General features: G+C 67.9%; 51 protein-coding genes, 1 tRNA gene and 1 pseudogene (1 of these 53 running past the window's edge). 28 read left to right on the forward strand and 25 right to left on the reverse strand.

Annotated elements, in window-relative coordinates; genetic code table 11:
• Positions 1 to 332 precede the first annotated feature (332 nt).
• The 4 genes from speB (at position 333) to C5E06_RS06995 (ending at position 3289) form a co-directional block, all read left to right on the forward strand.
• A complete protein-coding gene (speB, locus tag C5E06_RS06980; RefSeq protein WP_104307229.1) occupies positions 333 to 1295 on the forward strand; it encodes an agmatinase in 963 nt (320 codons plus the stop codon).
• A gap of 303 nt (positions 1296 to 1598) precedes the next feature.
• On the forward strand, positions 1599 to 2621 hold the full coding sequence (locus tag C5E06_RS06985; protein ID WP_181062906.1) for an MBL fold metallo-hydrolase: 1023 nt from the start codon (positions 1599 to 1601) through the stop codon (positions 2619 to 2621).
• A gap of 142 nt (positions 2622 to 2763) precedes the next feature.
• The gene (locus C5E06_RS06990; RefSeq protein WP_104306418.1) at positions 2764 to 2985 is read left to right on the forward strand and encodes a hypothetical protein; all 222 of its coding nucleotides are present in this window, start codon (positions 2764 to 2766) and stop codon (positions 2983 to 2985) included.
• Positions 2986 to 3061: 76 nt separating this feature from the next.
• Entirely contained in the window at positions 3062 to 3289 is a 228-nt protein-coding gene (locus C5E06_RS06995; protein WP_104306419.1) for a hypothetical protein, read from the forward strand.
• A 26-nt stretch (positions 3290 to 3315) separates the two neighbouring features.
• On the opposite strand, the gene C5E06_RS07000 is transcribed toward C5E06_RS06995, so the two are convergent.
• Both C5E06_RS07000 and C5E06_RS07005 read right to left on the reverse strand, forming a co-directional pair.
• Positions 3316 to 3603 carry a hypothetical protein gene (locus C5E06_RS07000; protein ID WP_104306420.1) on the reverse strand — a complete coding sequence of 96 codons (288 nt, stop codon included), beginning with the start codon at positions 3601 to 3603 and terminating at the stop codon, positions 3316 to 3318.
• A gap of 36 nt (positions 3604 to 3639) precedes the next feature.
• On the reverse strand, positions 3640 to 3855 hold the full coding sequence (locus C5E06_RS07005) for a hypothetical protein (protein ID WP_104306421.1): 216 nt from the start codon (positions 3853 to 3855) through the stop codon (positions 3640 to 3642).
• A gap of 224 nt (positions 3856 to 4079) precedes the next feature.
• On the opposite strand from C5E06_RS07005, the gene C5E06_RS07010 reads away from it, so the two are divergent.
• Genes C5E06_RS07010 through C5E06_RS07020 form a run of 3 tightly spaced genes read left to right on the forward strand, consistent with a single transcriptional unit; the run spans position 4080 to position 8145 of the window.
• Positions 4080 to 5234 (forward strand): serine hydrolase, encoded by a 1155-nt coding sequence (locus tag C5E06_RS07010; RefSeq protein ID WP_219820189.1) that lies wholly within the window; start codon positions 4080 to 4082, stop codon positions 5232 to 5234.
• Entirely contained in the window at positions 5231 to 6874 is a 1644-nt protein-coding gene (gene dacB, locus C5E06_RS07015; protein WP_219820190.1) for a D-alanyl-D-alanine carboxypeptidase/D-alanyl-D-alanine-endopeptidase, read from the forward strand. The genes C5E06_RS07010 and dacB overlap by 4 nt, the downstream gene beginning before the upstream one ends.
• A gap of 44 nt (positions 6875 to 6918) precedes the next feature.
• Positions 6919 to 8145: a serine hydrolase gene (locus tag C5E06_RS07020; RefSeq protein WP_104306423.1), complete on the forward strand. Its 1227-nt coding sequence runs from the start codon at positions 6919 to 6921 to the stop codon at positions 8143 to 8145.
• Between the two features lie 115 nt (positions 8146 to 8260).
• Here C5E06_RS07020 and C5E06_RS07025 read toward each other — a convergent pair whose 3' ends face one another.
• Both C5E06_RS07025 and C5E06_RS07030 read right to left on the reverse strand, forming a co-directional pair.
• Positions 8261 to 8935 (reverse strand): response regulator transcription factor, encoded by a 675-nt coding sequence (locus tag C5E06_RS07025; RefSeq protein ID WP_104306424.1) that lies wholly within the window; start codon positions 8933 to 8935, stop codon positions 8261 to 8263.
• Positions 8923 to 10665 (reverse strand): histidine kinase, encoded by a 1743-nt coding sequence (locus C5E06_RS07030; RefSeq protein WP_146081324.1) that lies wholly within the window; start codon positions 10663 to 10665, stop codon positions 8923 to 8925. Before C5E06_RS07030 ends, C5E06_RS07025 begins: the two co-directional genes overlap by 13 nt.
• A gap of 239 nt (positions 10666 to 10904) precedes the next feature.
• On the opposite strand from C5E06_RS07030, the gene C5E06_RS07035 reads away from it, so the two are divergent.
• Complete coding sequence (locus C5E06_RS07035) at positions 10905 to 11489, forward strand: hypothetical protein (RefSeq protein WP_104306426.1); 585 nt, start codon at positions 10905 to 10907, stop codon at positions 11487 to 11489.
• Here the strand turns inward: C5E06_RS07035 and C5E06_RS07040 are convergent, their stop codons facing one another.
• Complete coding sequence (locus C5E06_RS07040; protein WP_104306427.1) at positions 11490 to 12998, reverse strand: PucR family transcriptional regulator; 1509 nt, start codon at positions 12996 to 12998, stop codon at positions 11490 to 11492.
• Positions 12999 to 13170: 172 nt separating this feature from the next.
• Between C5E06_RS07040 and C5E06_RS07045 the strand changes: the two genes are divergently transcribed.
• The 3 genes from C5E06_RS07045 (at position 13171) to C5E06_RS07055 (ending at position 17252) form a co-directional block, all read left to right on the forward strand.
• The gene (locus C5E06_RS07045; protein WP_104306428.1) at positions 13171 to 14679 is read left to right on the forward strand and encodes an amino acid permease; all 1509 of its coding nucleotides are present in this window, start codon (positions 13171 to 13173) and stop codon (positions 14677 to 14679) included.
• Positions 14676 to 16388 carry a flavin monoamine oxidase family protein gene (locus tag C5E06_RS07050; RefSeq protein ID WP_374953209.1) on the forward strand — a complete coding sequence of 571 codons (1713 nt, stop codon included), beginning with the start codon at positions 14676 to 14678 and terminating at the stop codon, positions 16386 to 16388. The genes C5E06_RS07045 and C5E06_RS07050 overlap by 4 nt, the downstream gene beginning before the upstream one ends.
• Before the next feature lie 291 nt (positions 16389 to 16679).
• Positions 16680 to 17252, forward strand: a complete 573-nt coding sequence (locus C5E06_RS07055) for a hypothetical protein (RefSeq protein WP_146080238.1) — start codon at positions 16680 to 16682, stop codon at positions 17250 to 17252.
• 57 nt (positions 17253 to 17309) lie between these two features.
• Here C5E06_RS07055 and C5E06_RS19580 read toward each other — a convergent pair whose 3' ends face one another.
• Both C5E06_RS19580 and C5E06_RS19585 read right to left on the reverse strand, forming a co-directional pair.
• Complete coding sequence (locus C5E06_RS19580; protein WP_258067551.1) at positions 17310 to 17600, reverse strand: transcriptional regulator; 291 nt, start codon at positions 17598 to 17600, stop codon at positions 17310 to 17312.
• Positions 17597 to 17998 carry a hypothetical protein gene (locus tag C5E06_RS19585; RefSeq protein ID WP_258067552.1) on the reverse strand — a complete coding sequence of 134 codons (402 nt, stop codon included), beginning with the start codon at positions 17996 to 17998 and terminating at the stop codon, positions 17597 to 17599. Before C5E06_RS19585 ends, C5E06_RS19580 begins: the two co-directional genes overlap by 4 nt.
• Before the next feature lie 169 nt (positions 17999 to 18167).
• On the opposite strand from C5E06_RS19585, the gene glsA (C5E06_RS07065) reads away from it, so the two are divergent.
• Entirely contained in the window at positions 18168 to 19205 is a 1038-nt protein-coding gene (gene glsA, locus C5E06_RS07065) for a glutaminase A (RefSeq protein WP_258064023.1), read from the forward strand.
• A gap of 10 nt (positions 19206 to 19215) precedes the next feature.
• Positions 19216 to 20262 (forward strand): glutaminase A, encoded by a 1047-nt coding sequence (glsA, locus tag C5E06_RS07070; RefSeq protein ID WP_308471384.1) that lies wholly within the window; start codon positions 19216 to 19218, stop codon positions 20260 to 20262.
• A 168-nt stretch (positions 20263 to 20430) separates the two neighbouring features.
• Here glsA (C5E06_RS07070) and C5E06_RS07075 read toward each other — a convergent pair whose 3' ends face one another.
• Positions 20431 to 21693 carry an MFS transporter gene (locus C5E06_RS07075; RefSeq protein WP_104242287.1) on the reverse strand — a complete coding sequence of 421 codons (1263 nt, stop codon included), beginning with the start codon at positions 21691 to 21693 and terminating at the stop codon, positions 20431 to 20433.
• A 402-nt stretch (positions 21694 to 22095) separates the two neighbouring features.
• Between C5E06_RS07075 and C5E06_RS07080 the strand changes: the two genes are divergently transcribed.
• Positions 22096 to 22169, forward strand: a tRNA-Pro gene (locus C5E06_RS07080).
• A 55-nt stretch (positions 22170 to 22224) separates the two neighbouring features.
• Here the strand turns inward: C5E06_RS07080 and C5E06_RS07085 are convergent.
• The 4 genes from C5E06_RS07085 to C5E06_RS07095 form a co-directional block, all read right to left on the reverse strand.
• Positions 22225 to 23436, reverse strand: a complete 1212-nt coding sequence (locus tag C5E06_RS07085; protein ID WP_104306430.1) for an integrase core domain-containing protein — start codon at positions 23434 to 23436, stop codon at positions 22225 to 22227.
• Positions 23437 to 24304: 868 nt separating this feature from the next.
• Positions 24305 to 26416 (reverse strand): family 16 glycosylhydrolase, encoded by a 2112-nt coding sequence (locus tag C5E06_RS07090; RefSeq protein WP_104306431.1) that lies wholly within the window; start codon positions 26414 to 26416, stop codon positions 24305 to 24307.
• Positions 26403 to 27140 (reverse strand): glycosyltransferase family 32 protein, encoded by a 738-nt coding sequence (locus tag C5E06_RS18935; protein ID WP_181062908.1) that lies wholly within the window; start codon positions 27138 to 27140, stop codon positions 26403 to 26405. Before C5E06_RS18935 ends, C5E06_RS07090 begins: the two co-directional genes overlap by 14 nt.
• Positions 27141 to 27522: 382 nt before the next feature.
• Positions 27523 to 28770: a helix-turn-helix domain-containing protein gene (locus C5E06_RS07095; RefSeq protein WP_104306432.1), complete on the reverse strand. Its 1248-nt coding sequence runs from the start codon at positions 28768 to 28770 to the stop codon at positions 27523 to 27525.
• An 892-nt stretch (positions 28771 to 29662) separates the two neighbouring features.
• On the opposite strand from C5E06_RS07095, the gene C5E06_RS07100 reads away from it, so the two are divergent.
• Entirely contained in the window at positions 29663 to 30631 is a 969-nt protein-coding gene (locus tag C5E06_RS07100) for an IS481 family transposase (protein ID WP_104306433.1), read from the forward strand.
• Here the strand turns inward: C5E06_RS07100 and C5E06_RS07105 are convergent.
• From C5E06_RS07105 to C5E06_RS07130, 6 genes and pseudogenes are all read right to left on the reverse strand, one after another.
• Positions 30628 to 31788: an SIR2 family protein gene (locus tag C5E06_RS07105; RefSeq protein ID WP_104306434.1), complete on the reverse strand. Its 1161-nt coding sequence runs from the start codon at positions 31786 to 31788 to the stop codon at positions 30628 to 30630. The two genes, C5E06_RS07100 and C5E06_RS07105, sit on opposite strands and share 4 nt — an antisense overlap.
• Positions 31789 to 32402: 614 nt before the next feature.
• A pseudogene (locus tag C5E06_RS07110) lies at positions 32403 to 33137 on the reverse strand (ATP-binding cassette domain-containing protein); the annotation flags it as partial.
• A 157-nt stretch (positions 33138 to 33294) separates the two neighbouring features.
• On the reverse strand, positions 33295 to 33846 hold the full coding sequence (locus C5E06_RS07115) for a HEAT repeat domain-containing protein (RefSeq protein WP_181062909.1): 552 nt from the start codon (positions 33844 to 33846) through the stop codon (positions 33295 to 33297).
• A 62-nt stretch (positions 33847 to 33908) separates the two neighbouring features.
• On the reverse strand, positions 33909 to 35804 hold the full coding sequence (locus tag C5E06_RS07120) for an ABC transporter ATP-binding protein (RefSeq protein ID WP_104306436.1): 1896 nt from the start codon (positions 35802 to 35804) through the stop codon (positions 33909 to 33911).
• A gap of 32 nt (positions 35805 to 35836) precedes the next feature.
• Positions 35837 to 36016, reverse strand: coding sequence for a hypothetical protein (locus tag C5E06_RS07125; protein WP_104306437.1), 180 nt, complete (start codon positions 36014 to 36016; stop codon positions 35837 to 35839).
• Positions 36017 to 36054: 38 nt separating this feature from the next.
• Positions 36055 to 36720, reverse strand: a complete 666-nt coding sequence (locus C5E06_RS07130) for a cyclase family protein (protein ID WP_104306438.1) — start codon at positions 36718 to 36720, stop codon at positions 36055 to 36057.
• 90 nt (positions 36721 to 36810) lie between these two features.
• Between C5E06_RS07130 and arfB the strand changes: the two genes are divergently transcribed.
• The 3 genes from arfB (at position 36811) to C5E06_RS07145 (ending at position 39273) form a co-directional block, all read left to right on the forward strand.
• A complete protein-coding gene (gene arfB / locus C5E06_RS07135) occupies positions 36811 to 37233 on the forward strand; it encodes an alternative ribosome rescue aminoacyl-tRNA hydrolase ArfB (RefSeq protein WP_104306439.1) in 423 nt (140 codons plus the stop codon).
• 202 nt (positions 37234 to 37435) lie between these two features.
• Positions 37436 to 37852, forward strand: a complete 417-nt coding sequence (locus C5E06_RS07140) for a nuclear transport factor 2 family protein (protein WP_308471417.1) — start codon at positions 37436 to 37438, stop codon at positions 37850 to 37852.
• Positions 37849 to 39273 carry a cytosine permease gene (locus tag C5E06_RS07145; protein WP_104306440.1) on the forward strand — a complete coding sequence of 475 codons (1425 nt, stop codon included), beginning with the start codon at positions 37849 to 37851 and terminating at the stop codon, positions 39271 to 39273. Before C5E06_RS07140 ends, C5E06_RS07145 begins: the two co-directional genes overlap by 4 nt.
• Before the next feature lie 2 nt (positions 39274 to 39275).
• Here the strand turns inward: C5E06_RS07145 and C5E06_RS07150 are convergent, their stop codons facing one another.
• The gene (locus C5E06_RS07150; RefSeq protein WP_104306441.1) at positions 39276 to 40007 is read right to left on the reverse strand and encodes a M15 family metallopeptidase; all 732 of its coding nucleotides are present in this window, start codon (positions 40005 to 40007) and stop codon (positions 39276 to 39278) included.
• An 86-nt stretch (positions 40008 to 40093) separates the two neighbouring features.
• On the opposite strand from C5E06_RS07150, the gene C5E06_RS07155 reads away from it, so the two are divergent.
• Together C5E06_RS07155 and C5E06_RS07160 are read left to right on the forward strand one after the other, a co-directional pair.
• Positions 40094 to 40789, forward strand: coding sequence for a response regulator transcription factor (locus C5E06_RS07155; RefSeq protein ID WP_104240938.1), 696 nt, complete (start codon positions 40094 to 40096; stop codon positions 40787 to 40789).
• The gene (locus C5E06_RS07160; protein WP_104306442.1) at positions 40786 to 41916 is read left to right on the forward strand and encodes a HAMP domain-containing sensor histidine kinase; all 1131 of its coding nucleotides are present in this window, start codon (positions 40786 to 40788) and stop codon (positions 41914 to 41916) included. Before C5E06_RS07155 ends, C5E06_RS07160 begins: the two co-directional genes overlap by 4 nt.
• Here the strand turns inward: C5E06_RS07160 and C5E06_RS07165 are convergent.
• The gene (locus C5E06_RS07165) at positions 41909 to 42412 is read right to left on the reverse strand and encodes a VanZ family protein (protein ID WP_181062910.1); all 504 of its coding nucleotides are present in this window, start codon (positions 42410 to 42412) and stop codon (positions 41909 to 41911) included. The two genes, C5E06_RS07160 and C5E06_RS07165, sit on opposite strands and share 8 nt — an antisense overlap.
• A 128-nt stretch (positions 42413 to 42540) precedes the next feature.
• Between C5E06_RS07165 and C5E06_RS07170 the strand changes: the two genes are divergently transcribed.
• A complete protein-coding gene (locus C5E06_RS07170; protein WP_258067553.1) occupies positions 42541 to 44010 on the forward strand; it encodes an amino acid permease in 1470 nt (489 codons plus the stop codon).
• Between the two features lie 127 nt (positions 44011 to 44137).
• On the opposite strand, the gene C5E06_RS07175 is transcribed toward C5E06_RS07170, so the two are convergent.
• The 3 genes from C5E06_RS07175 to C5E06_RS07185 all read right to left on the reverse strand — a co-directional run bounded on the left by C5E06_RS07175 (position 44138) and on the right by C5E06_RS07185 (position 46822).
• On the reverse strand, positions 44138 to 44821 hold the full coding sequence (locus C5E06_RS07175; protein WP_104306444.1) for a triacylglycerol lipase: 684 nt from the start codon (positions 44819 to 44821) through the stop codon (positions 44138 to 44140).
• A gap of 175 nt (positions 44822 to 44996) precedes the next feature.
• Entirely contained in the window at positions 44997 to 45623 is a 627-nt protein-coding gene (locus tag C5E06_RS07180; RefSeq protein WP_104306445.1) for a response regulator transcription factor, read from the reverse strand.
• Positions 45620 to 46822 carry a sensor histidine kinase gene (locus tag C5E06_RS07185; RefSeq protein ID WP_104306446.1) on the reverse strand — a complete coding sequence of 401 codons (1203 nt, stop codon included), beginning with the start codon at positions 46820 to 46822 and terminating at the stop codon, positions 45620 to 45622. The genes C5E06_RS07180 and C5E06_RS07185 overlap by 4 nt, the downstream gene beginning before the upstream one ends.
• 165 nt (positions 46823 to 46987) lie before the next feature.
• On the opposite strand from C5E06_RS07185, the gene C5E06_RS07190 reads away from it, so the two are divergent.
• The 6 genes from C5E06_RS07190 (at position 46988) to C5E06_RS07215 (ending at position 52912) form a co-directional block, all read left to right on the forward strand.
• Positions 46988 to 48055, forward strand: coding sequence for an ABC transporter permease (locus C5E06_RS07190; protein WP_104306447.1), 1068 nt, complete (start codon positions 46988 to 46990; stop codon positions 48053 to 48055).
• On the forward strand, positions 48052 to 48738 hold the full coding sequence (locus tag C5E06_RS07195; RefSeq protein WP_104240945.1) for an ABC transporter ATP-binding protein: 687 nt from the start codon (positions 48052 to 48054) through the stop codon (positions 48736 to 48738). The genes C5E06_RS07190 and C5E06_RS07195 overlap by 4 nt, the downstream gene beginning before the upstream one ends.
• A gap of 82 nt (positions 48739 to 48820) precedes the next feature.
• Positions 48821 to 50074 (forward strand): NAD(P)/FAD-dependent oxidoreductase, encoded by a 1254-nt coding sequence (locus C5E06_RS07200; RefSeq protein ID WP_104306448.1) that lies wholly within the window; start codon positions 48821 to 48823, stop codon positions 50072 to 50074.
• Entirely contained in the window at positions 50071 to 50523 is a 453-nt protein-coding gene (locus tag C5E06_RS07205) for a DUF2809 domain-containing protein (RefSeq protein WP_219820191.1), read from the forward strand. The genes C5E06_RS07200 and C5E06_RS07205 overlap by 4 nt, the downstream gene beginning before the upstream one ends.
• A 219-nt stretch (positions 50524 to 50742) precedes the next feature.
• On the forward strand, positions 50743 to 52428 hold the full coding sequence (locus C5E06_RS07210; protein WP_104306449.1) for an ABC-F family ATP-binding cassette domain-containing protein: 1686 nt from the start codon (positions 50743 to 50745) through the stop codon (positions 52426 to 52428).
• 76 nt (positions 52429 to 52504) lie between these two features.
• Positions 52505 to 52912, forward strand: a complete 408-nt coding sequence (locus C5E06_RS07215; protein WP_104240949.1) for a DUF5684 domain-containing protein — start codon at positions 52505 to 52507, stop codon at positions 52910 to 52912.
• Between the two features lie 115 nt (positions 52913 to 53027).
• Here C5E06_RS07215 and C5E06_RS07220 read toward each other — a convergent pair whose 3' ends face one another.
• A complete protein-coding gene (locus C5E06_RS07220) occupies positions 53028 to 53837 on the reverse strand; it encodes an alpha/beta fold hydrolase (protein WP_104306450.1) in 810 nt (269 codons plus the stop codon).
• Positions 53838 to 53971: 134 nt separating this feature from the next.
• Here C5E06_RS07220 and C5E06_RS07225 point away from each other — a divergent pair, with 134 nt between their 5' ends.
• On the forward strand, positions 53972 to 56122 hold the full coding sequence (locus tag C5E06_RS07225) for a cell wall-binding repeat-containing protein (RefSeq protein ID WP_104306451.1): 2151 nt from the start codon (positions 53972 to 53974) through the stop codon (positions 56120 to 56122).
• A gap of 40 nt (positions 56123 to 56162) precedes the next feature.
• Here C5E06_RS07225 and C5E06_RS07230 read toward each other — a convergent pair whose 3' ends face one another.
• Positions 56163 to 56396 carry the end of a response regulator gene (locus C5E06_RS07230; RefSeq protein ID WP_104306452.1) on the reverse strand. The gene runs 546 nt beyond the window's last position, so the window shows 234 of its 780 coding nt (coding positions 547-780); the start codon falls outside the window, past its right edge; its stop codon occupies positions 56163 to 56165.

Below are 56396 nucleotides of genomic sequence, written 5' to 3' on the forward strand. Positions count from 1 at the left end.
CCGTTCCCGCCAGGTCATCGCTGCCCGGCGAGTCGCCCCCTAGCGTCAGCGCCAGAGGGCGACTCGCCGGGCAGCGATCGCTCCGGTGTGGCGCGGCGAGGGTGAGGGAGAGGGGGCGACTGCGGCGGGGCGGCGAGGTAGCGTCGGCGGGGTAGCGAGGGTGGTCTGGTGGCGTGGCGTGGGGCATCCGGCGGGAGAACTGTGCGTGCGATTCGCACCGAAGCTTGAAGCACCTGGTGCAAAGTGTGCGCTTGGTCTGAGGTCTTTTTCGCTAGCTTCTGGGGAGAAGCACGCGGCAAGGAGGCCCCACAGTGAGCAACGATTTCTTCTGGATGAACCCCGCTCGGGTGACGCAGGACGGCAACGTCGGACCGACCGATTCGGCGCAGGTTCCTCGCTTCGCAGGGCCTGCGACCTTCGCGCTGTTGCCGAGGGTCGATGAGGTCGAGAAGCTCGACGTGGCGATCCTGGGGGTCCCGTTCGACAGCGGCGTCTCGTACCGCCCCGGTGCTCGCTTCGGTCCGGCGCACGTGCGCCAGTCGAGCCGCCTCCTGCGCCCCTACCACCCGACGCTCGACGTGTCGCCGTTCGCAGCGCAGCAGGTCGCCGACGCCGGCGACGTCGCCGTCAACCCGTTCGACATCGAGGAAGCGCTTGGGACGGTGGAACGGGCAGCGAAGGCCCTCAGCGACACGGGCGCGAAGATCGTCACGATCGGCGGCGACCACACGATCGCGCTGCCGCTCCTGCGTAACATGGCGCGCATGCACGGCCCCGTCGCGATGCTGCACTTCGACGCGCACCTCGACACGTGGGACACGTACTTCGGTGCGGCGTACACACACGGCACCCCGTTCCGCCGGGCCTTCGAGGAGGGGCTCCTCGACACGGACGCGCTCAGCCACGTCGGCACGCGCGGCCCGCTGTACGGCAAGCAGGACCTCGAGGACGACGAGCGCTTCGGGTTCGGCATCGTCAGCTCGGCCGACATCTACCGGCGCGGAGCGGATGCGGTCGTGCAGCAGCTTCGGCAGCGCATCGGGGATCGCCCGCTGTACATCTCCATCGACATCGATGTGCTCGACCCCGCACACGCGCCCGGCACCGGGACGCCGGAGGCTGGCGGTATGACGAGTCGCGAGCTGCTCGAGATCCTGCGTGGTCTCGCGGACCTCAACGTCGTCGGCGCCGACGTCGTCGAGGTGTCGCCGGCCTACGACCACGCCGAGCTCACGGGCGTCGCCGCGGCGCACGTCGTCTACGAGCTCGTCTCGATGTTCGCGGTGCGCCGCTAGCTGGACTGCGTCCGCGGCCGCTGGTTCGCTCTCGCCGGACGCTGACCAACTTCAGTGCAGAATCGCGCTTCCTCGCTGTTCCAAGGGCGGTTTGGGCCGTTCTGGCACTGAAGTTGGTCACGATGGTCGACGGCCTGGAGCTTCGGGCGGCGCCCGCACACGCGCCCCGTCCCCGTCGCCGTCGGAGTCAGGGCCGCTGTCGGTGTCGGAGTTGCTGCCAGTGCCGGCGCGCGCGTCGGCGTCCTAGGCTTCTGGCATGGGATGCACTTGGCTCGGAGCTCTGCCAGAACAGGTGACCGCGGCATGAGCGGCTCGAGCGTCGCGGCGAGCAGCGCCGCGCAGGAGGCGGCCTGGCACGACGGGGCCGTTGCGCCCCTCGAGGCGGTCCGAGACGGTATCTGGACGGTGGGCAGCCCGATGCCCGCGGGGCCGACGCCAGGCGGCCGCATCCCGTGCACGCTCGCGTCGGTGATCGCCGACGAGGCGGGTGGCGTGCACATCATCGACCCCGGCTCAGGCGCCGAAGCGAACCTCGCCGTGCTCACCGACGCCATCACGGTGACCGGCCACCGGCTCGACCAGGTGCGGTCGATCGTCGTGACGCACCTGCATCACGATCACCTCGGTCTGGCGGAGCGGTTCCGGGATGCGACGGGTGCGCCGATCGTGCTGCACCGCGCCGAGCAGGCGGCGCTCGATGCGCTGGCTGCGGACGTGCCGAGCGTCGAGGTCGAGACGGCCAGGCTCGTCGACTGGGGTGTGCCGGTCGATCGCCGCCGGGAGATCCTTCGGCTCGTCGGGCGGTCGGCGACGCCGGTCTCGCTGCGCGCCGACGTGCTTGTCGATGACGCGCAGCTGCTCGACGTGCCCGGCAGGCGGCTGCGTGCCGTCCACACCCCGGGCCACACACCCGGGCACCTGTCGATCGTCGACGAGGAGACCCGGCTGGTGTTCACCGGCGACCACGTCTCGCCCGTGCTGCACCCGGGGCTCGGCCTCGGCGGCGACGATGGCAACAACCCGGTGCTCCAGTACCAGCGCTCGCTTCGGCGCATCGTCGAGCTCGGCGTCGACGAGGCCGTGCCGGGGCACGGCTACCGGTTCGTGGGGCTTGCCGAACGCTGCGGTGAGCATGCGCGCCACCACCAGCGCCGCACCGATGAGGTCGCCGGCGCCCTCGAAGCATCGCCCGACGCCTCGATCTTCGAGATCGCCTCTCGCCTCACGTGGTCAGCCGGCTGGGCGAGTCTCGAGGGCTTCACGCTGCGTTCGGCGCTCCAGCAGACGGCGATGCACGTCGAGGCCGTGCGGACCGAGACGGCCTGAGTGCGGCCAGACCTGGGCCTGCCCAGGTGCGACGGCGCCAACGGCGCCAACTCGGAGCTATGCCTGGTTGACTGCTGCCAACGTGATTCCTGGGGGAGCGCGACCGGAGCGCGAGCCACGACATCGAACACCGGAGGCCAACATGGAAGACGCCACCACTCGCCGCTGGATCCTCGCGGGGCTCGTGCTGCTGTCGGTGCTTGTCGTCGGCGCGTCCTTCCAGACGGGGGATGTGCTTCTGCGCATCCTGCTCATCCTGCCGACCGCGCTCCTGTGGGTCGTCTACCGTGAGGCTGAGCGACGCCGACGAGACGCGAAAATCTCGGCAGTCGAGGGCGAAAGCCAGGGCGCCGGCCGCCGCTGACCGGCGCACGCAGCACCGGAAGCGCTTCGGCGCAACCCCTGCGGCTGGTGGATGTTCGTCGCGTAGCGTCCGGTCCATGACCTATGAGCCAACAGGTGAAAACACGTCCGACGAGGGCCAGAGCGCCGCGGAGGCGGCCGAGGCCGCCGAGCGGGATGCGCTGCGAAGCGTCCGCGCTGTGGGCGAGGACCGCGGCGACCCGGACGCAGCTCGACACGAGAGCGCGCCCACCCCGCCGAGTGAGGTCGACCCCGAAGCTGGCACGGATGCCGAGGGCTTCCCGGTCGAGAACCCGTCCGGCTGACTTGGGACAGTAAGACGGGTCTCTCCTCAGCTTCGAGTGGGCGCCGTCTCGCCCTGGGGAGTTCCCCAGGCGTCATTCCAATAGCGCGCATCGGTGCTGCCCGTTCGAACGATCTCGTCGTGCTCGACGGGCGCTGACCAGAGCTGCAGCAAGTACGAGTCGACCACTTCGTCTTCGAATTCGCCGTCATGGCCCGCGTCGCGTCCTCGGGCAGTCACGCGGAGCCTGTATGTGCCACCGGGCAGATCGAACGCACCTGCGTCCATGCCGGTGAAGCCGCTCCACCACACTTCTCGGTCGTCGGTGAGCGTCACGGAGACTTCGACGCAGTCTTCGCCGGGGGCGTCGAGCTACGGGCGCGCCTCGAGCAGCTCGATCTTCACCGCGGACCCTCCCGCGCGACGTGCGAGGCAGACGAACAGCATGCCGGGCAGTGCGGCCCCAACCCAACCGTTCTGCTGCCCGGCGAAGTGGGGCGCGAGGTCGCCGTCGTAATCGAACGCCTCCCACGTCAGGTAGAAGAGTCCGTAGTCGGTCATGACGACCTGGTCGAGGAGCACTGTCATACGGGCATCCTGCCAGCACGCGCGCGACGCGTGCGGCACACCAGCTCAACAGGGACCTAGGTCCATTGTCGCGCGTGCCCGCGTCGGCGAGTGTGATTCCTGAGATGTGATCTTCCCGACGTCTCTCAGGGAACCTCGACGAATGAGGAATCATGCGCAGCCCCCAAGCCCCCTCCAGAGCATCCCAAGCATCAAGAGCACCCCGATCTGCTCGTCTTCTCGGCATGGCGGCGATGGCCGCTGCCATCGGCCTGTTGGCGAGCGGATGCACGTCTGCCGGCGGTGACGGCGCGGGGAGCGCGACTGACCCGACGGCTCCCGAGGTCACGCGCCCCGCCGCGCCGGACGGCGAACTGCCCGCGGAACTCCAGGACGGTTTGCAGGCTGCCCTCGACGCGGTGATGGCCGAGCTCGAGGTGCCAGGTGCGGCCGCCGGGGTCTGGATTCCGGGCCAGGGCTCGTGGACGACGGCCACGGGACTCGCGAACGTCGAGGACAGCACGCCCGTCACGACGGACATGTCGTGGCCGATCCGCAGCATCACGAAGTCGTACACGGTCACGCTCATCCTGCAGCTCGCCGACGAGGGCAAGCTGAGCCTCGACGACACCATCGATCAGTACGTCGAGGGCATCACGAACGGCGACAGGATCACGCTGCTGCAGCTCGCGAACATGTCGAGCGGGAACGCCGACTACGTCACGGAGGCCTTCCAGGATGAGTTCCTCTCCGACCCGACGAAGATCTACACCCTGGAGGAGCTGAACGCCCCCGTCGTCGATCAGCCGGCGCGGTTCGAGCCCGGCGCCGAGTACCTGTACACGAACGCCAACACGAACCTGCTCGGCGCGGTCGTCGAGAAGGTCACGGGCGAGCCGTACGCGGATGCGCTCGACGCGCGCATCCTCACCCCGCTCGGGCAGACGGGCACGACGTACCTGACCGACGTCGACGACTGGGCGCAACCGCATCCCACGGGCTACGTCATCGACGACGGCACCCCCGTCGCGCAGAGCGAGAACCCGTCGATCCTCGGCGCCGCCGGCTCGCTCTTCTCCACGCTCGAGGATGGACGTGCCTGGGCGGAGACGCTCGGTTCCGGCTCACTGTTGAAGCCGGAGACGCAGGAGCTGCGCCAGGTGGGCCATGAGATTCCGAAGCCGCCCTACGACCTGTATGCGGTGGGGATGGGGGAGACGAACGGGTGGCTCGGCCACAACGGCGAGGGGCTCGGCTTCACGGCCGCCACCTTCCACGACCCGGCGACGGGCGCGAGCATCGTCGTCTACATGAACGAGTCGGACAGCCCTGCCGGGCATCCGGCTGATATCGCCTTCCGCGCCCTCGCTGAGGTCCTCGCGAACGGAGCGGGCGCGTGATCGCCGACGGTGTTGCCGGGCGAGCACACGGAGCAGGGTTCGGCCGCGGCGCCCGCGTCCTGACGGCGGGGGCCGTCGCGATGCTGCTGCTCACGGGGTGCGTCGCGGCCGACGCGAACGATGCGGATGTTCCGGTGTGGGACGGGACAACGCTCGTGTCCGTCCCTGGGCTTCCGGATGCGGCACTCGAGGTCATGAATCAGCCGCAGTTCGCGAGCGGCCGCTGGTCGATCGCGGTCGAGGATCTGGACACGGGTGAGGTGCTCGTCGACTTGGACGGCGAGAAGCTCGCCGAGCCGGGCTCCTTCGTGAAGACGTACAGCGCTGGCGCCGCGTGGGTGAAGTGGGGTCCTGACCACACGGTTGTGACGCCGGTGAAGCAGTCGGGCGAGGTCACGGCGGGCACGCTCGACGGTGATCTCGTGCTGGTCGGGCAGGGCGACTTGACGATGGGCGGACGCACCAAGGACGACGGCAGCGTCAGCTTCGCGAACCTCGACCACAACGACGCGAACCCCCTGCCGGGGGCGACGCTGACGCCCGAGGATCCCCTGACGGGCCTCGACGAGCTGGCCGCGCAGGTGAAGGCGTCCGGGATCACGACGGTGAGCGGCGACGTGATCATCGACGACCGCCTGTTCCAGGGCTCGCTCGCCGAGCAGCCGATCACCCCCATCGTCATCAACCAGAACCTCCTCGACGTGCTCGTCACGCCGGGGGAGGCGGGTGCCCCCGCGACCGCGGCGCTCACACCCGCCGTCGGAAAGTGGGCGCTCGACCTCCAGGTGGAGACGGTGCCAGCTGGTGAGGAGTACAAGCTCTCCGCGCCGAAGCTCTCGGCGAGCGATCCGAACACGGTCGTCGTGACCGGCACGATCGCCGCGGATGCCGACCCCGTGCTGCGGGTGTTCGAGTTCGACGACCCGTCGACCTTCGCCCGCACGGCCTTCATCGAGGCGCTGGAGCGCGCGGGGGTCACCGTCAGCGCCGATCCCTCCGCGGAGAACCCGAAGTCGGCCCTCCCGAACTGGGACGCCGTCGAGACGCTCCCCGCGGTCGCGGAGCTCGAGTCGCTGCCGCTCGCCGAGGAGATCACTTACGTCATGAAGGTCAGCTACAACCGTGGCGCGCAGACCCTCGTCTGCCGCCTCGCGGTCGACGCGGGCAAGACCGACTGCAACAAGGACGGCATGGGGGTCGCGCAGGCCATCTGGGCCGAGGCCGGCCTCGACACGACGGGCGCCTCCCTCGTCGACGGCTCCGGGCTCGAAGGCAACTACATCACTCCGAGGAACGCGGTGCAGATCCAGAGCCTCATGGCGGAGCGTCCCGACGCCGAGCGGTGGCGCGACACGATGCCGATCCTCGGCGTCGACGGGTCGCTCGCCGACGTGCAGAAGGACAGCCCCGCCGCCGGGAAGGTGTTCGCGAAGACGGGAACCCTCGCGAGTGCCGACGCCTTCAACGGCAGGCTCCGGCTCGGCACCAAGACCCTCGGCGGCGTCATGGTCACCGAGTCAGGCCGCAACCTGGCGTTCACGATCATCGTGAACCAGGGCTTCTACGAGGGCATGCCCGGGGTCTTCGAAGCGAACGATGACGTCGGCAAGGTCGCGGCGATCATCCAGCAGGCGTACTGACCGAGCATCCCCGAGTTCGCACGCAATCCATGAGGAGACAGCACATGTCCAAGATCGCGAAGAGAACGACGTACACGGCGACCGCCATGGTCGCCGCCCTGGCCCTCGTCTCCTGCACGGCGCAGGCCGCGGAGACCGAGGCGCCGACATCCACGCTGAAGCCGTTCGACGAGGCGGCTGTGACCGCGATCTTCGAGGAGACCGCGGAGGAGCTCGGCCAGCCGGGCGCCGTGATGCTGCTGCGCACGCCAGAGGGGGAGTTCACGGCGACCTACGGGGTGACGAGCCCCGGCGGCAGCACTCCCGTCTCGGTCGACGACCACATCCGCATCGGCTCCAACACGAAGACGTGGACGGGCACCGTCATCCTGCAGCTCGTGCAGGAGGGCAAGATCGCGCTCGCGGACCCCGTGTCGAAGTACCGGCCCGACGTGCCGAACGGCGACAACATCACGATCGAGCAGATGCTGCTCATGCGCAGCGGGCTCGCCAACTACACGGAGACGCTCGAGCTCAACACGGCACTGGATGAGGATCCGGACCGCGTGTGGGAGCCGGAGGAGCTCATCAAGATGGCGCTTCCTCTCCCGGTCGACTTCGAGCCCGGCACCGACTACCACTACTCGAACACCAACACGATCCTCCTCGGGCTCATCGCCGAGGACCTCGACGGGAAGCCGCTCGCTGAGATCTACGACGAGCGGATCTTCACGCCGCTCGGCCTCGACGAGACGTCGTTCCCCGAGATCGGGGACAGCAGCATCCCATCGCCGCACTCCGACGGCTACTTCTGGTGGACCAACGTCAACACGATCGGCTCGTCGAAGCTGCCGCCGGACCTCATGAAGCAGGTCGAGGAGGGCACGTTCACGCCCAACGATGGCACCCTCGACAACCCGTCGTGGGCGTGGTCGGCTGGCTCCGGCATCTCGACCGCGGGCGACCTCGCCGACTGGGTGGAGGCGCTCGGCGGGAAGAGCGGCGACATCCTGGAACCGGACATGCAGCAGGCGCGCATGGACAGCTTCCAACCCACGACGAAGAACCCGGCTGACCCGTCGTACGGCTACAACATCGCCCACTTCGGGCAGTTCTACGGCCACACGGGCGAGTTGCCCGGCTTCAACTCCTTCATGGGCTACGACCCGGTCGCCGACGTGACGCTCGTCGTCTGGGCGAACCTCGCCCCGGCCGCGAACGGCGCGGGGCCCGCCACCGAGATCGCGAAGCAGCTCATCGGCACCCTCTACAGCTCGCCTGTCGCGAGCTGAGAGTCAGAGGAGTCAGAGGAGTCAGAGAGGTCGGAGGAGTCAGAGAGCTCCCGGCTGGAGCGTTCGGCCCGACCTGGGCCGCTGAGCTGGAATCCGACGCCGGGGCGGGGGAGCCTCAGCGCCCGCCGGCATCCACGTCTCCGGCGGCAGCGAGGTAGCGGACGACCGCGAGCACTCGGCGGTGGTCGTCGGCAGCGACGGGCAGGTCGAAGGCATCGTAGATGTTGGAGGTGTGGTGCACGACGGCCTTCTCGGAGGAACCGAGCCTCGCGGCGATGTAGCTGTTGCTGCGGCCTTCGGCCATGAGCCCGAGCACGTCGAGCTGCCGGGGTGTGAGCTCCCCAACGGGCCCGCTGATCTTCGTCGCCCGCGCGAGGAGCACGGCCACGACGTCGGGGTCGAGCACGGTGCCGCCCGCCTGCACATGGCGCAGATCGGCGGTGAAAGCCCGAACGTCGGCGATGCGCTGCTTGAGCAGGTAGCCGACGCCACCGTCGCGTTGCCCGATGAGCTCGCTCGCGTAGCGCCGCTGCACGTGCTGCGACAACACGACCACGGCTGCTTCCGGATGCGCCTGCCGGATGCGGAGGGCCGCGACGAGTCCCTCGTCGGTGAAGGTCGGGGGCATCCGGATGTCGGTGATCACGAGGTCGGGCGCGAGCCGGGCGACCTCGACCTCCAGCTCCACGGCGGTGCCGACCGCGGCGACCACCTCGAAGCCGTCGTTGCTGAGGACATGCCTGAGCCCCTCGCGCAGCAGCGCTTCGTCTTCGCCGATCACGACCCGCATGGCAGCTCCACCCGTACTTCCGTTCCCGATCCGAGGGGCGAGACGAGCTCGAAGGAGCCGCCGAGGGTGTCGATCCGGTCGACGAGCCCCTTCAGCCCGGTGCCATCTTCGACCCGTGCCCCGCCGCGGCCGTCGTCTTTCACCGTCACGCTGAGCAGCGCGCCTCGCTGCGTGATGCGCACGTTCACGGTGCGCGCGTCGGAGTGCTTGACGGCGTTCGTGAGGGCCTCGGCCATGATGAGGTACGCCGACTGCGACGTCGCGGGGGCCAGGGTGCTGTCGTCGGCGTCGCTGACGAGGCTCGCGGGGATCTCGAGGCGATCGACGAGGTCTTCGGCGGCCGCCGTCAGCCCGCGCTCGACGAGCGCCGACGGCAGCACCGCGTGCACGAGGCGGCGAAGGTCGGCGGCCGCCGTGTCGATGCGGTGCCGCAGCGCGGTCGCCTCGGCCACGGTCGACGGGTGCGCGTCGCCGGAGTTCGCGATCTGCTGGGCCTCGAGCGCGAGCAGCACGAGCTGCACCTGCAGGCCGTCGTGTAGGTCGCGGGCGATGCGGTTGCGCTCGCGGTCGGCGGTCTCCACGATGCGGAGCCTCGACTGCTGCAGCGCCTCGTTGCTCGCGAGGAGCGCCGCGGTGAGGCGCTCGCGGTCGAGCGCGATGGCGAGCACGCGACCGGCCCGGCGCACGGTCTCGGGGTCTGCGATCATCCGCTCGTCGTAGCTGATGGCGCCGACCAGTCGGGACTCGACGTGCACCTCCTGCCACTGGCGTGGTGTCGACTGGGCGCGGACATCAACGTCGAGGCCCGCTTCGTCGACGAACACCTGCCGGTTCTCTGCCCAGTAGGCGACCCGCAGCGAGTCGTCGCCGAGCGAGCGGGCGAGCGCCGCCCCTACGACGGTTCGTGCGGAGCCGGCCAGGCTGAGCCAGGCGCTGAGCACCTCCGCCTCCACGGTCTGCGCGTAGCCGCCGATGAGCACGCCGAGGAGGAAGGCGATGGGGATGCCCGCGATGACCACCAGCTGGATGGAGCCGATGACATCGCCGGGAGCGCCGAGGAGGCGCAGCACGTTGGCGGAGAGGGGGATGCTCAGCACCGCGAGGATGCCGTACAGGTACAGGGGGAGCAGGACGCGCAGGTTCTTCGGGTCGGCGGAGCGGAGGCGGCGGATGAGGAGGGCCGCGGTGACCCCCATGACGCCGAGGCCGACAAACGCCTGCACCCAGACTCCGACGAGGTGCGGGAGCGTGTCGGGTGGGAGCACGTACAGCGGGATCTGCAGCAGGAGCGTCACGCCGTAGCCGACGGCCACCGTGGCGATGGAGACGCGCCCCTGCAGGCGTCCGGACGGGAAGGCGTGCAGCAGGTGCACCGTGACGGCGAGGATGAGGGTCGCGAAGATGGTGCTCAGCTCCACCAGCACGGGGAGCCCCAGGTTGCCGACCCCGCCGAGGAACATGGCGATCGCGCCGACGAGCAGCAGGCCGCCGACCATGCTCAGGGGGCGCTGCCACCACGCGATGACGCCGGCGGCCGTCCAGACGAAGAACACGGCGGTGAAGGCGAGCGGCACCCAGAACGGGACGGGTGCATCCACGCCGACGGCGAGCTGCACGCCGCCGAGGGCGAGCGCAAGCACGGCGATGAGCAGGAGGGCCGGGCGCAGGGCATCGCCTCGCGTCGCGCGAAGCGGGATGCGTGCTGCTCGGGCGTCGATGGAACGGGTCACGTCGAGGTCACCTCGGCTCAGGCCAAGTGATGCAGCGGTGCGTTCGGCGAGCACTGGTCTCGCTGAGGTGCGGTGCTGCGCGCTGGGAGAGCGTGCCCGAAGCCTACCGCGACGGCGGGCGCCTGCGGTGGTGCGCGGGCTACCCTGGTGGCTTGCTCGTGCGGCTGGCCGACCGCCGTCTGCGCGGGGCGGAGAAGCCCGACTCGGGGCACGCTCGGCGGAGTGAACGGAGGGACCGCATGTCGGTACGGGCTGGGCGATGGTTTCTGGTCATCGCCGCCGCTGCGTTGCTCGTCGGCCTCGCATGGTTCGGGCTCGTCGAGGCTGCCGCGGGGCCGTGGGCGCAGGGCTCGGTGGGCGGCGCGGTCCTGGCGATCCTCGGGGCCGTGGCATTCGCGGTGGGCGGGGTGCTCTTCGGCCGGTTCGTCGAAGCGAGGGTCGAGGAGACCGGTCTCGTGATCAGCTCAGTTCGGCGGAGGGAGCGGGTCATCCCGCTCGCCGTCATCGACGAGGTCGTCGTCGTCGAGCGCCTGCTGCTTCCGACGAGGATGGGACCGGGAACCGCCGCGCGAGTGATCCTGCGGGGCGGCGGCGACACGATCGCGGCGTTCACGCCGCACGGTCTCGGGGTCGTGGATGCGCTCCGATCGGCCGGGTGCCGGGTCACGCTGGTCAGCGAGCCGCTCTCCCCGGTGCTCGTGCGGCGCCGATACCGAGGCGGGGCGAGTATCGGTGAGGTGCTCGTGGCTGGGGCACCGGTGTTCGCGATCGTCGTCGCAGCGCTGGTGCTGCTCTGGGTCCTGACCGAGTCGTTCGCCGGGTAGCTACTCCACGTACTCGAGGGCGATGACGAGCTCGGCGCGCACGCGGGCGTCGTCGAGGTCGAGCCCGAGCAGCCCCCGCAGCTGGTCGATGCCGCGGCGCACGCTGTTGCGGTGCATCCCGAGCTCGCGGCCCGTCGCATCCCAGTGCCCGTTCGCGTGCAGCCAGGCGCGCAGCAGCGCGAGGCGCGAGTTCCGGGCCTCTACGTCGAGGTCGAGGAGCGGTTCGAGACGTCGCTCGGCGAGTGCACGCCCCGAGGCCGCGCCGATGAACGAGTGCACGGGCGCGAGGTCGGCGCCGACGCGCACCACCCCGCCGTCTTCCCTCGCTCGCCGCTCGAGGGCGCGAACTTCCACGGCGGATGCGCGCAGCTGCTCGGCCGTGACGGGCCGGCCGACAACGAAGCTCCACCCCTCGTCGAGGAACGCGGCGAGGCGCCGTTCCGTGACGTCGAGGCGGGTGATGAGGGTGACGGTGGCGTGCTCCGCCGAGATGTTGACGAGCTTCGTGTCGAAGAGGCTGCGCCAGCGGTGCAGCTCGCTCGCGTCCTTCAGGGAGGAGGGCGCGCAGGCGACGACGACCCTGAGGGTTCGGGCGCGTGTGTCTCCGCCGGCCGCCTGCAGGAGGAGGTCGCGCCACAGCTCGGTGTCCGGGCCGCCGTCCGGGCGGGCGAACACGTCGTCGGCCTCGAGGAGGAGCGGCACGAGCAGCTGGCCGGGCGCGACGCTGCCGGAGGTGCGCTGCCGCGCGATGAGCTCGAGCATGCCGTGCGCCGTCGTGAGGAACGCGTGCGCCGTCGAGCCCGCCGGGGGAGCCGCCTCCACGAGCAGCGTGCCGAGGGCGGCCCCGCCGAGGCTGCGCAGCGGGTAGGCGGCCGGGCCGCCCCTCGTCTGGTCTGCTGACTCGGCGAGTGCCCCCAGTACGGGTGCGGGTGGCACCTGCCCGGCCCGCGCGCGTACAGCGCCGCCTGGTCCGACGATCGCCGCCCAGGAGCCGAGCCGCTCGGCGAGCGCCGCCGCCACGGCCGTCTCGGGCTGGTCCGCGGATGCGGCGCGCAGCAGCCGGCGGGTCGCGTCGGCGAGCGTGCGCAGCGCATCCACTCGCCGCAGCTCGGTCATCTCGGCAAAGGTGCGCGACACGGCCACGAACGGGGTGTCGTTGGGGATGCGCACGAGGGTGAGGTCGCTCGCGGTGCAGGCTTCGAGGAGGGCGGGTGGCACCTCGTGGAACACCGGGTCGATGCCGAGGCCGAGCGCGACGACGCCGGCGCTGACGGCCCGTTCGACGTAGCCCTCCAGCTCCGCGTGGTCGAGGTCGCGCAGCCCGACGCCGGCCGTCAGCAGGAATTCGCCGCCGAGGAGGTACGGCGTCGGGTCGGTGAGGTCGCTCGTCGCGACCCAGCGGATGCTCACATCGAGGTCGCCGGGCACGAGCACCTCGAGGTGCAGCTCGGGGCGTGCGAGCAGCTGGGCGAGTGAGATCTGGCCGTGCGGTGACGAGGGTGATGGCATGCGAGCTCCCGTGCATTCTGTCGCATCTTCGCGACGAACCGAGCATATCGCCCGTGGAAGCACTGCGTGGTGCGACCATACGATTGCCAGGCCCAGCACTGCTGGGCGCAGTTGGACAGCGCCGATCGATCCCTGATCATGCTGGTCCCGAACCCAAGAAGGGCAACCGTCAATGGCGACACCACCCACCACAGCCGGCCGGTCACGCACGCCGCTCGGCACGCAGCTGCTGCGCCGCAAGCCGCTGGAGCAGCTCACCGACGAGTCCCTGACCGAGTCGGGCGAGGGCGGCCTGAAGCGCACCCTCGGCATGTGGCAGCTGACGATGATCAGCGTCGGCGCGACGCTCGGCACGGGCATCTTCGTGATCCTGGGCACCGCGGTCCCGCTCGCCGGCCCCGCCGTCTGGATCGCGTTCGCTGTCGCCGGCCTCGCCGCGCTGCTCTCGGCCCTCTCGTACGCCGAGATGGCGAGCTCGGTGCCCGTCTCCGGGTCGAGCTACTCCTACTCCTACGCGACGATGGGCGAGGGCGTCGCCTGGGTGTGCGGCTGGTGCCTGGTGCTCGAGTACGGCGTCTCGGTGGCCGCCGTCGCGGTCGGCGCCGGGCAGTACGTCAACGAGACGCTCGGCGTCTTCGGCCTCGCGCTCCCGCCGGCGCTCGCGAACCCGATCGGCCTCGACGGCGGCTTCTTCAACCTGCCAGCCGCGGCGCTCGTGATCGTCGCGATGCTGCTGCTCGTGCGCGGCGCGAAGGAGAGCGCCTGGGTGAATACCGTCATGGTCGCCATCAAGGTCATCGTGCTGCTCATCTTCGTGTTCATCGCCTTCACGGCGTTCACGACGGCGAACTTCGAGCCGCTCGCCCCCATGGGCGCGGCCGGCGTCGCGGCCGCCTCGAGCCGCCTCTTCTTCTCCTACATCGGCTTCGACGCCGCCTCCACGGCCGGCGACGAGGCGAAGAACCCGCAGAAGGACCTGCCGCGCGCGATCATCCTGTCGATGGTCATCGTCACGGTCGTCTACATCCTCGTCGCGGTCGCCGCCATCGGCGCGCTCCCGTGGACCGAGTTCAACGACGGCGAGGCGGCGTTCGTGCGCATCCTCACCGACATCACGGGCCAGCCGCTGCTCGCGCTCATGTTCTCGGTCGGCGCGGTCATCGCGATCGCGAGCGTCGTGCTGACGGTCTACTACGGCCAGACGCGCATCCTGTTCCGCATGTCGCGCGACGGCATGGTGCCGAAGATCTTCGGCCGCGTGCGCCCATCGACGGGCACCCCGGTCGCCGGCACGGTCATCGTGGGGTCGATCATCGCGGTCGTCGCCGCGTTCATCCCGCTCGGCGAGCTGGCGGATGCGACGAGCATCGGCACGCTGTTCGCGTTTGCGCTCGTCAACCTCTCGGTCATCTACCTGCGCCGCGCCCGCCCCGAGCTGCCGCGCAGCTACAAGGTGCCGTTCTTCCCCGTCGTGCCGATCCTCGGCATCGTCATGTGCCTCGGCCTCATGGTCACGCTCGGCGGCACCACCTGGATGGTGTTCGGGCTGTGGATGCTCGTGGGTGTCGGCCTGTACTTCGCGTACGGTCGGAAGCACTCCATCGTCGGCGCCATGAGCGAGAACGACTACGTCAACGCGGCGACCGCCGCGACCCCCGTCATCATGAAGGAGCACAAGTGACCATCGCGACCCCGATGCCGAGCGGCCCGCAGCGCGCGGAAGGCGCATCCACGCCGCAGGACTCCCAGCCGGTGACCATGCTCAACCCGGACTTCCCGTTCAGCTACGACGAGTTCCTCACGCACCCGGCCGGCCTTGGCTCGGTGCCGGAGCGGATGCACGGCACCGAGGTCGCCGTCGTCGGCGCCGGTCTCGCGGGTGTCGTCGCCGCGTACGAGCTCATGAAGATGGGGCTGAAGCCCGTCATCTTCGAGGCGGACAGCATCGGCGGGCGCCTCAAGACGCGGTCGTTCGATGCGGCGCCGAGTGTCATCGCCGACCTGGGCGGCATGCGCTTCCCAGAGTCTGGGCGTGCGTTTTACCACTACGTCGATCTCGTCGGGTTGGAGACGCAGGCGTTCCCGAACCCGCTGGCGGAGGTGACGCCGTCGACGGTCATCGAGCTCGCCGGCACCTCGTTCTACGCTGAGACTCCCGCCGACCTGCCCCCGTTCTTCACGGAGGTGGCGGAGGCGTGGAAGCGTGCGCTGACGGAGGAGGCCGACCTGGTTCGCATCCAGGACGCCATCCGCGCACGCGATACGGAGACCCTGAAGGCCGCATGGAACGAGCTGGTCGAGAAGTTCGACAACCGCTCGTTCTATGGATTCGTGGCAGAGAGCGCGGCCTTCAGGGATCTCAGCTTCGAGCACATCGAGGCGTTCGGGCAGGTGGGGTTCGGCACGGGTGGCTGGGACACCGACTTCGGCAACTCGATCCTCGAGATCCTGCGGGTCGTGTTCACGAACGCCGACGACGCGCACCGCCGCATCGTGGGCGGGGCGCAGAAGCTGCCCGTCGACCTGTGGCACCACGAGCCGACCGAGCTGGAGCACTGGCCTGAGGGCACGAGCCTCGCGAGCCTGCACGGCGGGGTGCCGCGGGGTGCGGTCGCCGCGATCAAGCGCGGGCAGAACGGCGGCGTCAGCATCACGGAGAAGTGGGGGCGCACGCAGGAGTTCGCGTCCGCCATCGTGACCTGCCAGTCGTGGCTGCTGTCGGCGCGCATCGACACCGACGAGGAGCTGTTCACGCCCGAGATGTGGACGGCCATCGAGAAGAGCCACTACATGCTCTCGTCGAAGACGTTCGTGATGGTCGACCGGCCCTTCTGGCGCGACCTGGACCCGGCGACGGGGAAGCCCGTCATGAGCATGACGCTCACCGACCGCCTGCCCCGCGCGACGTACCTCATCGACGAGGGCCCCGACAAGCCCGCCGTGATCCTGCTCTCCTACACGTGGAACGACGACGCCCTGAAGTGGCTGGCCCTCGACGCGTCGGAGCGCACGCGGCTCATGCTGCACTCGCTCGACAAGATCTACCCCGGCCTCGACATCGGCGCGCACATCGTGGGGGAGCCGATCACCGTGTCGTGGGAGGCCGACCCCAACTACATGGGCGCGTTCAAGAACAACCTGCCGGGCCACTACCGGTACCAGGAACGCCTCTTCGGGCACTTCGTGCAGGACGAGCTCGACGACCACCAGCGGGGCATCTTCCTCGCGGGCGACGATATCTCGTTCACGGCGGGCTGGGCCGAGGGTGCGGTGACGACGGCCCTCAACGCCGTGTGGGGCGTCGCGAAGCACCTCGGGGGCGCATCCGCTGCCGGGAACCCGGGGCCAGGGGATGTGTGGTCGGAGCTTGCTCCGGTGCGCCTCGACTGAGTGACACGCCCGGACTTCACTTGAGAGGGTCCTGGCAAGCACGTGGGCAGGAGCGGCGAGCACGCGCAGAATCACTGCAGTATTCCTGCAGAGCTGCCTGGATCGCGCTGCCTCCCGGCTCTTCGCGCGCTTTGATTCGCCCAGCGCGTCGACCGGTTCGCCGAGCTCGGGCTCGGCGTGTACCGCCTGGAAGACTTGTTGCCGGAGGTCACCACGACCTCCACCAAGGAAATCTCACACAGAAAGCGGGGGTTCGCCCCCGCCCGACACACAAGATGAATTGGAGTGATCATGAAGGTCCGCAACAGGTTGGTCATGAGCGCGACGGCCGCGACGCTCGCTGCTGCATTCTTCGTTCCCACGACCGCAACAGCTTCGCCAAGCACGACGACGTTCACGGCGGCATCGTCCGGTGCGATGACGCAGGGGCAGGAAGCCGAATTGGCGCAGACGCTCGAGAGCCTCTTCGAAGAGGCGCTCATCCTCGGGCCCGACGGCGTCGTCTCCTACGACCAGGAGAAGGCCGCATCGATCATCGGCGAGCAGGAAGCCGCCGACATCGGTGCCTCGCTTGAGGCGGCGCGTGCGCAGGGCGCTGGACCGCAGGCCTTGCAGTCATCCCAGGCCCGCGCCGCATCCACGGGGAACGCGTTCGTGGACTGCATGGTCGAGAACAGTGTCATCGGACTGATCTCCGGCATCGTCAGCGGCGAGATCGCCGAGCTCATCCGCGACAAAAAGTGGGACGAGGTCGCGGAGAAGGTCGGCCCGAAGCTCGTGCGCGCCGGAGTTGCCGGCGGCATCGCGGGCGTGGCCGCAAGTCTCGCCGCGGGTGCCGTGCAGTGCAGCCTCTTCAGCGATTGATCGGGGCTTCCTGACGGGTCGCCCATTCCTGGGCAAGTCGGCTACGGGCTGGGTGGTTCAACCACCCAGCCCGTAGCGCTGCAAGTCGGCCAGGAGCTCGCGGAACCGCTCCCGTCCGCTCGACGTCGCGCGCACGAGGGTCTGCGGGTAGCGGCCCTTCTGGCCCTTTCTGACCTGGACGAGGCCTGCCTCGTCCAGGAACTTCACGGTTCTCGAGATCTCTGGAACGCCGAGGCCGGTGAACTCCCCGATCGAGGCGTAGTCAGACTCCTCGACCTGCACGAGGAACCCGAGCACCTTGAACCGCGGCGGTGAGAACAGCGCTCGAAGCTCTGGCGTCTCGCTCACGGCCGCGGCTTCCTGAAGACGGCGATGACGAGGACGAAGAACAGTGCCACCGGGACGAGGGGCAGCGTGAAGACGATGCCGGTGTCGAGGGGAGCGGCTCGGAACGCGTTCCACGCGGTGACGAACGAGGCGACAGCGACGCCGATCGACAGCCAGTGGGTCCACGGCGCGATGTGCGGCTCGTTCTTCCTGCCAACACGAAGCGCGCGGAAGGCGACCATGGCGAGCGCGGCGAATCCGGTGAGGACGATGCCGGCGGTGTTGCCGACGGCCGCACCTGCCACGCCGAAGTAGGCGACAACGGGGATGCCGAGGAGCATCACCCAATCGAAGGCCGAGAGTGTGCGCTTGGGGCTCTGTGGCAGTCGGAGCTGCTCGGGGTGCTCTGCTTCGGTCATCGACCTTCCTCTCCATCGATTGATGCGTGCATCTAGTTTCATTTATGCAAGTAGTTGCCGCAACCGGGCTACCCGGATGTCCAGGGTTCTCTCACCTGCCTGGGCCGATCCCGGCTTCGCCCCGGTTCGGTCAGCTGCCCGCCGTGCGGGGCTGGCTAGGGTTGCCCACATGACGCAGACCACGGTGGACGCAACGCACATGTTCGGCGACGAGCCGGAGATGGTGCACTCGAGCCGCTCGGCGATCTCGACGGGGCAGCTGCCCGACTCCGACGACGTCAAGACCGCGGTCGACGAGACGTACGAGCAGTTCTCGTCGGTCGACGACGGCGAGGTGCCCGACTACATTCCGGCGCTGGCGGATGCAGACCCGGACCTGTTCGGGATCTGCATCGTCTCGACCGAGGGGCAGTCGTACAGTCGCGGCGACGCTGAGCTGCTGTTCACGATCCAGTCGATCTCGAAGGCGTTCGTGTTCGCGCTCGTGCGCGAGGAGGTCGGGCACACGAAGGCGCGCGAGCTGGTGGGCGTGAACAACACGGGCCTGCCGTTCGACTCGGTCATGGCGATCGAGCTGAACGGCGGCCGCACCATGAACCCCCTCGTCAACGCGGGCGCGCTGGCCACGTCGGCGCTCGCGCCGGGGGAGACGTGGGAGGAGAAGTGGGACTTCATCCTGAGTGGCCTCTCCGCCTTCGCGGGGCGCGACCTCGAGATCGACGAGGATGCGTTCGCGTCGGAGCGTGAGAACAACATCCGCAACCAGGGCATCGCGCGCCTCCTGCAGAGCTACGGGCACATCACCCTCGACCCGCACGAGGTCACCGAGCTCTACACGCGGCAGTGCGCGCTGCTCGTCACCACCGAGGACCTCGCCGTCATGGGAGCGACGCTCGCCGACGGCGGGAGGAACCCGAAGACGGGCAAGCAGGTCATCGGGCAGGGTGCATCCAGGGACGCGCTCGCCGTGATGGCCGCGAACGGCCTCTACGAGGCGAGCGGCGAGTGGCTGTACGAGATCGGGATGCCCGCGAAGAGCGGCGTCTCGGGCGGGCTCGTGACGATCGCCCCCGGGAAGGGCGGCTTCGCGAGCTACTCGCCGCGCCTCGACGACGCCGGCAACAGCGTGCGCGGCATCAAGGCGGCCAGGCACCTGTCGAACGAGCTCGGCATGAACCTCTTCGCGTCGGGCACTGTGCAGGACTAGATTCGGGGTCGTGACGACTCTCCCCGAACAGACACTCCTGCCGGAACACCCGACCGCGTTCCCCAGCGAGCCGGACCTCGTGCATCCCGACACCCGCGTGGTCTCGACCGGCAGGCTGCCGGATGCCGAACATGTGCGGGAGATGCTCTCCGAGACCTACGAGCGGTACCGCCACGTGCAGGACGGCGCCGTCGCCGACTACATTCCCGCGCTCGCGGAGGCCGACTCGTCCTGGTTTGGGCTGAGCCTCACTTCGGCGAACGGGCACCGATTCTCGTTCGGGGACGCGCAGCTCAAGTTCTCGATCCAGTCGATCTCGAAGGCGTTCGTCTACGCGCTGGTCGTGCAGGAGCTGGGGCACGAGGAGGTGCGCGAGCGGATCGGCGTGAACAACACGGGGCTGCCGTTCAACTCGGTCATGGCGATCGAGCTCAACGGCGGACGCACCATGAACCCGCTCGTCAACGCGGGGGCGATCGCGACGACATCGCTCGTGCCTGGAAAGACGTGGGATGAGAAGTGGGACTTCATCCACGCGGGGCTGTCGAACTTCGTTGGCCACCCGCTCGAGATCGACGAGCGCGTCTACGAGTCGGAGATGAAGACCAACACGCGCAACCGCAGCATCGCGAGGCTGCTCGAGAGCTACGGGCACATCTCGCTCGACCCGACGCAGGTGACCGAGCTGTACACGCGGCAGTGCTCGCTGCTCGTGACCGCCGAGGACCTCGCCACGATGGGCGCGACGCTCGCCGACGGCGGCGACTGCCCCATCTCCGGTGTGGATGTCGTCGATCCGTCCGTGAGCCGCGACGTGCTGTCGGTCATGGCGACGAACGGAATGTACGAGGCGAGCGGCGACTGGCTGTTCGAGGTGGGCATGCCCGGAAAGAGCGGCGTCTCGGGCGGCATCGTCACGATCGCGCCGGGCAAGGGCTCGCTCGCGACATTCTCCCCGCCACTGGATGCGGCCGGCAACAGCGTGCGCGGCATACGCGCCACCCGGCACCTGTCGAACAAGCTCGGGCTGAATATGTTCGCGTCGACGGTGCAGTAGGCGCTCCTGGGGGTTGCGCTCCGCGCGGGCGCTCTCGGCGACCACTGCCCGCTGCCCGGCTCCGGCTGGGCCCGCCTCCGCCGGCCTCGGCTCTCGGCGATCGCTGCCCGGCGTTTCGCCCTCTGAGGTGACTCTCAGAGGGCGAAACGCCGGGCAGCGCTTGGTGGGTCAGGCTCCGATGTCGGCGCGTTCGGCTGCGGGGATCGTGCGCAGGCCGGTGGTGTCGAGGGAGTGGCGCTTGTCGCGGCGTTCGACGGAGACGCCGAGCGCGGTGAGGCCCATGCCGAGGACGGCGAGGACGACGCCCACCCAGCCGGGGGCGAGGTAGCCGAGGCCGCCCGCGATGACCATGCCGCCGAGCCACGCGCCGAGGCTGTTGCCGACGTTGAACGCGGCGTGGTTGATGGCCGCGCCGAGCAGGGCTGCTTCGTCGGCGATGCGCACGAGGCGCGACTGGATGGCCGGGAGCAGCGACGACGAGGTGAGGCCGAGGAAGAACACGGCGACGAACAGGCCCACCGGGTTCGACGCGATGAGGCTGTAGAAGACGAGCGAGGCGATGAACGAGCCGAAGCCGACGAACATGGTGCGGGTCAGGTTGCGGTCTGCTGCCCATCCGCCGATGAGGTTGCCGAGGGTCATGCCGACGCCGAGCGTCGCGAGCACCCACGGCACGATGCCCGGGCCGAGGCCCGTCTCGCGGGTCGTGACCTCGGCGATGTACGAGTAGACGGCGAAGAAGCCACCGAAGCCGATGGCGCCGACGGCGACCATGATCCAGAGGCGCGGGTTCTTGAAGGCGATGAGTTCCTTCATGGCGCTGCGTTCTGGGTTGCCGGGGTAGCGGGGCACGAAGAAGAACACGAGCAGGAACGTGACGAAGAAGATCGCAGCGACGAGCACGTACGCGTAGCGCCAGCCGCTGGCCTGGCCGAGCCAGGTCGCGAGGGGCACGCCGAAGATGTTGGCGATCGTGAGGCCAGAGAGGGCGAGTGCGACGCCCTGGCCCTGCTTGCCTGGTCCCATGATGCGGGCGGCGAGCAGCGACGCGACGCCGAAGTACGCGCCGTGGGGGAGCGCGGCGATGAAGCGCATGACGGCGGTCGTGCCGAAGTCGGGCATGAGCGCGGATGCTGCTGACGCGACGATGAAGATGCCGAGGAGCCAGAAGGCGAGCTTCGTCTGCGACATGCGGGCCGCGAGCACCGCGAACACGGGGGCGCCGACGACGACGCCGAGGGCGTAGGCGGAGATGAGGATGCCGGCCTGCGCGATCACCGCATCCGGGTTCTGCTCGAATCCGGGGAGCAGCTCGCGGGCGATGTCGGGCAGCAGTCCCATCGTGGCGAACTCGGTGACGCCGATGCCGAAGCCTCCGAGCGCAAGCGCGAAGAGGGCGATTCCGCGCCGGAAGGGGGTGAGTTCGGGCATGACCTGCATGTTGCGGACCTCTGCTTCTGAGATAGGGGACTGGGTTCGCAACACTGCGCGGGTACCAGGCTATTCCCAGGCGGCAGAATGTGCGAACAAGCGAGCAGGCGGATGTGGTTGGTCTGGGTCGGCCGCGCGCGTGCCCACGCCCCAAGCTCAGTCGACCGCTTTCGCCGTCTTCCTCTTCTGCTCGTGGGGCCACCCGCTCCAAATGGCTGCTGGGAGCAGGGTTGTGGCTGGCGGCTGTTGGTGAGCTTGCTCAGCGCATCGCGCCACAACCCTGCGGTGGTGGGCCGGTGTTCCTCTAAATCCACCGGAGCGCGACACGTTCGACACGGTGGTGCGCGGACCTCCCAGGTTCCGGTAGGATGGTCGAGTTGTCCTCGCGGAGAACGAAAGCCACGGGCTGTGGCGCAGCTTGGTAGCGCACTTGACTGGGGGTCAAGGGGTCGCAGGTTCAAATCCTGTCAGCCCGACGGTGTGATGTCGCAAGACATCGGAATAGCTCGAACCTGCAGTTGCAGGTTCGGGCTATTTTGTTTTTCGGGTGGGTCCTTTGGGGTTGCCGGTGGGTTGGTAGTCCTTGCTGAGGTCGATGGTGAGCTCGCGGAGGACTTCGCCGGTGCTGGCGTTGATGACGGTCACGTCGAGGTCTTGGATAAGGAGTTTGACGTGGGTTCGGGCGTGGGTTCGTCCGATGCCGATGTGGCGGAGTTTGCTGTCGACGCGGAGAGTGACGACGCCGGAGTCGTCGATGCGGTCGGTGCGGACTCGGTCGTGGGTGATGCGCTTCGCTGCGCGGCTCGGGCTGGCTTTGATGCCGGTCGCGTAGCGGGTGGCCGGGGTGGTTCGGTGCGGGAGGGCTCGGTGTGGTCTGTTCGTGTTGTAGTCGTTCCGGAACTGGTCGATGAGGTGCTGGAGCTCGGCGAGGGTGGTGGGCTGTTCGGGTTGCGCGCGGAGCCATTTCTTGAGGGTCTGTTGGAAGCGTTCGACTTTCCCTTGGGTTTGCGGGTGGTGGGGATGCCCGTTCTTTTGCGTGATGTGCCGGCGGTGGAGTTCGTTCTCGAAGCCGTTGCGTCCTCCCTCGTTCTTGGGTGCGGCGAGGCGGACGGTGTAGACCATGCCGTTGTCGGTGAGGGTCGCGGCTGGGTAGCCGTGCTCGCGTGCGGCGGCGCGGAAGCTGCTGAGCACGAGGGGTGTGGTGATGCGCTGGTGGGCCTCGATGCGCAGCGCGTAGCGGGAGTGATCATCCAACCAGGTGATGATCTCGGTGTCCGCGCCCGGGCGTCCATCGGGGGTGGTGAGTCGGTAGTGGGTGAAGTCGGATTGCCAGCATTCGTTGGGTTGGTCGGCTTGGAAGTGCCGGTAGGAGCTTTTCGGGCGTTTGGTGGGGTCCGGGATGACCTGGGCGTGCCTGGTGAGGATGCGGTGGATCGTGGCGCGGTGGACGCGGAGGTGGTGGTCGTGCTCGAGGTGCCAGGCGATGGTGTCAGCGCCGGCGTCGAAGCTCGCGTCGATGAGGCGGTGGCGCAGGTGCAGGATCTGCTCGATCGTGGCCGGCTTGGTCGCGGTGGGTGAGGTGTGGGGGCGTCGGCTTCGAGGCTCGAACGCGGCCTCGCCGTCGGCTCGGTAGCGGGCCATGAGTCTCGAGATCCAGGGCTGGCTGACGCCGTATTTGCGGGCAGTTGCTGACTGGCTCGCGCCAGCGAGGACGGCGGTGATCACGAGACGCTGCTTGCTCATGGTTCAGCATCACGGCTATGCGGATGACGTGCGACAGGCTATGCGTATGTCTCGCGACACCGTATGCGTATGTCATGCACCAACACACTGTCAGCCCGACGGTGTGAAGTGTCGGGACATCGTAGACAGATGTCCCCGCGCTTCGGCGATTATCCCCCTCCTTCTGGAGGGGGATTTTTGTTTTTGGTTGGTAGTCGCGGTTTAGGTCGATGGTGTGTTGGGCGAGGATCTCGCCGGTGGTTGGGTTCGTGACGATGGCGTCGCGGTCGTGGATCACGATATCGAAGCGCGGTTAGCTCTGCTCTGAGCAAGGACTGCGCGCAGGCCCGGGCGGAAGATGAGTTGGCAGAGTTTGGTGAGCACCGGCCCGATCTCCTCCGCCTTCTGCGCGGGTGTCTTTCGGAGTGTGCCCAGAAGCGATTGGGTCATCGAGCTGCTCCGGGATCTCGCGCCCGAACACAAATTCGGTCAAGGGCGGCGGGATCCATGGGAAGCTTAGGTCCGGTATCTGGGCGAGGGCGTTGAACGCAGCAGTGTAGAAGTCAGCGGAGCGAATGCCCAAGTGCTCCGCGAAAACGGCCTAGAACGTCGGCCACGGGGTGTCCGCCGTGGCTCACGCCCAAGGATTGCCCGCGCGAGTGCAGGACAGCCTGTCGACCTGAATAACCACCGAGAAATAACCCCTAACGCCCTCGCGGATTCAGGTGCGGGCGACCAGGCCTCTCACTCAGGTGTTGCGTCTCAGCAGCTTTAAATAGACTCGGGAACCGAGAGGTGTTTCACTCTTGCTATCTTGCTATCTTGCTATCTTGCTATCTTGCTATCTTGCTATCTTGCTATCTTGCTATCTTGCTATCTTGCTATCTCGCTATCTCGCTGCTTCGATGTTCAATCGCCGGAGACGCGCGAATGCGGGTAGTCCTGTGCTGTCCAAGCGGCCGGCGAACTCTTCAGAACGTGAGTGCCAAAGGTTGAAGTTGAATTGCAGTGGCTGATCTGGAATGGGTGTTGGGTTCCACGCGGACCTCCTGTGTACGACTCGCCCATCAACGAGCCAAAGTATGACGTCGGGTCGCCAGTCGATTTCATACGTATGGAAGTTATCCGCCGCATCGAAACCGAGCTCTATTAGTGTCGGTGTGCCACGGTATCCATATTCCAGTTTTGTACCCTCGGGTCCTGGGTTGTAGAAAACGTTTACCAGCATCTTGGTCGTGTCTTTGCCCAAAAACTCAATATCGATCTCCTGACGGGGGCCATTCCGGTACAAGAACATGCCAGTCACTAGGCCACTCACGCGCGGTGGACAAAACTCAGCGCTGAATCGACCATAGCAATAGGAGGAGGCGCTGGCGATTGCCCCGGAGGTCAGGCGTCGGACGTGCGTCAGTTCCTTTCGGATCTCAAGTTCTGCCCCGTCGATGCCCTGAGCAACGTTGTTCGGCGTGAAGAGTGCGAGGTTGCTAGGGAAGGTATCGTCGCGGAGCGTCCAGTGTGGTCCGTCGATTCGCTCACCAACGGTCCAACCCACTGATGTGAGGTCGGTTGGAGAGGCACGAGACGCCTGATCTGTATAGATTACGTCTCCCCACTGTTCCCACTTCGACAGAATCCATGGACTCTTGTCGAACCTGAGATCCGTGGATATGTTCGACTTTCTTTCACCTGCAGCCTCTAATACCATCTGGTTTTTCACGGGGAGGTCATTCGGGTACGTCCACGCTGGATACTCCAACCCCAAAAACTTCGTCAAAATTTCCCACTTGTCTTTCGTGTTGGGGTTCATCGCTAAGAAGTGCGTGGAGCTGACTGGGGCTGCAGTATCCTCCGATGCTCCTATGAATCGAGCGTTGCTGTTTGTCTTCGCTACGAGTTCGAGAAATTTTGAGTCAAACGAGCCTATGTCCACGTAGGCGTTGAACGATCGTCGTGCGCCTCTTGAGCTCAGTGCTTTTGTCTCATTTTCGGGCAACTGGTCAACATTGCTGATGCAAGTGTATCCAAGCATAGATAGAGCCGTACCGAGATTTGCGAGTTCTGCGCTGTTATTCCCGAACGCGATGACGGGGTTAGGCAGCTTCTTCGCGGACGGAAGGAGTGGTTTTTCGCCTGTGATGACACCGACCTGTGAAAGAATGGGTAGGACGGAATAGGAGTTGGTCGACGGCTCGTCAATTCGTTGCTCAACAATAGGGCTGGCGGTGGTGAAAGCATTCACATGCTCAAACTGCAGATTGAGCCAGAGGTCAATTGGGCCGAAAGCAGGAAGTGTATCGAGGAGCTTCCGTGCGCCCTGTCGGCTTAGCACGTAGGCTGAGGCCTCCCAGATGCCGGGGCTGTCCAGCTTGCGTGAGTGCTCTCCTTGCTCGGAAGTTTCAAGTTCGCCGACTTCGTTGAATGCGAGGTAGAGTATATCGAATCCGGTTCCTTCCGAGCGGTCGAGTTCATTCCATGTTCGTTGCAGCTTGTCTGCGAATCCGTAGCACATGAAGACGTCGTCCTCGAGGATTAGTGCATGCTGCACGTCCCCGTCGGCAATGAGTCTCCACACTTCGATGTGAGAGAGTGCGACCGCAATCTCCGGTCGCGTCATGTGTATCTGAAGCGATCGCGCGTCCGCATCAATGGTAAGCAACGGGTTTGGGTCAACCGTAAGTTGATCAGCGAGCGTGTATGTCGGGCTCAACCTGGACCTGTCGGGCTCATCTTCTAGATATCGAGCATCAATTGCGGAGAACCGGCGGGTGAGGCCGGAGAGCGGTCTGTTTTCTCTATCTCGAAAGCGATCGAGTTCGCGTCTAACGCGTCGCCAGCGGTCGGGTCTCCGGTCAAGGTTAATGACGAACACGCGCTGAAGCGCGTCTTCTCCAGCGTTCCGAGAAAACGTTGTTACGCGTCGCTGATAATCCAGTAAGCGTGATTTTAGTCGCAAGTGATGAAGTAGGGTTTTGCGAAGATCAGCGAATTCAAGCTTGTTCATGATTATCCGCACTAGGGGTGTGAGGTAGATCTACGCCCCGAGACCAGTGCCGCCAATTTCGTCCATCCTCGCGATACGCAAGGGGCCATTTGCTTACGGCGACATCGTCCCACCGTGTCATCACCCAAAAGTCGGGAAAATCGCCACGGGAGTCCAGATCCGCCGAGTGGCGCACAAGCGCCCGGGTGAGGTTCCCGGGGCCGGTCGTTGACTGAACATCGCGGTCTGAACGGTCACTGACGTTGAGGGCACTTGTGGCTTGCTCTAATGCACTTTCGATAGCGGGATGCCCCGGTCCAGCTATTAGCGGGTTATTGTTGACGTAGAATATCTGCTTGTCGTTCACGTTGCTGTTGACCGCAGCGTCAACCGGGACCATAGAGTTGGCGGTCAAGTCGTAGCAAAGTGCCTGAACGTGGAGTCGGCCATCTGCAATGAACTCTTCGAGATAAACCCCTTGATACTCATCGTCCGCATCGACGTAGACGCCGCCGGATCGCAGCACATAGCAGAGCCTGAAGTAGTCCGCTCGCATCGCTGGGTGCCTGCAAAGGTCGAAGGCGGCAGCGTGTGTTGAATCGTAGTTCTCTACTATGTAGCGCCTGGCGGTAATGTCGTCAAACAACAAACACCTGAAACCAGCTGTTTCCAGGACCTTCCACGAATCCATGCACGCCTGCACGTCTGTAGGAATATTGCGTGAGTTGTCCCAGAACTGCACCACGACGCGTGGAGTAGCCGCTTGGGGCTCGGTGGGTTGTGGCGGGGGGACTGGCCGAGTCAGCAGCTGGCGCATGTACTCAGACCTCAGCCGATCATCGTCTGCGATGTGGTTGGGACTGTGCTTGGTCTTTCTTCGATTCTCGTTCATGTTCTCCTGGTGAGTATGAGTGGACAAACGTGTGCCGTCAACCGGCAAAGAGACAAGCATGAGATGCAGTTTTCGTCAGGCAGCGGGCACCATCCGGCGAGACTTAATTGAGGTGGGTCGACTCCCTATCGGAGAGCGGATCTTTCCAATTCGCCGTGGTCCGCGCTACACGTTGGACGACGCTCACGAAGCCACGCCACTGCGAGTGGAGCTCCCGCAGGTACGCAGTTTTTTCCTAAACATCTTCCACGGGTGGAGTGCTCATCACGTGCAGGTTGCTGACGCCGCCTTGATTCACGGCATCCTCGGCTAGTTGAAACACTTCGCGATGGAAGTTCTCATCGGAGCTGGCGGCATTGATGCTTGAGTGCACGCGGGTGAACTGTCGAAGTGGCGTCGACACGCCGTCGTACACGTACCCGACGCCATCGACGGTCAATATCTGCAACGGTTCGTCACCGGCCCATTCGATGCCGACCTGAACTTCGTACTGATCGAGCGTGTTCCCTTCGGCGACTGCACGAATCAGGGCAGCGAAGTCAGCCACACAGCATTCGATGCCCCGGCCTTCAACTTGCCACCCGTCGAAGTAGCCATCTGCACTCATTCTGTGACCGCCGACAGCTGCGGCCAGCGTGACCGACCCGTCATGGTGCACTTCTGCCCAGGCCTCCTTCCACCGTTCGCGCTCGCCGGTGGCCGTGTTTACCGCGATCCATCGGCGCAAGCCGGGGCGCGGGTTATGCACGTCGATGTTCTCGAGGGGATGGATGCCGTTGCGATTCGAGTACGACAGCGTGATAAGTTCGGCGCGCTTGAGGCTCGACCGTGCAGCGTCGCGGTCCGGGCGGCCAAGCACGGCGGGAACTCGGGGGTGCGCTACCGCCACGAGCCAGGCGCGTTCCTTGACGTCTCGGCCGGCGGATGCTTCCTCGTAGAGGGAGTCGAGCGCGTCAGATGCTCGTCGTCGCTCATCGAAACGGGCGCGATACATGGCCTCCACTTGGCGTTCCCTCATCCAGCCGGTGTCGGCGTCGTTGCGAATTGGTGCCCCGAAGAGATCGTTCTTGTAGATCAAGTGAGGTCCGTCGACACTGGCTGGGACCACGACCGCGACAGCGCGCTGATCGATTCCGAGTCGATGAACCCCAAGACCAAAAACCGGCGGTGAGATTGCGGTCACTGCAGCACTCCGATAGGCGCGTTCGTGCCCCTCCGTGAACTCGCCGGCATCGACTCGACCCGTGGCCGTCTTCTGCGATTCCTTGACCCCGTAAACGATCATGCCGCCACCGCTGTTCGCCATCGCGGCGATGTCCTTCGGAACATCGGTCTGGGAAATGTTCTTGATCGGCGGGAGCTCGGACTTCCAATCGAGGTCGTCGGTCTCCGAGACACCTGCGGCCACAGCGGCATCGAGTATCTCATCGGTCAAGACGCTTGGACTCAGGCCCAGCGCTCGGTGCAGCGGCGTGAAGGTCATGAACCCAGACTACGGAGCGGGGCTGACATCGCTGCATTACTTCGGCCTACCACCTGCACTGAGGTCTGACCACACGACACCGTCTGCTCGTGACATACTCGCACCCAGTCAGTTGGAGTCGTATTGCTCCCAGGCGAGCACTCGGCACTGGCCCCACTCGGATGCGGTCAATAAATTGGCCTAGAGGGTGAGACCCCCATCCTGGATACTCAGCCAGCAGATTCGGACGCATCGTTCACATCAGAAGGCACTAGTCCGAGGCATATGTCTTCGGATCGGAACGCAGTGCCGCACGTCAACGATAAAATCGCTCTCCGAACGGCCGCAAGCGAACTCGGTGTCCCTCCCCGCTGCCTACGAAACAAACGCCTCGACCTCGACGCACAGAGTCCCGGCCAAAGAGAGTTCAACGGATTGCTCTTTCGCTGCCTCACCACACCACAAGAACTCAAGCCTTGCGACTGCTCGGGCGGGCGCAGCTTCTTCGACCTGCAAAGCTACGCGGCATGGGGAGCGGCAACCCACGACGAGTACATCATCTCCGCCGTGGCTCCCGCTCGCGTCGCCGCCCACCTGCTCCCGTTCACTCGCGTCGCCAACGACCCTCGAGACCAAGTCGCCGGAATCCCTGGCCTTCGACTTGAGAAGGCCGTCGGAGCCTCGATCCACACGCGGCACCTTCCAACGGGCGGAAGACTCGCGATCATGGACCCACCGCCCCCAGGCGCCAGACCTACTTGGCTCGCCGAGCATCTCTCACGCGAACTGAAAACTGTACGCCGCGACCCGGCTAGCTGTATTACCCCGGGACGTTGGGACCGGCTGACGTAAACGAAAACCTCCGTGCAGGATGTGGGTTACCACACTCACCATCCCAAGCACGGAGGTTTTCGTGACCCACGCTAACGCACCCCTCACCCCGGAAGGGCCACGCCGGATCGCGTCGCTCGTCGTCGATGACGGGTGGAGCTATCGCAGAGCTGCGGAACGATTCCAGTGCTCGCCAGCGACCGCGAAGAAATGGGCTGACCGGTTCCGCAACGGTGAAGCGCTCACGGATCGATCCTCCCGACCACACACCTCCCCGCGTCGATGCCCGAGACATGTTGAGCGTCGCGTCGTGAACCTCCGCGTCACGCGCCGCTGGGGTCCCCACCGCATCGCCTACCACCTCGGCATCGAGCCATCACTGGCCTGGCGGGTCCTTCGACGCTTCCGCATGCCTCGCCTCGCGCACCTCGACCAAGCCACCGGGCTCCCCATCCGAAAGCCGCGGCCGGTCAGATACGAGCGAGCACACCCCGGCGATCTCGTCCACGTCGATATCAAGAAACTCGGCCGCATCCCCGACGGCGGCGGGCACCGCAAACTCGGCCGCACGATCGGGAACCACAACAACAAGAAGCGCGGCCGCGGCTACGCGTTCCTGCACCACGCGGTCGATGACCACTCCAGGATCGCGTACTCCGAGATCCTCGAGAACGAACGCAAAGACACCACCGCCGGGTTCTGGCTCCGCGCGAACACCTCCTTCGCGAGCGTCGGCATCACCGTCAAGGAAGTCCTCACCGACAACGGCTCCTGCTACCGATCACACACCTTCCGAGACGCGCTCGCCAACACGAACATCACGCACCGCCGAACGCGCGCCTACCGCCCCCAAACCAACGGCAAGGTCGAACGCTTCAACCGCACCCTCGCCCAGGAATGGGCCTACGCGACCACCTATGACAGCGACGAAGCCAGGGCCGCGACCTACGACACCTGGCTCCATCACTACAATCACCACCGACCCCACACCGGCATCAGAGGCGCAACCCCATCAGAACGCGTTCACAACCTCACGGGACAATACAGCTAGCTCTCTGCACCAAGCCTGGGAAGACCTTGCTTTGACGTCTCGATGAAAGATCCCCATTCTTGGGTTTTCTCTGCGCCGTTCGCTCCGCCCCGGTTGATCGTCAACCAGTCGGAAGGACCGTCCTCGACACCCCAGCCGAAAGCTCGTTCGACGGTACGCCGTTCGGGGTCGGCTCCGTAAGTGACTACAAGCACCTTGGGCTTAGTGGTTCGGTCAAGAAACTCTGTGCGAAGTCGTTCGTTCACGGGATCATCCCGGAATGAGTAGCCAACAATTAGCCAGTGTTTGGCCCCTTTGAGCCCGACGGTATACATATTGTAAGCCAGAGCAAACGGTTGCCGTGTGACGTGCTCGACCTTATCCTTGCGATTCGCGAGCACCACCGCAGGTCGGATGTTTGTTGTTCGATTGCGCACCGCATGCCACTGTTCGCCATCTTCGAGAAGATTCTTGGGTATCTTCACGAAGGTGGTCCGGTCGCGGGTGGCCCAGAAAGTAAGCGAACCATGAAGGTGAAGTAGTTGAACCCTCTTTTCCTGCGGAAAGTCATCCGCGAATGCTCTGAGCTGTTGCACTTCTCGGGTTTGGTTGTCGTCCAGAATCACCGAAGCTTGCTTCCGGCCGTGCCCCATGTCAGCGAGATCCGACTGGCACACATTCAGGAGTGCGGATAAGAGGAGGGTGTCATAGTTTAGGTTCGCAAGTACCACCTTGCCGTCAAATGCGTCAGTCAAGCTGGCCACGAGTGAGTTAAGGTTCTGGGCGGTGTCCTGGTAGGCATGTGAGCGCTCGGTGATTACTTGCAAGACATGCGAGATTCCGGAGTCGCACACTTGCTCGGCGAAACTCGCGACCTTTCTGATGCAGTCGCGCAGCTCCTCGTCCTTGGGGTTGGTCAGCTGCGCGAGTCTATTGAGCACCTCCAGAGTACGGGACTCGGCTCCCAACGCTCCGACGAGTACTTCGAAATCCTCGTCGGTGTTCGCGCCATCTGGAAGCGCACGAGCGGCAAGCTCCTTCATGGCGGTAACGACATCATCCCCGTCCAGTCGGCGGATGCGTTCGAGAACTTCCTGGGTTATCTGCTGGAGGTTGAGTTCCGCGTTGAATGCTACTGATAAGCCGTTCCCGATCAGTACCGCAACGTTTCTGGCCACGAGAGCTCCTCTGCTTTCGTCAAGATCGCGAATTTGTGAGTACTATAGCCATCGATCGGATCTCTGGCGCGTGGACATGCCGTGCTGGGAATTGCTGCCGACCTAATGGTCAGCTTCGCTGACCCGGCCGTGCGAAGACAGATGGCCAGCCGAGGTGGTTGCACAGAAACTGCGCCGGCTTGCTTTGCCGCCACGGAGGGTGATGCGTGTAGCGGTGTCGTTGCAGTGTGCAACGCGGATGCAAATTGGTCGTTGAGTTCCTGCGCGACGCCCAGCATCGTGGGTCTGCGGGTCGACAGCCGTCGACGCGATACCCGGGGGAGCCGCACGGCGTCGTCGTGCGCCCAGCAAGCGAGAGTCATTGTCCCGCGATGCGGATCGCCCTTGATAGAGAAGGGCACCAGTCAATGAACCGCCAGTTCCTTATCTGCGCAGGGATGTCGACAAGCTCTGTCATAACTCAACCGGCAGCTCCGGGCCTACGACTGCAACGAGGTTACAGGCACGAGTTTTGCCAGTTCGACCGCGACACCAAGAAGACGGGGGATCTCTCATTGGGGTCTATCCGTCTGCGGTTTCTGAGTCCAACGCGAGCTCACGAAATGTGCCCCGCATTAGCTCGGATAGCTGGCACCCACCGCATTCTCCTTCGCCGCGGCTTTCTTTCGCACGGCGAACTGCCTTGGGTGCAGTTCCTTGTAGCGCCCAGCCGCGGCGAGTAGCTCTTCGTGCGTGCCGCGCTCGACGATGGAGCCGTTTTCGATCACGAGGATCTGGTCTGCGCTGCGGATGGTGGACAGGCGGTGGGTGATCACCATCGCGGTTCGTCCTTCGAGCGCCTGGCTGAGGGCCGCCTGCACGGCGGCCTCCGATGTCGAGTGAGGCGCTGTCGGCGCCTCGTCGAGGATGACAACCCGCGGCTGGGGCGAGCTGGACCCTTGCGATGGTCATCCGCGGGCGCTCACCGCTGGACAGTCGGTAGCCGCACTCGCCCACCGTGGTGTCCAGCTGGTCGTGCGGCGAACGGATGAGCGGTTCGAGCCGCGCACGTCGCACCGCTTCCCATACCTCGTCGTTGTTCGCTTCCGGCCTGGCTAGGCGCAGGTTGGATAGGATGGTGTGGAAGAGATGCCCGTCCTGCGCGACCATGCCCAGGGTGTGCTGCATCAACGCGAAGGTGACGTCACGGACGTCCGCCCAGCGCGCCGCACAGCGCCACTAACTACGTTGTAGAGCCCAGAGAGGAGCTGCGCGATCGTGGACCCGCGGCGCCAGATAGTGCCGACGAGGGCAACGGTCTGTCCCGGTTCGGTCCGAATGGCCACGCCGTGCAGCTCCTCGTTGCCGCCGCTACCCTCGCCGGGCCAGATCGTGTATCGGCGACTACCTCCACGATCCGCCCGCAGAAGCTCCTCAGCACGCCCGCCCGTATCGTGTTATACGAGCGTCGTGGCCGACTCCACCTCACCCCCCAGAGTCGGTGGATCGAGCCAAGCCTGACGCGCTCTAGTTCTTCGGGAACCTCGCGCGCAGCGCGTCGAGGCCCTGCTGAGCACTTCGCCGCACCTCGATTTCGGGATCCTTGAGCAGCGGGCGCAGGCGATCGACTTCTTCGAGCGCGCCGACAGCTGCCAAAGACCTCGCGGCTGCCGACCGCACTCGAGCCACGCTGTCGCCGAGCAGCCCGGCCAGTTCGGATGCTGCTGGGAGCTCGCGCGCCGCGACAACCCTGGCTCCCATCTCGCGAACGCGCCATGCCGGGTTGTTTAGCGTGCCGATCGCCGCGGGTGCGGCCGACTCATCCCAGACGTACAGCAGCGCTCGGGTGCCCCAGAGCTCGGGCCAGTAGAGCACGGGCGCGCCATCGAGGATTCCCTGCGCGTGATCGCCGCCGACGTAGAGGAGGAGGTCGTCGCCCTCGTCATAGCCCTTCATGAGTTCGAGCACTCGCTCAACGAACTCGGACTGGCCGTATCGCTCGACGGCAGCCGCCAACCGCTGCTCGAGCGGGAGGTCTACAGGAACGGGCGCAGGATTCGAGGAAGTGATTTCAGGCATCAGCTCAGCCTACGGGGCCGTGCTGTGGGCAGGTGCGGCGAAGGCACCTTCCCGGTGCGAACTCATACGTTGGCATCCTCTTCCGCCGCAACATTCTTCTGCACCGCGAACTGCGTCCGGTGCAGTTCCTCGTACCGCCCGGCCGCGGCGAGCAGCTCCTCATGCGTGCCGCGCTCGACGATGGATCCGTCCTCGATCACGAGGATCTGGTCGGCACTGCGGATCGTCGAGAGGCGGTGGGCGATCACCATCGCGGTGCGTCCCTCGAGCGCCTCGCTGAGGGCCGCCTGCACGGCGGCCTCCGACGTCGAGTCGAGCGCTGCCGTCGCCTCATCGAGGATGACAACCCGCGGCTGGGCGAGCAGGAGCCTCGCGATGGTCATCCGCTGGCGCTCACCGCCGGACAGCCGGTAGCCGCGCTCGCCCACCATGGTGTCCAGCTGGTCGGGCAGCGACCGGATGAGCGGCTCGAGCCGCGCCCGGCGCACCGCATCCCACACCTCGTCGTCGGTCGCCTCGGGCCTCGCGAGGCGCAGGTTGGAGAGGATGGTCTCGTGGAAGAGATGCCCGTCCTGCGTGACCATGCCCAGGGTGTGCCGCATCGAGGCGAAGGTGACGTCGCGGACGTCCGTCCCCGCGAGACGCACGGCACCACTATCGACGTCGTAGAGGCGCGAGAGAAGCTGCGCGATCGTGGACTTGCCGGCGCCGGACGTGCCGACGAGGGCGACGGTCTGCCCCGGCTCGATGCGGAAGGACACCCCATGCAACACATCCTCGCCGCCGCGGGTATCCAGCGTCGCGACCTCCTCGAGGGAGGCGAGCGACACCTTGTCCGCGGACGGGTAGGCGAAGCGGACGTCGTCGAACTCGACCGACACCGGGCCCTCGGGAACGACTGTCGCGTCGGGCTTCTCCTGGATGAGCGGCTCGAGATCCAGCACCTCGAAGACACGCTCGAAGCTGACCACCGCGCTCATGATCTCGACGCGTGCGTTCGCGAGGCTCGTGAGCGGCGCGTAGAGGCGGGTGAGTAGCAGGGCCAGCGTGACCACATCGCCGGTTTCCAGCTGGCCACCGAGCGCGAGGACGCCGCCGAGCCCGTACACGAGCGCGAGGGCGAGCGCGGAGACCAGCATCAGCGCGGTGAAGAAGACGAACTGCAGCATCGCCGTGCGAACGCCGATGTCGCGGACACGGGCGGCGCGCACGCGGAACTCCTCGGCCTCCTCATCCGGCCGGCCGAACAGCTTGACGAGGGTGGCGCCGGGCGCCGAGAAGCGCTCGGTCATCTGCGTGCTCATGGCCGAGTTGTGGTCGGCGGCCTCGCGGCGCAGCGCGGCGAGGCGGCTGCCCATACGACGCGCGGGGATCAGGAAGATGGGGAGCATGATCACGGCGAGCACGGTGACGAGCCAGGACGTGCTGAGCATGACGATCAGCGTCAGGATGAGCGCCACGAGGTTCGTGACCACGCCCGACAGGGTGCCGCTGAAGGCCTGCTGGGCGCCGATCACGTCGTTGTTCAGGCGGCTCACGAGGGCGCCCGTCCGCGTGCGGGTGAAGAACGCGATGGGCATTTTCTGCACGTGGTTGAAGACGGCGGTGCGGAGGTCCAGGATCACGCCCTCGCCGATCCTCGCCGAGTACCAGCGCGTCACGAGCGACACGGCAGCGTCGGCGATGGCCACGAGGGCGATGACGACGGCGATCCAGACGATCGTGCTGACTGCACCCCTGGCGACGATGACGTCGACCACCTGGCCGGCGAGCACCGGCGTCGCGACCGCGAGGAACGCGCCAACGATCGACAGGGCGATGAACAGCACCAGCTTGGCCCGGTAGGGCACCGCGAACGTCAGGATCCGCCGCACCGATTCACGCGAGAAGCCGTGCTTTCCATCCCTGGCGGACGAAATCTTGTAGAGCGAACTCCAGGCAGCGCCTTCCATGCTCATAGCGGTTCCTTCCCCTCAGCAGGAGGCTCAGCCTAGATCGCGGTTCGCCAGCGATTGCGCTTGTCCGCCAGGGGCGAAGGACGTTCGATGTAGGTAATCCACACCTGCTGCGAGTCGGCCTCGACGGACGCGTCGTCCCGCGCGACGCCGTCCGTGATGCCCGGGACGTCGGGGGAGAAGGAGCGCTCGGCGTGGCCTCCGTTTCGCGCCACGGCGGAAATCCGCTCGGCGATCGCGGCGCCTCCGACGGTCAGGCGCGGTGCATCGCGACCGCGCGCACCGGCGAGCCGTCGAGGCCCGTGAACGGCAGTGGCAGGGCGGAGATCCACGGGTCGCGCGCGGTGTCGATGGCGGACAGGTTCGTGAGGTTCTCGATGATGACGCCGCCCGCGCCCAGGAAGACCTCGTGGAACGGGAGGTCGGCGGATGCTGCGGTCGCGTCGGTGCGGTCGGGGCTGAGGGTGTCGACGCCGACGACCGTCACACCTGCAGCGAGCAGGCGCTCGGCGATGGCCGCGTCGAAGAAGGGATGCGCGAGATAGTCGGGCTGCCCGAACCGCGCTGACCAGTCGGTCCGAAACACGACGACCGCGCCGGGAGTGAGCTGCTCGAGCTGGGCGGCGACCTGAGCGAGTTCGATCCTGCGTCCGGGCTGCGCGAGCTCGGTCACATCGACGAGATGCAGCGGCCCCACGAGCCGACCGAGATCGAGGCGATCGACCGTTGCTCCGTCGGCGATCGAGTGCGAGGGCGCATCCAGGTGCGTGCCGGTGTGCGTGCCGAGCTGCAGGGCGTGCACCACGACCCCGTCGTCGGCGAGCGAGGTGGCAGGCTCGACCCGCACCTCCGGGTCGCCGGGGTAGATCTGCATGCCTGAGGTGAGCGGATGCGTGAGGTCGACAAGCGTGAGCGTCATGCTCGAAGCCTACGCATGGGCTTGCTTCGGGGACCGGCTGCCGTGACGGCTGCGCCTGCGCGCGGGTGTAGCCCGTGGGAGGCTTGGCGCATGGACTTGGAGGTGTCACGCTCGCTCACGATTCCGGCCGCGGAGCTCGGCTGGCGCTTCTCGCGATCCTCCGGGCCGGGCGGGCAGCACGTCAACACCTCCGACAGCCGGGTCGAGCTCTTCTGGAATGTCGAAGCATCGCTCGTGCTCAGCGACGAGCAGCGGCGGATGCTCCTGTCGCGACTCGGCAAGCGTCTCGTCTCCGGGGTCGTCACGGTCGCCTCCTCCGAGCGTCGCTCACAGCTGCGCAACCGAGAGGCGGCGCTCGAGAAGCTCGCGAACCTCGTGCGCGAGGGCCTCGCGCCGCCCGGACCGAAGCGTCGGGCAACCAAGCCGACGAAGGGCTCGCAGCGGCGCAGGCTCGAATCGAAGGGCCAACGCTCCGCGACGAAAGCGCAGCGCAAGCGCCCCTCCCACGACTGACGCGGCGCGTGGCGCGCTGAGCGCTGGACGACTCGGACATAATGCCCCTTGTCAACCGAAATGAGTTCGGTTCCTCCCTGGACGGGGCTCGGTGTGTAGGTGTTTGCTTGGTGAGTGCGGCAACTGCACTGCGAAGGCCGGAAGCACCGACCGCCGTTCGAAGCCTGTCAGCAGAGCCCACCAAGTCCAAAGGAGCACTTGCATGATGACCACACCCACGCAGGATGCGGTGCTCGCTGCCGCCGACGCCATCATCGACGCGTTCCGCGCGACCGACACCGAGGCGTACTTCGCCGGGTTCGCGCCGGACGCGTCGTTCGTCTTCCACCCCGAGCCCGCGCGCCTCGACTCGCGCGCCGAGTACGAGGCGCTGTGGGCGGGCTGGGTCGCGGCGGGTTGGCGGGTCACCTCCTGCGCATCCACCGACCGCCTCGTGCAGGTCTTCCCGGGCGGCGCCGTCTTCAGCCACACGGTCGCAACGAGCGTCGACTCCGCCGACGGCCCCGACTCGTACCTCGAGCGGGAGAGCATCGTCTTCACGGTCGGAGACGAAGGGTCGCTCATCGCGGTCCATGAGCACCTGTCCGCGCCGACGACTGACGCGGAGGCATCCTCATGACCGGCCCCAAGACCATGGCCCTGAACCTCGACGGCCAGGACGACTCCGCGGGACCCGTCCGAGGCACGCAATCGCTCATCCGCATCGCCCTCATCTGGCTCGCCGCGAACCTCGTCGTCACGACGCTCCTCACGGGCACGCTCTTCGTGCCTGGCGTCTCGTTCGGCACCGCGACCGGGATGATCGTGCTCGGCACCCTGATCGGCGTCATCGTGCTCGTGCTCATCGGCAACATGGGCACCCGCACGGGCCTCCCGACGATGGCGCTCACGCGTGGCGCGTTCGGCATCCGCGGCAGCCTCGTGCCGGCGGCCTCCAATCTCATCGTGCTGATGGGGTGGAGCTGGGTGCAGGCGATGCTCGCCGGCGTCACCGTCGACTTCCTCGTGTTCGAGGCGACGGGCTTCTCGAACCCGATGCTGTTCTCCGCCATCTGCCAGGGCATCGTCGTCGTGCTCGCGATCTTCGGCCACACCGGTATCTCGCGAGTCGAACCGTGGCTGGCACTCGTGATCCTCGTGGTCATGGGCTTCGTGTTCGCGGCAGCGTTCGGCGCGTTCAGCCCCGGCGAATTCGCGGCGCTGCCCGTGGATGCGGAGCTCGGCGGCACCCCGTTCATCACGCTCGACCTGGTCATCGCGACGGCCATCTCGTGGACCGTCCTCTCCGCAGACATGAATCGGCACGCGAAGAACAGCGTCGCCGGAGTCGTCGGCTCGGGCGTGGGCTACACGCTCTCGACCACGATCGCCATGTTCCTCGGCCTCGTCGCGTTCAGCGTCGTGCTCCTTCGCGGAGGCGAGGCGATCGCCTTCGACCCGACCGTGATCGTCGCCGAGTTCGGCTGGCCGCTCGGCATCGCGATCTTCCTCTCGGTGATGGCGACCAACACCATGGTCGTCTTCGGCATGGTCACCTCGGTCATCAACGCGCAGTCGAAGTGGCACCTGCGCTTCCTGCCGACGGCGATCGTGCTGGGCATCATCTCGATCATCGGATCCACGTTCCTCGGCCTGCTGAACCAGTTCACCGACTTCCTCTTCATCATCAGCGCGTTCTTCGTGCCCGTGTTCGCGATCATGATCGCCGACTACTACCTGCTGAAGCGCCGCAGCTACTCGCGGCAGATCCTGCAGGAGCGGCCCGAGAGCCGCTACTGGTACCTGGGTGGCATCAACTGGGTGGCGGTGTTCGTGTGGATCTTCGGCGCCGCACTCTCGTACGTGCTCGCGTACGTCGCTCCGAGCCCCATCGGGGCGAACATCCCGGCCTTCGCGGTGAGCTTCGCCCTCTACCTCGGTCTCACCTGGGCGCTGCGGGGCGTGAAGCCGCTTGGGCTCGCCGACCCGCGCGACGCCGTCCACGCGGGGCACCTGCTCGACGAGGAGGAAGAGGCGGGAGATCCGACGCGAGGGCGCTGAACCTAGCCCCGCAGCCGCGGGTCGTAGGTCGGGTCTGGGTACTGCTCGGCGCATCCGTTGGCGGGGGCTGAGGCTTGGAACTCGAAGTGCCACGGCTCGTTGACGTAGGTCTGGCAGAGGCCGTACCGCGACCCGTTGGTGGTGAGCCAGTCGGATGCACCTCCGCCTTCCACGTCGACGGCGTCGCCCGAGACGTGCAGGGAGGTCTCCGGGGAGGCGACCCAGCGCGACGCCTCCTCCAACGACCCGTACTCGGCGACCGCATCCTGCAGCAGCTGCCGCTGCAGCTCGGCCGACCGCCACCCGCTGTTGACCATGACGTACACGCCGTCCAGCTCGGCGTCGCTCGTCGCCTCCTGCAGCGCGTCGAGGAGCACGGGGGAGAGGTTGGCGATGCCGGCGTACTCGGTCTCGAACGCCGTCGTGCCGAACTGGAGCCGCCCGTCTGGGTTCTCCGCGCCGGCATCCCCCGAGCTGGTGTCGACTGCCGTCCCGCCGCCCGGCCCGCCCGACCCGCCCGACCCGGCCGTGGAGGGGGCGGCGAGCACCGCATCCGGCGCCGGAGCCTCACGGTGCGACGCGGCTGTCTGCCCGAGCTGCGCCGAGAAGAGCGCGACGCCGAGGCCGGCCAGCGCGACGAGGGATGCGCCGCCAACGAGGAGGCGCACGCTCCGCTTCTTCGCGGGTGGGTCGTTGACGGTGCGCTTGTGGCGGGGCGAGCTGGTGAGCGTCATGGGACAAGTTCAGGCGAGCGCACGTTGCCCTGGCGTTGCGGGTTTCCCATACGCGGGCGATATGCCGCGGCTCGTATCATCGGCACATGCGTGTGCTGTTGGTAGAGGACGAGCCCTACATGGCGGAGGCGATCCGTGACGGGCTGCGGCTCGAGGCGATCGCCGCCGACATCGCCGGCGACGGGCACGCGGCGCTGGAGCTGCTGAGCGTCAACGACTACGACGTCGCCGTGCTCGACCGCGACATCCCCGGCCCGTCCGGCGACGAGGTCGCGAGACGCATCGTCGCCTCCAAGAGCGGGGTGCTCATCCTCATGCTCACGGCCGCCGACCGCCTCGACGACAAGGCGTCGGGCTTCGAGCTCGGCGCCGACGACTACCTCACGAAGCCGTTCGAGCTGCAGGAGCTCGTGCTCCGGCTGCGCGCCCTCAACCGCCGCCGCGCGCACAGCCGCCCGCCCATCCACGAGATCGCCGGCCTCAAGCTCGACCCGTTCCGCCGCGAGGTGTACCGCGACGGGCGCTACGTCGCGCTCACCCGCAAGCAGTTCGCGGTGCTCGAAGTGCTCATGAGCGCAGGCGGGGGCGTGATCAGCGCGGAGGAGCTGCTAGAGAAGGCGTGGGACGAGAACGCCGACCCCTTCACGAACGCCGTGCGCATCACGGTCTCCGCGCTCCGCAAGCGACTCGGCGAGCCGTGGCTCATCGTGACCGTGCCCGGCGTCGGCTACCGCATCGACGCCGAGGCCGCATCGGTGCTCGACGAGAACGAACTCCGGTGACGAGGCAGCGCGGCATCAGCGTCCGCCTGAAGCTCGCGCTGAGCTACGCGGCCTTCCTCATGATCGCCGGCGCCCTGCTGCTCGCCGTCGTCTACGCCTTCCTCCTCCGCTACGTGCCGGCTGAGGCGATGGCCAGCGAGTGGACCTTCTTCCCCGGCCGCACCGACCTCGTCCGCGCGTTCGTGCCGGCCGCGGCCTGGGCGCTGCTGTTCCTGCTCGTCTTCGCGCTGGTCGGCGGCTGGTTCCTGGCGGGGCGGATGCTCGCCCCGCTCACCCGCATCACGAACGCCACGCGGGCCGCGGCGGCCGGGTCGCTGTCACACCGCATCCGCCTCGACGGCCGGAGCGACGAGTTCACCGAGCTGGCGGACAGCTTCGACGCCATGCTCGCGCAGCTCGAGGCGCACGTCGCGCAGCAGCAGCGCTTCGCGGCGAACGCCTCGCACGAGCTGCGCACGCCCCTCGCGATCTCGCAGACGCTCCTCGACGTCGCCCGCCGGGACCCGGGGCACGACCACGACGAGGTGCTCGGGCGCCTGCACTCGGTCAACGCGCGCGCGATCGAGCTGACCGAGGCGCTGCTCGTGCTGAGCCGCACCGAGCACGGCACCTTCGCGACCGAGCGCGTCGACCTGTCGCTCGTCGCCGAGGAGGCGGCCGAGACGCTGCTGCCGCTCGCCGAGAAGCGCGACGTCGCCATCGAGACGGAGGGGGAGGCCGCGGACACGATCGGCTCGCCTGCCCTCATCTCCCTCCTCACGACGAACCTGCTGCACAACGCGATCGTCCACAACCTCCCCGAGGGCGGCACGGTGCGCCTGACGACGGCGTCGGCACCGGATGCGGCGACCCTCGTCGTCGAGAACACGGGAAGTACCGTCGGCCCCGAGCTGCTCGCGACCCTCACGGAGCCGTTCCAGCGCGGCGAGCAGCGCGCCCGCAGCGACCACGCCGGGGTTGGGCTCGGCCTCGCGATCGTGAAGAGCGTCGTCAAGGCCCACGGCGGGACGATGCGCCTCGCGGCCCGGGACGGGGGCGGGCTGCGCGTGACCGTCCAGCTGCCGCCGGCCACGCGGGCTGCGACCCGTCCTGAGCTCGGCTCCCAGCCGGGTGCCCGCGCTAGCTGAACGCCGCGCGACGCACGCTCGGGGCGACGACGGCAGCGCCGAGCAGGGCACCCACGGTGTTCGCGACGATGTCGCTCGTGTCGAAGCTGCCGACGGCGAGCGCGAACTGCGTCGTCTCCATCGCGAGGCTCGTGAAGCCGGCCGCGAAGAACGTCTTCGGGCCGGGCAGGACGCGCCACAGGTACCCGGTGCAGAGGCCGAACGGCACGAAGACGGCGACGTTCGCGAGCACCTCCAGCGGCTTGCTCGCCGCGTACCCCTCGCTCGCGATGAACGGGATGAGCTTCAGGTGCCTCGTCTCGCCCCACCCGACGAACGGCACCTCGAGCTTCCACACGATGAGCCACGTCAGCAGCACCAGGTACGCGAGGAAGAGCACGGCCACGAGGAAGCGCGGCGCCCGCGACGGTCGACGAGTCCGCGGCGCCCGCTGGGCGGTGGCGAACGCCCCGGTCGTCGGGAGTTCCAGGGTCTGGTCTGCTCGGCTGTAGCTCATGGCTACAGCCTCTCGAGGGGCGTGTTGCGGCGGCGTATGCGGGTTTCGATACGCGGACGATACCCGCCAGCGCGGGGGAAGCCACGGGCGCCGTGCCGGGGCCGCCATTCGTGAGAGACTTCCGGCTTGTGACTTCCGCCAGCGCATCCGAGAACAGCAACCAGCACGAGGCTGCGCGAGAACCGCAAGCGGTCGCAGGGCAGGCGAGCGCCGCCCACCACCTGCAGCGCTCCCTCTCGCCACGCCAGCTCGCGATGATGGGCCTCGGCGGCGCCATCGGCGCCGGCCTCTTCGTCGGCTCGGGGCAGGCGATCGCCGTCGCGGGCCCCGCCGTGCTCGTCTCCTACGCGGTCGCGGGCCTGCTCGTCATCCTCGTGCTGTTCATGCTCGCCGAGATGGCCGCCGCCGACCCGCAGAGCGGCGCCTTCTCCGTGTACGCGGCGAAGGCCTTCGGCGCCACGGCCGGCGCGACGCTCGGCTGGTTCTACTGGATGCAGCTGGTCATCGTCATCGCCGCCGAGGCGACGGGCGCGGCCGCGATCGTCGCAGCCTGGACGCCCGGCATCCCGCAGGGCGTGTGGGCGCTCGCCTTCATGGTCGCGTTCACGCTCATCAACCTCCTCGGCGTGCGCCGCTACGGCTCCTTCGAGTTCTGGTTCGCGGTGCTCAAGGTCGCCGCCATCATCGGCTTCCTCGTGCTGGGCGCGGCCCTCCTCTTCGGCCTCATCCCCGACGTCCCGTCCCCGGGCCTCTCGAACCTCGTCGCCGGCGACGGCTTCGCGCCAACCGGCATCCTCGGCATCTCCGCGGCCCTGCTCATCGTCATGTTCAGCTTCGGCGGCACCGAGCTCACCGCGATCGCCGCCGCCGAGACGCGCGACCCGGCCACGAGCATCCGCCGCGCCGTGCGCAGCGTGCTGTGGCGCATCCTGCTCTTCTACATCGGCTCCGTGTTCGTCATCGTCGCCGCCCTCTCCTGGACGGACCCCGCCGTCGTCGCGGGGCCCTTCGCCGCGGTGCTCGCCCTCACGAACATCCCGGGCGTCGACCTCATCATGTCGGCCATCATCGTCATCGCCCTCCTCTCGGCGCTCAACGCCAACCTCTACGGCGCCTCCCGCATGGTCTACTCGCTCTCCGAGCGCCGCTTCGCGCCCCGCGGCATGCAGCGCCTCGCGAAGAACGGCACCCCGACCATCGCGGTGCTCGTCTCGGTGGGCGTCGGCTTCCTCACGGTGATCTTCAACTTCCTCGCCCCAGACGCGGTGCTCCCGACGCTCCTCAACATCGTCGGTTCGACGCTCATCGTGCTGTGGGCGACGGTCACGGCGTCGCAGTTCGTGCTGCGGCGGCGGGCGGATGCGCGCGGCGAGACCCTCACGGCCCGCATGCCCGGGTTCCCGTGGCTGAGCATCCTCGCCGGCGTCATCCTCGTCGTGATCGTCGTCCTGACGATGCTCAACGAGGGCTCACGGGAGCAGCTGCTCGCGACGCTCGCCATGACGGCCGTCATCGCGATCGCGTGCGCCTTCACCAACCGCCGCCTGCGCCGGCAGGGCATCGACCCCGTGCAGCTGCTGCGCGGCGAGCACCACTGAGCTGAAACCCGCGGCACGAACTCTGGGGCGTGATCCCAGGCAGTCAGTCCCGGGTCGCGAGTCCTGTGTCACGAATCCCGGGCCGTGACCGGTCGCCGCCAGGCCGGTGCGCCTCAGCTTCGCCGGCTCAGGCCCCGGTCAGCTCCTTCAGTACCGCGAAGCCCCGCAGGATGCCGGGGTGGGTGAGGATGCGGAAGTGGCCGCCCGTCGGCAGTTCGATGTTGCGTGCGAGCTCGAGCACGCTGCCGTCGGGGATATGCGGGTCGAAGCGGCCGAACACGGAGACGATGCGGGCGTTCGCGTCGCTCTCGCGAGCCAGCGCGAGGATCGTCGCGTCGCTGGGGGAGAAGATGCGCAGGCTCGAGACCGCCATCGCGCGGGCGTAGCGGGAGCCCGCGAACGGCGTCGCGATGGCGAGCATCCCCGCGATCCGCTCGGCGCTGTCGCCGAACGACATAGCGAACTTGCCGACGAGCCCGCCCTTGCTGTGCGTCACGAGGAGCACGTCCGTGAGGTCGTGGGCCCGCAGGTACGCGGCGACGTGCTTGGCGGCATCCGGGACCGGCCGGTGGTTGAAGCCGAGCGGCTCGAGCACGTGCACGGGGTGGCCGTTCTCGTGGATGGCCTCGATGAGCGGCAGCATGAACCGCCAGGGCTCGTAGACGCCGGGGATGATGACGACGGGGGCCCCGTCGCCGCTGAGGTAGGAGCCGGCCTCGGCGCGGCTGAAAGCGGCACGGACCTGCCGCTCGACCGCGTAGACGTAGTCGAGCGCCCACCAGCCGAGCTTCTGCAGCGCGCCTGTGATCATCACGCGGCTCGATCGCCGGCGGGAGGCCCCGACGGAGACCCCGCGGGAGACGGGCACTGCGCGGGGTGAGCCGAACGCCGTCGCCGCGGTGTGAGAACTGCCATGCAAACGCCTTCCCTGGAACGGGTCTCGGCCTGCTGCCGGGAGGCGCGGCTTCGACGGGGGAACGAGCAGGCTACCGGAGGATGCCGCGTGCCCTCGCCTCGGAGACCGCCGCGGTGCGCGACGTTGCGCCGAGCTTCGTGAACACGTGCGCGAGGTGCGACTTCACGGTCGTCTCCGTGACGAAGAGCGCCGCGGCGACGTCCGTGTTCGAGAGTCCCGATGCGACGAGCTCGAGCACTTCGATCTCCCGCGGCGAGAGGCTCTGCTGGGGCGTGCGGAGCCGGTCCATGAGGCGCGAGGCGATGGGCGGCGCAAGCGCACTCGCACCGCTCGCCGCGGCCCGGACCGCCGCGAGCAGCTCGTGGGGCGGCGCATCCTTCAGCAGGTAGCCGCTGGCGCCGGCTTCGACGGCCCCGAGGATGTCGCCCTCTGAGTCGTAGTTCGTCACGACGAGCACGTGCGGCGGGTCGGGGAGGCTGCGGATGCGGCGGGTCGCGGATGCGCCGCTCTCGTTCTCGCGCGCACCGAACTGGAGGTCCATGAGCACGAGGTCGGGCCGCTCGGTGGCCGCCGCCAGCACGGCCTCCTCGGCGGTGGACGCCTCCGCCGCGACCTCGATGTCGGGCTCGAGGCCGAGGAGGGCACGGAGGCCTGCTCGGACGACGGGGTGGTCGTCGGCGATCACGACGCGGATCATGCGGTGCCTTCCCTGGGGCGCGTTGGGAGCGTGACGGTCAGGGTGGTGCCCTGGCCGACGCTGGAGGTGACGTCGAGGGAGCCGCCGAGCTGCTGCACTCGCTCACGGGTGGCGACGAGCCCGAACGAGTCCGAGTTCGCACCGCCAACCTGCTCGTGGGTGCTGGCGTCGAAGCCCCGGCCGTCGTCGGCGACGGCGAAGACGAGCCCGGCCGCCGACTCGTCGAGGGTGATGGTCGCGCGGCTCGCGCCAGCGTGCTGCACGACGTTGGCGATGGCGCCCTGCGCGATGCGCAGCAGGGCGGTCTGCACGGGCATGGGCAGGGAGTCGGCGCTGCTGTGCACCTCGACGCGGATACCGTGCGCGGCCGACGTCGCGTCCGCGAGCCGCCGCAGCGCCTGCTCGAGGTCCATGCCGTCGAGGTCCGGCGGCGCCAGCTCGCGGATGAAGCGTCGCGTCTCGGCCAGGTTGTCGGCGGCCGTCTCCCTCGCCAGCCGGATGTGCCCGACCCCGGCGCCGTCGGGGTCGGCGCGCTCGGCGGCGTGCAGCAGCATCTGGATGCTCGCGAGGCCCTGCGCGACCGTGTCGTGGATCTCGCGGGCGAGGCGGGAGCGCTCCGTGAGGGTGCCCGCCTCCCGCTCCGTCGCGACGAGGTGCTCCTGCGTCGCCAACAGCTCCCGCATGAGCTGCTCCCGCTCCCTCGCCTCCTTCGCGAGCGCCTCGTAGCCGATCCCGATGAGCACCGCGACGCCCGCGCCGATGCAGGGGCCGATGACACCGGCGACCGACCAGCCCTCGTGAAGCCCGAGGCCGATGACGGCGATGGCCGTCGTCGCGCCGACCGCGAGCATCCCAGCCCGTCGGCCGAGCAGGTGCAGGTACACGAAGAAGAGCGGGAAGACGAGGTACGCGGCCTCCCGGGAGAGCCAGAGCAGCAGCATCCACTCGAGCGTCAGGGCGAGTACCCAGAGCAGCCGCTGCCTGGGCAGTGCGGCCACCAGCCGCGTGCGCCTGGATGCGGCGATCGCCCCGAGCGCGTACGTCGCGCCGAAGAGCAGCGTCGCGGCCAGCACGAGCGCCGTGCTCTGCTCGGGGGTGAGCACCGCGCGCACGGCGACCAGCGCCAGGAGTCCGAAGAAGAGGGCGTGGAGCCCCGTGCGCAGTCCCACGAAGACGGGAGTGAGCGCAGTGGTCGGCATGCGGCTCAGCCTAGACACGGCTCGCGTCGCGGTCATCCTTCGAAAGGTGGAGCGACGACTCCATCGTGCGGTCCGCGAGGAGTGTGCCGACGGGCGATGCCGGGCGGGGGTGCTCGGCGGGAGGGTTGCCTGAGCCGCCGGAACTGGCGGCAGGAAAGGACCACCATGTTCGTCGCGCTCCGCGACCTCCGCTTCGCGAGAGGCCGATTCGTGCTGATCGGCGCCGTCGTCGCGCTCATCACCGTGCTCGTCGGGTTCCTCAGTGGGCTCACGGGCGGCCTCGCCACCCAGAACATCTCGGGAGTCCTGGCGCTGCCAGCCGACCGCCTCGTCTTCACCGTCCCGGCCGGCGACGACGCACCGAGCTTCTCCACCTCGTCGCCGTCTCGTGAGCAGGCGGACACGCTCGCCTCCTTCCCCGGCGTGAGCAGCGTCGACCCGCTCGGCATCAGCCAGCTGCGGGCCGAGACCGCCGAGACGGGGGCCGCCGTCGCCGTCTTCGGGGTCCCGGTCGGGTTCGCGGATACCTCGCCAGCGGCAGGAGGCGAGATCACGCTCTCCGAATCCGCGGCAGAGGACCTCGACGCCACGGTCGGCGACGAGGTCACCATCGGCGGCGCTGCCTTCGAGGTCGCCTCGATCGGACCGGAGGCCTGGTACAGCCACACGCCGGTCGTGCAGATCACCCTCGCCGACTGGCAGGCGCTCGCGGAGCAGACGGGGGCTCCCGGCGCCTACGCCACCGTGCTCGCCGTCTCGGGGAATGCGGACTGGGCCGCAGCGGATGCGGAGACCCGCACCGTCTCCGAGTCCCTGCTCGGCGCCCTCGGCGCGCTCGCCGCGTTCCGCTCCGAGGTCGGCTCGCTGCTGCTCATGGTCGCGATGCTCTTCGGCATCTCCGGGCTCGTGATCGGCGCGTTCTTCACGGTGTGGACCATGCAGCGGCAGGGCGACATCGCCGTGCTCAAGGCGCTCGGGGCGAGCACACGATCGCTCGCACGGGATGCCCTCGGCCAGGCCCTCCTGGTGCTCGTCGCCGGAATCGGCGTGGGGGTGGGGCTCGTCGCCATCCTCGGCGCCCTCGCAGGCCAGGCCCTGCCGTTCCTGCTCAGCCCGCTCACCACCCTCCTCCCGGGAGCCATCATGATCGCCCTCGGGCTCGCCGGGGCCGCGTTCGCGCTGCGCTCCGTGACCACAGCCGACCCCCTCACCGCGCTCGGGAGCAACCGATGATCGCACTGGACAACATCACCCTCACCTTCCCCGACGGGGGAGGGCGCCTGACCGCGCTCGACGGCGTCAGCCTCACCGCCGACCGGGGGACCGTGACCGGCATCACGGGGCCGAGCGGCTCGGGCAAGTCGAGCCTGCTCGCCGTCGCGGCCACCCTCATCCGCCCGGATTCCGGCAGCGTGATGATCGGCGGCGTCGATGCGAGCGGCATGAGCCGCACGGAGTCGGCGGCCCTGCGTCGGTCCAGCATCGGCATCGTCTTCCAGCAGGCGAACCTCCTCCCGTCGCTCACGGCGCGCGAGCAGCTGCTCGTCATGAACGAGCTCGGTGCACCCGGGAGCCGCCGCCGCAGGCCCGCCGCAGCGGCGCACGCCGACGAGCTGCTCGCCGCGGTCGGTCTCGCGGAGCACGGCGCGAAGCGCCCGCACCAGCTCTCCGGCGGCCAGCGGCAGCGTGTCAACATCGCGAGGGCCCTCATGAACGACCCGAGTGCGCTCCTCGTCGACGAGCCGACAAGCGCGCTCGACCAGGAGCGCGGGGCCGCGATCATCGAGCTCATCCTGCGCCTCACCGAGGAGCTGGACACGGCGACCCTGCTCGTCACGCACGACCTCACCCACCTGCCCCGGATGCACGACACGGTGCAGCTGGTCGATGGGAGACTCGCGCAGCTCCAGCACTGAGCCGCCCGCGACGGGCCGCTTCTGCGCGAGAATCAGATGCGCGGCTCGTCTGGCCGCTCACCACGGAAGGCGGCGGAGACCCATGCGCATCATCGTCATCGGAGCGGGCCTCGCGGGCCTCACCGCCGCCTGGGAGCTGCGGAAGCGCGGCCACGAGGTCAGCGTGCTGGAGGCCAGGGCCCGAGTCGGGGGCCGAACGTGGTCGCAGCGGCTCGGCAACGGCGCGATCACCGAGCGCGGCGGCGAGTACGTGTTCCCGACCGAGTTCGCCATCCGTCGGCTCTCCGCCGAGCTCGGGGTGCCCATCCTGAGCCACAACGTGCGCTACGCGAGGCGCACCGTCGACGGCCGGCACGTATCGTTCGCCGAGCTTGAGGCGACGACCGAGCAGATCACCGAGACCCTCCGCGGGATGCTCGCCGACGGACTCACGCGCGTCTCGGTCGAAGACGCCCACCGCGAGGCGCTCGGCCCCGACTACCAGCAGCACCCGGTCTACCGCCGCATGGTCACCTCCCTCGCGAACGACCCGAACCTCGTGAGCGCCGCCTCCGCGTTCCTCTACGACCCGGATGCGGACCAGCCGTTCATCGACGACGGCGGGCGCTTCGTGGGCGGCAACCAGTCGCTCGCCATCGAGCTGGCCCGCCGGCTCGGGGCCGCGGTGCGGCTCGAGCACCCGGCCCGGGCGATCGACCAGTCGAGCAGCGGGGTCGAGGTGACCCTCGCTGACGGAAGCACGCTGCACGCCGACGCGGCCGTGATCGCCGTGCCGCTGCCCATCCTGCGCAGCCTGCGACTCGGCTTCGCCCTCACCCCGGGGCAGGATGCCGCCCTCTCGCACCGCATCATGGGCACCGCCGCGAAGCTCGGCGTGCCCCTCGCCGCCGTCGACGACGACATCGCCCTGCAGAGCGCGGACCTGAGCTGGTGGTCCTGGCGCTCCCTGTCTGCCGACGGCGAGCACCGCATCCCCGCCCTGTCCTGCTTCGCCGGGAGCAGGGCCACCCTCGACGCCCTGCACACGGAAGCGGGACCGGGGCGCTGGGTCAGCGAGCTGCAGGCGCTGCGGCCCGAGCTCGTCATCGACGGCGACGTGCTCCTCACCGACTGGAGCGACGACCCGTGGACGCGCGGCTCCTACTCGGCGGCCTCGCTGGACTGGACTCCGGCCGACCTCGACGCGTTCGACGTGCCAGCGGGCCGGGTCGCCTTCGCGGGCGAGCACACGGGCCTCGAGCAGACCCTCAACGGCGCCGTCGTCTCCGGCCTCCGCGCGGTCACCGCGATCGGGGCCGTCGAGCGCCTGACCGAGACGAGCGGCGGCCCAGCGTGAGCGGCGCGGCTGGAGCCCAGCAGGAGCGGACTTCGCGCCTGGATGCCCTGCGCCGCCGAGTCGCGGCCGCGGTTCTGCTCGCCGCGACCGTCGCGCTGGGCCTCGCAGTGCACTACGCGCTTCCGGATGGGGAGTTCGGGGACATCGTCGGTGCCGGCCTGTACACGGTCGCCGTCTACCTCGGGGTCGTCCTGCTCGCGCCCCGCGCCAGAGCGTGGACCGCGTTCGCGTTCGCGGTCGCCTGGTCGTTCGCGGTCGAGCTGCTGCAGCTGACCGAGCTGCCAGCCCGCGCGAACGAGGCGTTCGCGCCGGCCCGGCTGGTCCTCGGCTCCGGGTTCGAGGTGAGGGACCTGCTCGTGTACGCGCTCGGCGGCGGCGTCATGCTCGGCGCAGACCTGGCCGTGACGCGCATGCGAGCTCGACGACGTCGCGCCCCGCTGGTACCGTGAACGCGTGTTCCTTCTTCTCTTCTGCTAACGGCTGAGCTGGCCTTCCGCGCTCGCTGACGCCGGTCTCTCGAACCGAGACCGCCCGAGCATCACGGTGGCCACCTGCTCTGACCCGACTCCGGGTCGCCGTTTTCGCGCGCCCAGCCGCTGACGCCTTGCCGAGCCCTCTGAGAGTCCTCGGGGAGCCCTCGGCGGCTCGCGGCGCGCCGCTCTGAAGGAATGATCGTGCACACCACCCCCAAGTCAGTTCCAGCGCGCCATCGCGCGCAGCTCACCCTCACCGACGTCTCGCTGCTGCGCGGCGCGAGGCCCGTGCTCACCTCCGTCGACCTCGTGGTCACCGCCACGTCGCGCATCGCGATCGTCGGCGAGAACGGCCGCGGCAAGTCGTCGCTCCTGCACGTGCTCGCGGGCATCCTCCCGCCAGACAGCGGCACCGTGCAGCGCATCGGCACCCTCGGTCTGGCCGAGCAGGAGATGCACGCCGACGACGCTCGGACCGTCGGCCAGGCCATCGCAGACTCCATCGCGACGGCGCTCGCCACCCTCGCCGAGCTCGACGCCGCAGGTGCGGCCCTTGCGGAGGGCGGTCCGAGAGCCGAAGAGCGCTACGCCGCGGCCCTCGAGGCCGCGGAGGTGCTCGACGCGTGGGGCGCGGAGCGGCGAGTGCTCATCGCGCTCGAGGCCCTCGACGCCGAGACCGATCCAGACCGCCTCCTCCGCGAGCTCTCCGTGGGACAGCGCTACCGGGTCCGCCTCGCCTGTCTCCTCGGGGCAGACGACGACTTCCTGCTGCTCGACGAGCCGACCAATCACCTCGATCGCGCGGGGCTCGACTTCCTTACCGAGCGGCTCCGCTCGCGCACGGGGGCGGTTGTCGTCGTGAGCCACGACCGGGCGCTGCTCGCCGACGTGGCCGAGACGATCCTCGACCTCGACCCGACGCCGGACGAGCGGCCCCGCGTCTCCGGCAACGGCTTCGCTGGGTACCGGGAGGCGCGCGCCGCCGAGCGTGAGCGGTGGGAGCAGGACTACGAGCGTCAGCAGCAGGAGCAGGCCCGTCTGCAGGAGAGCCTGAGCGCGGCGCAGAACCGTCTCGTCACGGGGTGGCGACCGGGCAAGGGCGCGAACAAGCACGGCCGAGCCACCCGCGCAGCTGGCCTCGCGCAGAGTGTGCACCGTCGCCAGGAGGCCCTCGAGGCGCACGCCGTGACGGTGCCGGAACCACCGCGGCTCTTCCGGTTCCCGGAGCTTCGCACCCGGGCAGGAGCTGAGCTGCTGAGCGTCGACGGGGTCGCCGTCACGGGGCGCCTCCACGGTCCCGTGTCCCTCGCGCTCTCCCATCGGGGCAGGCTGGCCGTCACCGGCCCGAACGGTGCAGGGAAGTCGACGCTCCTGCGCGTGCTGGCGGGCTCCCTCACCCCGGATGCGGGTTCCGTGCGCGTGCAGCCCGGCACCCGAGTCGGCGTGCTCCCGCAGGAATCGTCGCTCCCGCTCGAGCAGCGCGCGGCGGAGGTCTACGAGCTGCGGCTGGGCGAGCTCGAAGCCGCCGGCACCGTCGCGCCGAGCGAGACGGTGGGGCTCTCGCAGCTCGGCCTGCTGCGCGCGAGAGAGGCGGGCAAGCGGGTCGGCGAGCTGTCGATGGGGCAGCGGCGCAGACTCGACCTCGCGCTGGTCCTCGCCGCGAAGCCGCACGTGCTGCTCCTCGACGAGCCCACGAACCACCTGTCGATGGCCCTGGTCGACGAGCTGACCGATGCGCTCGTGGGAACGCAGGCCGCGGTTGTGCTCTCGAGCCACGATCGGCAGCTCCTGCGGGACGTCGACGACTGGCCGAGCCTGCACCTCGGGCCTCGAAGCGTGCAATTCGTGCCGTCCAGCGACGAAAGGCTCCCAGGAAGTTGACAGCTCGCGGTAGCGTTGCTCCGCTCCCCGAAGCCCAGGGGATCTCACCAGCTTCACGGACCTCAAGGACGTCACTATGTTCACGCTCGAAAACTCCACCCAGATGGACTCCTGGCAGTGGGAAGCGCTCTCGCCCGGCGGCACCGCCAGCGGCTTCGTCGGCTGGGTCCTCCTCATCATCGCCCTCTGGCCCGTCTTCCGGAAGGCCGGCTACCCGGGCTGGGGCGCCATCATCCCGATCTACAACGTCTACATCCTCGTCAAGATCGCCGGGTACCACGGCGCGACGGTGCTGCTCTACCTCATCCCGATCGTGAACGTCGTGTTCTCGATCTTCGTCGCGATGCGCATCGGCAAGGCGTTCGGCAAGGGCGGAGTGTTCAGCTTCTTCCTGCTCTGGCTGCTGTCGATCATCGGGTACTTCATCGTGGGCTACGGCTCTGCGCAGTACCGCGGACCGGGCGGACGCGCCATCACGGCCTAGCCTCCGCTCCACCCGCATCGCGCGCGCATCGCGCGTCTCGGCCGCGGTGACCCGCTTGTCCTCGACGACAAGCGGGTCACCGCGGCCGATTGCGTTGCAGCGGCTGCTGTCAAGCTCAGCTACCGAGGAACTCGACGAGCGCCGCAGAGACCTCGTCCGGCGCATCCAGCGTCACGACATGGCCGGCTCCGGCGACGACGAGCTCCGTGAGTCCGTCCGCCGCCGCCCAGGCAGGCATGGCTCGCGAGATGTTCCCGGTGGTGTCGCTCGCGCCACGGACCAGCAGTGTCGGCACGGGCGTGCGGTAGTCGGGAGTCGGACGCACGAACTGCGTCGTCGCACGCCAGACCGCCAGGAACTCCCGCTTCGACATCGCGCCGAACGTTCGCGTCAGCTCGGCACGTGCCGTCGCCGTCACGGCTGAAGCATCCGCCATGAGCTTCGGCAGGCTCCTCGCCGGGATCAGCTGGAGGATGGGCGCCGCGGCACGGACACCGGCACGCTCCAGGAAGCTGAGCGGGCCGGCGTTCCAGGTGGAATCCAGCACCACGAGGCTCCGGAACCGCTCCGGGGAGCGCCGAACCAGCTCCTGCGCGAGATTCCCGCCGAGCGAATGCCCCAGCAGCGAGACCCTGCCGAGGCCGAGGTGCGCGATGAGCCGCTCGACGTCGCTCGCCAACAGCTCGGGGGAGAGGTCCGTCGAGTTCGGACGCGACGCCCCGTGCCCGCGAAGGTCGAGGAGCACAACGCGCAGGCCTGCCAGACGCAGCGCATCCGCCTGGCGCCGGAACATCGTGTGGTCGGCGCCCGCCCCGTGCAGCAGGACAACCGCATCGGCGTCGGCATCGGCGTCGGCCGCGTCGAGGCTGTCGGAGTAGCGGAGGGAACATCCGCCGAGGGTGAGGTGTCCCGGAAGGCTGCGCATGCCAGCGACGGTAGTCGCTCCGCGAATCCGTGCCAATTCACGTGATTTCACATGCACGAGTGATTTCACCCCGTATTTCACCCTACGATCAGGAAAGGGGGCCACCGCTCGATCAATGAACACGGATGTGACTCATGAAGAAAGCGCTCTCCCTCTCTCTCGCCGCGCTGCTCGCGGCCTCACTGCTGACGTTCCTTGGAACCGGCCCAGCCCAGGCCGCGAACTTCGGGACCGTGGGCCAAGACGTCATGTCGTCAGCGAACTACGTCGCCAAAGGCAGCTCCGCGACGACGACACCGCAGGGCGCGCCCGTCTCGTCGCTGTCCGACCAGACGGCCGCGATGGTCGACACGCTGCCCGACCGGTACCTCAGCGACTACTGGAAGGGCCGACTCAAGACCTCCACGAACCGCGAGAACTTCACGATCCCCATCTACACGGTCGACAGCTCGAAGGCCGACGCCAACTGGGTGAAGGTGAAGATGCAGAGCTACGCGCTCTACCCGGACATCCACCCCGTCATGGAGGGCAAGGCGACCGCTTCGGCGACCGGAGGCACGTACGGGTTCCAGATCACTCCGTTCGCGACCACCGCGAAGAACTACGGCAAGGTCGTCATCCCGGCGCACGCCCTGCCCGGCGGTCCGATTCCGGGCGGCGACCAGTCGATGACCGTCGTCGATATCGCCACCGGCATCGTGCGCGGGTACTACGTCGCCGAGAAGCAGAGCGACGGGTCCTGGATGATGGGCGGCGGCTACCTCACCACCCTCAACTCCCCGAAGTCGACGAACTGGTTCGACCAGAACGAATGGCTCAAGGCGGAGCGGGGCACGAGCTCCGTCGGCGGCGTCATGAACGAGTTCCTCATGGCAGGCGCTGAGGAGATCGCGGCGGGCTCCATCAACCACGTCACGAGCTGGACCTTCCCCTCCACGCGGTCCGGCACGGCCATGTGGCCCGCCTACCAGACCGACGGGAAGCTGAGCGAGGCGCACGCCCCGAAGATGGGGCAGCGGTTCTGGATTCCCAACGACGCGGCCACGAACGCGAAGATCGCCGCGCTCGGTCTCTCCAGCTTCGAGAAGGTCGTCGTCAAGAACCTGCAGGAGTACGGCGGCATCATCACCGACCAGAACTTCTGGACCATGGCGCTCAACCTGCAGCATCCCGTCACGTACACCGCGCAGGGCAAGCCCAACCCGTACCTCCCCGGAGGCATCGTCCACAACGCGCACGGCAGCGTCGACCTCATCAACAAGATCCCATGGACCCTCACGAAGTGGGGCGAGATCACCTCGAGCACGAAGCTCCCGCAGTTCGGGGCGCCGACCGCCACGCCGACACCGACCGCGACGCCGACGACACCGGCAACGCCGAGCCCGACGGCGGCACCGGGTGTCGTCGACCGCCTGGGCTCCACCGATACCTACGCCAACGCGGTCACGGCCTCCGGCAAGGTCAACACGGTCGGCAACAAGCTGGTCATCGCAAACGGCGAGGGCGGTGTGGATGCACTCCTCGCGGCCCCCGTCGCCGCCAAGATCAACGGCAACCTGCTGCTCACGAAGCCAGACGCGCTCCCGTCCAGCATCTCCGCCGAGGTGACGAGGCTGAAACCCTCGGCGATCTTCGTCATCGGCACGATCTCGGAGGCGCAGAAGACCGCGCTCGGGAAGCTGACGCCGAGGCTCGAGGTCGTGACCGCCGCCGACAAGTCGGAGACCGCGCTGATGGTGGCGAAGCGGTTCTTCCCCAACGATCCCAACGTGTACATCGCCAACAGCGGCAAGGCGACGGAGATCGCCAACGCCTCCGGGAGGGCCACCCTCGCCAAGGCGCCGGTGCTCCTGACCGGGCCGACGCAGACCAGCGCCAGCTTCAAGGCCTACTTCGCAACCGGCAAGGTCACCTCGGCCCGTGTCATCGGCCCAGTGGCGTCGCTCTCGGCGACCGTCTTCAACGAGGTGAAGGCCAAGGTCTCGAACACGACCCGAGTCAACTCCTCGGACGCGTTCGCCATCAACGGGGCGCTCCTGGGCGACTTCGACGCCGGGAGCATCGATCCGAAGGGCTTCGCGCTCGCGAACCCCGGGAGCTCCGCGGACATCGCCGTGGCCCTGCTCGTCTCCGCGCGCACCGGGTATCCGCTGGTACTCGCCACGCAGACGTGCGTTCCTCAGACTGCGTGGGCCGTGACCTCGAAGTACCCCGGGGCCAACTACAACGTCGTCGGAACGACGAGCGACCTGGTCTCGGACATCCAGAAGAAGCGGTGCGCGTAGGGATCGCCCAGCGCGCACCGCGGTGACCATGGCCGGGAGATCAGCGCTCGGGGGAGGGAGACAACCGGTAGAGCACCTGCGGCCGCCCGCGCTTGCCGTACCGGTGCGCCAGGTCGATCACCCCCGTCTCGACGAGGTGGTCGAGGTAGCGCCTCGCGGTCGCACGGGAGATGTCGCAGGCCTCGGCGACGTCGAGCACCGTGGCGGGGATCACCGGGTCGAGCGAGGCGACGACCCGCTCGAGCGTGACCTGTGCCAGCCCTTTCGGGAGCTG

Source organism: Pseudoclavibacter sp. RFBI5 (assembly GCF_002931395.1).
Taxonomy (GTDB): domain Bacteria; phylum Actinomycetota; class Actinomycetes; order Actinomycetales; family Microbacteriaceae; genus Pseudoclavibacter.

What these genes read in the sequence shown, in the direction of transcription:
- C5E06_RS07095 (WP_104306432.1), bottom strand. Translation starts at nt 28,770, where the DNA reads ATGACCTTCACGCCGCTGCACCGAGCGCTGGGCCTGAGTCCAAGCGTC.
- C5E06_RS07075 (WP_104242287.1), bottom strand. Translation starts at nt 21,693, where the DNA reads ATGCCCGAACTCACCCCCTTCCGGCGCGGAATCGCCCTCTTCGCGCTT.
- C5E06_RS07120 (WP_104306436.1), bottom strand. Translation starts at nt 35,804, where the DNA reads ATGAGCATGGAAGGCGCTGCCTGGAGTTCGCTCTACAAGATTTCGTCC.
- C5E06_RS06990 (WP_104306418.1), top strand. Translation starts at nt 2,764, where the DNA reads ATGGAAGACGCCACCACTCGCCGCTGGATCCTCGCGGGGCTCGTGCTG.
- C5E06_RS07085 (WP_104306430.1), bottom strand. Translation starts at nt 23,436, where the DNA reads ATGAGCAAGCAGCGTCTCGTGATCACCGCCGTCCTCGCTGGCGCGAGC.
- C5E06_RS07115 (WP_181062909.1), bottom strand. Translation starts at nt 33,846, where the DNA reads ATGCCTGAAATCACTTCCTCGAATCCTGCGCCCGTTCCTGTAGACCTC.
- glsA (WP_258064023.1), top strand. Translation starts at nt 18,168, where the DNA reads ATGACGCAGACCACGGTGGACGCAACGCACATGTTCGGCGACGAGCCG.
- C5E06_RS07130 (WP_104306438.1), bottom strand. Translation starts at nt 36,720, where the DNA reads ATGACGCTCACGCTTGTCGACCTCACGCATCCGCTCACCTCAGGCATG.
- C5E06_RS07140 (WP_308471417.1), top strand. Translation starts at nt 37,436, where the DNA reads ATGATGACCACACCCACGCAGGATGCGGTGCTCGCTGCCGCCGACGCC.
- C5E06_RS07005 (WP_104306421.1), bottom strand. Translation starts at nt 3,855, where the DNA reads ATGACAGTGCTCCTCGACCAGGTCGTCATGACCGACTACGGACTCTTC.
- C5E06_RS07090 (WP_104306431.1), bottom strand. Translation starts at nt 26,416, where the DNA reads ATGAACAAGCTTGAATTCGCTGATCTTCGCAAAACCCTACTTCATCAC.
- C5E06_RS07150 (WP_104306441.1), bottom strand. Translation starts at nt 40,007, where the DNA reads ATGACGCTCACCAGCTCGCCCCGCCACAAGCGCACCGTCAACGACCCA.
- C5E06_RS19585 (WP_258067552.1), bottom strand. Translation starts at nt 17,998, where the DNA reads ATGACCGAAGCAGAGCACCCCGAGCAGCTCCGACTGCCACAGAGCCCC.
- C5E06_RS07225 (WP_104306451.1), top strand. Translation starts at nt 53,972, where the DNA reads ATGAAGAAAGCGCTCTCCCTCTCTCTCGCCGCGCTGCTCGCGGCCTCA.
- C5E06_RS07020 (WP_104306423.1), top strand. Translation starts at nt 6,919, where the DNA reads ATGTCCAAGATCGCGAAGAGAACGACGTACACGGCGACCGCCATGGTC.
- C5E06_RS07025 (WP_104306424.1), bottom strand. Translation starts at nt 8,935, where the DNA reads ATGCGGGTCGTGATCGGCGAAGACGAAGCGCTGCTGCGCGAGGGGCTC.
- C5E06_RS07165 (WP_181062910.1), bottom strand. Translation starts at nt 42,412, where the DNA reads ATGAGCTACAGCCGAGCAGACCAGACCCTGGAACTCCCGACGACCGGG.
- C5E06_RS06995 (WP_104306419.1), top strand. Translation starts at nt 3,062, where the DNA reads ATGACCTATGAGCCAACAGGTGAAAACACGTCCGACGAGGGCCAGAGC.
- C5E06_RS07045 (WP_104306428.1), top strand. Translation starts at nt 13,171, where the DNA reads ATGGCGACACCACCCACCACAGCCGGCCGGTCACGCACGCCGCTCGGC.
- arfB (WP_104306439.1), top strand. Translation starts at nt 36,811, where the DNA reads ATGGACTTGGAGGTGTCACGCTCGCTCACGATTCCGGCCGCGGAGCTC.
- C5E06_RS06985 (WP_181062906.1), top strand. Translation starts at nt 1,599, where the DNA reads ATGAGCGGCTCGAGCGTCGCGGCGAGCAGCGCCGCGCAGGAGGCGGCC.
- C5E06_RS07215 (WP_104240949.1), top strand. Translation starts at nt 52,505, where the DNA reads ATGTTCACGCTCGAAAACTCCACCCAGATGGACTCCTGGCAGTGGGAA.
- C5E06_RS07040 (WP_104306427.1), bottom strand. Translation starts at nt 12,998, where the DNA reads ATGCCATCACCCTCGTCACCGCACGGCCAGATCTCACTCGCCCAGCTG.
- C5E06_RS07010 (WP_219820189.1), top strand. Translation starts at nt 4,080, where the DNA reads ATGGCGGCGATGGCCGCTGCCATCGGCCTGTTGGCGAGCGGATGCACG.
- C5E06_RS07175 (WP_104306444.1), bottom strand. Translation starts at nt 44,821, where the DNA reads ATGATCACAGGCGCGCTGCAGAAGCTCGGCTGGTGGGCGCTCGACTAC.
- C5E06_RS07035 (WP_104306426.1), top strand. Translation starts at nt 10,905, where the DNA reads ATGTCGGTACGGGCTGGGCGATGGTTTCTGGTCATCGCCGCCGCTGCG.
- C5E06_RS07185 (WP_104306446.1), bottom strand. Translation starts at nt 46,822, where the DNA reads ATGCCGACCACTGCGCTCACTCCCGTCTTCGTGGGACTGCGCACGGGG.
- C5E06_RS07200 (WP_104306448.1), top strand. Translation starts at nt 48,821, where the DNA reads ATGCGCATCATCGTCATCGGAGCGGGCCTCGCGGGCCTCACCGCCGCC.
- C5E06_RS07190 (WP_104306447.1), top strand. Translation starts at nt 46,988, where the DNA reads ATGTTCGTCGCGCTCCGCGACCTCCGCTTCGCGAGAGGCCGATTCGTG.
- C5E06_RS07195 (WP_104240945.1), top strand. Translation starts at nt 48,052, where the DNA reads ATGATCGCACTGGACAACATCACCCTCACCTTCCCCGACGGGGGAGGG.
- C5E06_RS07220 (WP_104306450.1), bottom strand. Translation starts at nt 53,837, where the DNA reads ATGCGCAGCCTTCCGGGACACCTCACCCTCGGCGGATGTTCCCTCCGC.
- C5E06_RS07155 (WP_104240938.1), top strand. Translation starts at nt 40,094, where the DNA reads ATGCGTGTGCTGTTGGTAGAGGACGAGCCCTACATGGCGGAGGCGATC.
- C5E06_RS07055 (WP_146080238.1), top strand. Translation starts at nt 16,680, where the DNA reads ATGAAGGTCCGCAACAGGTTGGTCATGAGCGCGACGGCCGCGACGCTC.
- C5E06_RS07210 (WP_104306449.1), top strand. Translation starts at nt 50,743, where the DNA reads ATGATCGTGCACACCACCCCCAAGTCAGTTCCAGCGCGCCATCGCGCG.
- C5E06_RS07145 (WP_104306440.1), top strand. Translation starts at nt 37,849, where the DNA reads ATGACCGGCCCCAAGACCATGGCCCTGAACCTCGACGGCCAGGACGAC.
- speB (WP_104307229.1), top strand. Translation starts at nt 333, where the DNA reads ATGAACCCCGCTCGGGTGACGCAGGACGGCAACGTCGGACCGACCGAT.
- C5E06_RS07180 (WP_104306445.1), bottom strand. Translation starts at nt 45,623, where the DNA reads ATGATCCGCGTCGTGATCGCCGACGACCACCCCGTCGTCCGAGCAGGC.